45 protein-coding genes (2 of these 45 running past the window's edge) are annotated in these 57,359 nt (G+C 66.0%); 22 read left to right on the plus strand and 23 right to left on the minus strand.

The features are described 5' to 3' along the window. From ACQR0Z_RS24230 to ACQR0Z_RS24255, 6 genes are all read left to right on the plus strand, one after another. Positions 1 to 1,875 carry the 3' portion of a DUF2126 domain-containing protein gene (locus tag ACQR0Z_RS24230; protein WP_434920308.1) on the plus strand. Its footprint begins 1,440 nt before the window's first position, so only the last 1,875 of its 3,315 coding nucleotides appear in the window; its start codon lies beyond the left edge, outside the window; its stop codon occupies positions 1,873 to 1,875. Positions 1,876 to 1,906: 31 nt separating this feature from the next. Next, positions 1,907 to 4,444: a circularly permuted type 2 ATP-grasp protein gene (locus tag ACQR0Z_RS24235; protein ID WP_434858357.1), complete on the plus strand. Its 2,538-nt coding sequence runs from the start codon at positions 1,907 to 1,909 to the stop codon at positions 4,442 to 4,444. Continuing rightward, positions 4,441 to 5,319 (plus strand): transglutaminase family protein, encoded by an 879-nt coding sequence (locus ACQR0Z_RS24240; RefSeq protein ID WP_434920309.1) that lies wholly within the window; start codon positions 4,441 to 4,443, stop codon positions 5,317 to 5,319. The genes ACQR0Z_RS24235 and ACQR0Z_RS24240 overlap by 4 nt, the downstream gene beginning before the upstream one ends. 102 nt (positions 5,320 to 5,421) lie before the next feature. Beyond that, positions 5,422 to 5,802 (plus strand): hypothetical protein, encoded by a 381-nt coding sequence (locus ACQR0Z_RS24245; RefSeq protein ID WP_434858359.1) that lies wholly within the window; start codon positions 5,422 to 5,424, stop codon positions 5,800 to 5,802. A gap of 434 nt (positions 5,803 to 6,236) precedes the next feature. Beyond that, entirely contained in the window at positions 6,237 to 6,659 is a 423-nt protein-coding gene (locus ACQR0Z_RS24250) for a hypothetical protein (protein ID WP_434920310.1), read from the plus strand. Positions 6,660 to 6,797: 138 nt separating this feature from the next. Next, entirely contained in the window at positions 6,798 to 7,340 is a 543-nt protein-coding gene (locus ACQR0Z_RS24255; RefSeq protein ID WP_434920311.1) for a DUF2867 domain-containing protein, read from the plus strand. Between the two features lie 45 nt (positions 7,341 to 7,385). On the opposite strand, the gene ACQR0Z_RS24260 is transcribed toward ACQR0Z_RS24255, so the two are convergent. From ACQR0Z_RS24260 to ACQR0Z_RS24305, 10 genes are all read right to left on the minus strand, one after another. After that, entirely contained in the window at positions 7,386 to 8,279 is an 894-nt protein-coding gene (locus ACQR0Z_RS24260; RefSeq protein ID WP_434920535.1) for an SMP-30/gluconolactonase/LRE family protein, read from the minus strand. A 286-nt stretch (positions 8,280 to 8,565) separates the two neighbouring features. Next, the gene (locus ACQR0Z_RS24265) at positions 8,566 to 10,605 is read right to left on the minus strand and encodes a PQQ-dependent sugar dehydrogenase (RefSeq protein WP_434920312.1); all 2,040 of its coding nucleotides are present in this window, start codon (positions 10,603 to 10,605) and stop codon (positions 8,566 to 8,568) included. Between the two features lie 14 nt (positions 10,606 to 10,619). Continuing rightward, the gene (nhaD, locus tag ACQR0Z_RS24270) at positions 10,620 to 11,903 is read right to left on the minus strand and encodes a sodium:proton antiporter NhaD (protein WP_434920313.1); all 1,284 of its coding nucleotides are present in this window, start codon (positions 11,901 to 11,903) and stop codon (positions 10,620 to 10,622) included. Positions 11,904 to 12,011: 108 nt separating this feature from the next. Beyond that, positions 12,012 to 13,535 carry a cryptochrome/photolyase family protein gene (locus ACQR0Z_RS24275; protein WP_434920314.1) on the minus strand — a complete coding sequence of 508 codons (1,524 nt, stop codon included), beginning with the start codon at positions 13,533 to 13,535 and terminating at the stop codon, positions 12,012 to 12,014. A 10-nt stretch (positions 13,536 to 13,545) separates the two neighbouring features. After that, positions 13,546 to 14,136 carry an RNA polymerase sigma factor gene (locus ACQR0Z_RS24280; RefSeq protein ID WP_434875350.1) on the minus strand — a complete coding sequence of 197 codons (591 nt, stop codon included), beginning with the start codon at positions 14,134 to 14,136 and terminating at the stop codon, positions 13,546 to 13,548. A gap of 175 nt (positions 14,137 to 14,311) precedes the next feature. Continuing rightward, entirely contained in the window at positions 14,312 to 14,962 is a 651-nt protein-coding gene (locus ACQR0Z_RS24285; RefSeq protein WP_434875351.1) for a ChrR family anti-sigma-E factor, read from the minus strand. Further along, positions 14,959 to 15,504: a sigma-70 family RNA polymerase sigma factor gene (locus tag ACQR0Z_RS24290; RefSeq protein ID WP_434858366.1), complete on the minus strand. Its 546-nt coding sequence runs from the start codon at positions 15,502 to 15,504 to the stop codon at positions 14,959 to 14,961. The genes ACQR0Z_RS24285 and ACQR0Z_RS24290 overlap by 4 nt, the downstream gene beginning before the upstream one ends. A 217-nt stretch (positions 15,505 to 15,721) precedes the next feature. Further along, positions 15,722 to 16,342, minus strand: coding sequence for a GTP cyclohydrolase I FolE (folE, locus tag ACQR0Z_RS24295; RefSeq protein WP_434858367.1), 621 nt, complete (start codon positions 16,340 to 16,342; stop codon positions 15,722 to 15,724). Positions 16,343 to 16,425: 83 nt separating this feature from the next. After that, positions 16,426 to 17,766: an aspartate aminotransferase family protein gene (locus tag ACQR0Z_RS24300; protein WP_434920315.1), complete on the minus strand. Its 1,341-nt coding sequence runs from the start codon at positions 17,764 to 17,766 to the stop codon at positions 16,426 to 16,428. A gap of 38 nt (positions 17,767 to 17,804) precedes the next feature. Continuing rightward, positions 17,805 to 18,731 carry an FCD domain-containing protein gene (locus ACQR0Z_RS24305; RefSeq protein WP_434920316.1) on the minus strand — a complete coding sequence of 309 codons (927 nt, stop codon included), beginning with the start codon at positions 18,729 to 18,731 and terminating at the stop codon, positions 17,805 to 17,807. A 70-nt stretch (positions 18,732 to 18,801) separates the two neighbouring features. Here ACQR0Z_RS24305 and ACQR0Z_RS24310 point away from each other — a divergent pair, with 70 nt between their 5' ends. From ACQR0Z_RS24310 to ACQR0Z_RS24330, 5 genes are read left to right on the plus strand one after another with little or no spacing between them, the layout of a single operon-like run. Further along, positions 18,802 to 19,950 carry a C45 family autoproteolytic acyltransferase/hydolase gene (locus ACQR0Z_RS24310; RefSeq protein WP_434920536.1) on the plus strand — a complete coding sequence of 383 codons (1,149 nt, stop codon included), beginning with the start codon at positions 18,802 to 18,804 and terminating at the stop codon, positions 19,948 to 19,950. Continuing rightward, entirely contained in the window at positions 19,947 to 21,515 is a 1,569-nt protein-coding gene (locus ACQR0Z_RS24315; protein ID WP_434920317.1) for an ABC transporter substrate-binding protein, read from the plus strand. The genes ACQR0Z_RS24310 and ACQR0Z_RS24315 overlap by 4 nt, the downstream gene beginning before the upstream one ends. Before the next feature lie 19 nt (positions 21,516 to 21,534). Then, positions 21,535 to 22,479: an ABC transporter permease gene (locus ACQR0Z_RS24320; protein WP_434875356.1), complete on the plus strand. Its 945-nt coding sequence runs from the start codon at positions 21,535 to 21,537 to the stop codon at positions 22,477 to 22,479. Beyond that, complete coding sequence (locus ACQR0Z_RS24325) at positions 22,476 to 23,288, plus strand: ABC transporter permease (RefSeq protein ID WP_434920318.1); 813 nt, start codon at positions 22,476 to 22,478, stop codon at positions 23,286 to 23,288. Before ACQR0Z_RS24320 ends, ACQR0Z_RS24325 begins: the two co-directional genes overlap by 4 nt. Further along, positions 23,285 to 24,886 carry an ABC transporter ATP-binding protein gene (locus ACQR0Z_RS24330; RefSeq protein WP_434920319.1) on the plus strand — a complete coding sequence of 534 codons (1,602 nt, stop codon included), beginning with the start codon at positions 23,285 to 23,287 and terminating at the stop codon, positions 24,884 to 24,886. The genes ACQR0Z_RS24325 and ACQR0Z_RS24330 overlap by 4 nt, the downstream gene beginning before the upstream one ends. Positions 24,887 to 24,913: 27 nt before the next feature. Here ACQR0Z_RS24330 and ACQR0Z_RS24335 read toward each other — a convergent pair whose 3' ends face one another. Then, positions 24,914 to 26,650 (minus strand): methyl-accepting chemotaxis protein, encoded by a 1,737-nt coding sequence (locus ACQR0Z_RS24335; protein WP_434858374.1) that lies wholly within the window; start codon positions 26,648 to 26,650, stop codon positions 24,914 to 24,916. Between the two features lie 505 nt (positions 26,651 to 27,155). On the opposite strand from ACQR0Z_RS24335, the gene ACQR0Z_RS24340 reads away from it, so the two are divergent. Both ACQR0Z_RS24340 and ACQR0Z_RS24345 read left to right on the plus strand, forming a co-directional pair. Further along, entirely contained in the window at positions 27,156 to 28,742 is a 1,587-nt protein-coding gene (locus ACQR0Z_RS24340; protein WP_434920320.1) for a B12-binding domain-containing radical SAM protein, read from the plus strand. A 368-nt stretch (positions 28,743 to 29,110) separates the two neighbouring features. Beyond that, positions 29,111 to 31,468 carry an efflux RND transporter permease subunit gene (locus ACQR0Z_RS24345; protein ID WP_434875360.1) on the plus strand — a complete coding sequence of 786 codons (2,358 nt, stop codon included), beginning with the start codon at positions 29,111 to 29,113 and terminating at the stop codon, positions 31,466 to 31,468. A gap of 277 nt (positions 31,469 to 31,745) precedes the next feature. On the opposite strand, the gene ACQR0Z_RS24350 is transcribed toward ACQR0Z_RS24345, so the two are convergent. Continuing rightward, on the minus strand, positions 31,746 to 32,240 hold the full coding sequence (locus ACQR0Z_RS24350) for a hypothetical protein (protein ID WP_434858377.1): 495 nt from the start codon (positions 32,238 to 32,240) through the stop codon (positions 31,746 to 31,748). A gap of 472 nt (positions 32,241 to 32,712) precedes the next feature. Here ACQR0Z_RS24350 and ACQR0Z_RS24355 point away from each other — a divergent pair, with 472 nt between their 5' ends. From ACQR0Z_RS24355 to ACQR0Z_RS24375, 5 genes are all read left to right on the plus strand, one after another. Then, positions 32,713 to 32,946 carry a hypothetical protein gene (locus ACQR0Z_RS24355; protein ID WP_434875361.1) on the plus strand — a complete coding sequence of 78 codons (234 nt, stop codon included), beginning with the start codon at positions 32,713 to 32,715 and terminating at the stop codon, positions 32,944 to 32,946. A 221-nt stretch (positions 32,947 to 33,167) separates the two neighbouring features. Next, a complete protein-coding gene (gene hpnC / locus ACQR0Z_RS24360) occupies positions 33,168 to 34,043 on the plus strand; it encodes a squalene synthase HpnC (protein WP_434920321.1) in 876 nt (291 codons plus the stop codon). Continuing rightward, the gene (gene hpnD / locus ACQR0Z_RS24365) at positions 34,040 to 34,879 is read left to right on the plus strand and encodes a presqualene diphosphate synthase HpnD (RefSeq protein ID WP_434858380.1); all 840 of its coding nucleotides are present in this window, start codon (positions 34,040 to 34,042) and stop codon (positions 34,877 to 34,879) included. The genes hpnC and hpnD overlap by 4 nt, the downstream gene beginning before the upstream one ends. Beyond that, on the plus strand, positions 34,879 to 36,120 hold the full coding sequence (gene hpnE / locus ACQR0Z_RS24370; protein WP_434920322.1) for a hydroxysqualene dehydroxylase HpnE: 1,242 nt from the start codon (positions 34,879 to 34,881) through the stop codon (positions 36,118 to 36,120). Before hpnD ends, hpnE begins: the two co-directional genes overlap by 1 nt. 600 nt (positions 36,121 to 36,720) lie before the next feature. Continuing rightward, positions 36,721 to 37,485 carry a phosphorylase gene (locus ACQR0Z_RS24375; RefSeq protein WP_434920323.1) on the plus strand — a complete coding sequence of 255 codons (765 nt, stop codon included), beginning with the start codon at positions 36,721 to 36,723 and terminating at the stop codon, positions 37,483 to 37,485. 264 nt (positions 37,486 to 37,749) lie between these two features. Here the strand turns inward: ACQR0Z_RS24375 and hpnH are convergent, their stop codons facing one another. Further along, positions 37,750 to 38,898 (minus strand): adenosyl-hopene transferase HpnH, encoded by a 1,149-nt coding sequence (gene hpnH, locus ACQR0Z_RS24380; protein WP_434858383.1) that lies wholly within the window; start codon positions 38,896 to 38,898, stop codon positions 37,750 to 37,752. A 34-nt stretch (positions 38,899 to 38,932) separates the two neighbouring features. Further along, on the minus strand, positions 38,933 to 39,859 hold the full coding sequence (gene ispH, locus ACQR0Z_RS24385; RefSeq protein WP_434920324.1) for a 4-hydroxy-3-methylbut-2-enyl diphosphate reductase: 927 nt from the start codon (positions 39,857 to 39,859) through the stop codon (positions 38,933 to 38,935). Between the two features lie 492 nt (positions 39,860 to 40,351). Between ispH and ACQR0Z_RS24390 the strand changes: the two genes are divergently transcribed. Further along, positions 40,352 to 42,940: an MMPL family transporter gene (locus tag ACQR0Z_RS24390; RefSeq protein ID WP_434858385.1), complete on the plus strand. Its 2,589-nt coding sequence runs from the start codon at positions 40,352 to 40,354 to the stop codon at positions 42,938 to 42,940. Positions 42,941 to 43,021: 81 nt separating this feature from the next. Here the strand turns inward: ACQR0Z_RS24390 and ACQR0Z_RS24395 are convergent, their stop codons facing one another. Continuing rightward, positions 43,022 to 43,642, minus strand: coding sequence for a DUF2147 domain-containing protein (locus tag ACQR0Z_RS24395; RefSeq protein ID WP_434920325.1), 621 nt, complete (start codon positions 43,640 to 43,642; stop codon positions 43,022 to 43,024). 101 nt (positions 43,643 to 43,743) lie between these two features. Here ACQR0Z_RS24395 and hpnO point away from each other — a divergent pair, with 101 nt between their 5' ends. After that, a complete protein-coding gene (hpnO, locus tag ACQR0Z_RS24400; protein ID WP_434858387.1) occupies positions 43,744 to 45,135 on the plus strand; it encodes an aminobacteriohopanetriol synthase HpnO in 1,392 nt (463 codons plus the stop codon). A gap of 367 nt (positions 45,136 to 45,502) precedes the next feature. On the opposite strand, the gene ACQR0Z_RS24405 is transcribed toward hpnO, so the two are convergent. The 4 genes from ACQR0Z_RS24405 to ACQR0Z_RS24420 all read right to left on the minus strand — a co-directional run bounded on the left by ACQR0Z_RS24405 (position 45,503) and on the right by ACQR0Z_RS24420 (position 48,215). Beyond that, positions 45,503 to 46,285: an anti-sigma factor gene (locus ACQR0Z_RS24405; RefSeq protein ID WP_434920326.1), complete on the minus strand. Its 783-nt coding sequence runs from the start codon at positions 46,283 to 46,285 to the stop codon at positions 45,503 to 45,505. After that, complete coding sequence (locus ACQR0Z_RS24410; RefSeq protein ID WP_434920327.1) at positions 46,282 to 46,836, minus strand: sigma-70 family RNA polymerase sigma factor; 555 nt, start codon at positions 46,834 to 46,836, stop codon at positions 46,282 to 46,284. The genes ACQR0Z_RS24405 and ACQR0Z_RS24410 overlap by 4 nt, the downstream gene beginning before the upstream one ends. A gap of 97 nt (positions 46,837 to 46,933) precedes the next feature. Then, a complete protein-coding gene (locus ACQR0Z_RS24415) occupies positions 46,934 to 47,260 on the minus strand; it encodes a cupredoxin domain-containing protein (RefSeq protein WP_434920328.1) in 327 nt (108 codons plus the stop codon). 10 nt (positions 47,261 to 47,270) lie between these two features. Next, positions 47,271 to 48,215 carry a metallophosphoesterase family protein gene (locus tag ACQR0Z_RS24420; RefSeq protein ID WP_434920329.1) on the minus strand — a complete coding sequence of 315 codons (945 nt, stop codon included), beginning with the start codon at positions 48,213 to 48,215 and terminating at the stop codon, positions 47,271 to 47,273. Between the two features lie 217 nt (positions 48,216 to 48,432). Between ACQR0Z_RS24420 and ACQR0Z_RS24425 the strand changes: the two genes are divergently transcribed. Further along, positions 48,433 to 49,605, plus strand: coding sequence for an acyltransferase family protein (locus ACQR0Z_RS24425; protein WP_434920330.1), 1,173 nt, complete (start codon positions 48,433 to 48,435; stop codon positions 49,603 to 49,605). A gap of 436 nt (positions 49,606 to 50,041) precedes the next feature. On the opposite strand, the gene ACQR0Z_RS24430 is transcribed toward ACQR0Z_RS24425, so the two are convergent. Next, positions 50,042 to 51,661 carry a GMC family oxidoreductase gene (locus tag ACQR0Z_RS24430; RefSeq protein ID WP_434920331.1) on the minus strand — a complete coding sequence of 540 codons (1,620 nt, stop codon included), beginning with the start codon at positions 51,659 to 51,661 and terminating at the stop codon, positions 50,042 to 50,044. A 187-nt stretch (positions 51,662 to 51,848) separates the two neighbouring features. Here ACQR0Z_RS24430 and ACQR0Z_RS24435 point away from each other — a divergent pair, with 187 nt between their 5' ends. Continuing rightward, a complete protein-coding gene (locus ACQR0Z_RS24435; protein WP_434858394.1) occupies positions 51,849 to 53,018 on the plus strand; it encodes a M20 aminoacylase family protein in 1,170 nt (389 codons plus the stop codon). A gap of 41 nt (positions 53,019 to 53,059) precedes the next feature. Here ACQR0Z_RS24435 and ACQR0Z_RS24440 read toward each other — a convergent pair whose 3' ends face one another. The 3 genes from ACQR0Z_RS24440 to ACQR0Z_RS24450 all read right to left on the minus strand — a co-directional run. Continuing rightward, complete coding sequence (locus tag ACQR0Z_RS24440) at positions 53,060 to 54,325, minus strand: TIGR02281 family clan AA aspartic protease (RefSeq protein ID WP_434920332.1); 1,266 nt, start codon at positions 54,323 to 54,325, stop codon at positions 53,060 to 53,062. 208 nt (positions 54,326 to 54,533) lie between these two features. Continuing rightward, on the minus strand, positions 54,534 to 56,018 hold the full coding sequence (locus ACQR0Z_RS24445) for a UdgX family uracil-DNA binding protein (protein ID WP_434920333.1): 1,485 nt from the start codon (positions 56,016 to 56,018) through the stop codon (positions 54,534 to 54,536). 105 nt (positions 56,019 to 56,123) lie between these two features. Further along, a protein-coding gene (locus ACQR0Z_RS24450) for a putative DNA modification/repair radical SAM protein (RefSeq protein ID WP_172131082.1) crosses the window boundary here: on the minus strand, positions 56,124 to 57,359 show its 3' portion. The gene runs 3 nt beyond the window's last position; 1,236 of the gene's 1,239 nt are visible here — the last part of the coding sequence; its start codon lies beyond the right edge, outside the window; the stop codon is at positions 56,124 to 56,126.

Here is a 57,359-nt window from a genome sequence, read left to right on the forward strand (position 1 = left end):
ATGGCGCGCGTCTTCGACGAGGGGCTGCACATTCCGCGCGGCTTCGTGCTGCCGATCCAGCGCTGGAATGCCCAGCCGTCGCGCTGGCGCAGCGAACGTTGGGGCCTGCGGCGCAAGCGGCTGTTCCTGATTCCGGGCGACTCGCCGCTCGGCCTGAGGCTGCCGATCAACTCGCTGCTGTACATTCCGCCAGAAGACTTCCCGTATATTCACGAGCAGGATCCGATGGAGGCGCGCGGGCCATTGCCCGCTTATGCGCAAGGACGTCCTGTGATCGTGCCGCAGGTGCCGCCGCTGAAGGCGCTCGACCGGCCGCCACAACAACAGCAGGACGTTCAGTACCAGTATTGGGGCGGTCTCGGCGTGCGCACCGCGATGTCGGTCGAGATCCGCGACGGCATTCTCTGCGTCTTCATGCCGCCGGTGGAGACCATCGAGGATTATCTGGAGCTGATCGCGACCGTCGAAGCGACGGCCGAGGCGATGCAGATCAAGGTTCATGTCGAGGGCTATGCGCCGCCATTCGATCCGCGCATCGACGTCATCAAGGTGACGCCCGATCCCGGCGTCATCGAGGTCAACATCCAGCCGGCGCAGAGCTGGCGCGAGGCGGTGGACATCACCTTCGGGCTCTATGAGGACGCCGCCAAGACGCGGCTCGGCGCCAACCGTTTCCTGATCGACGGCCGCCACACCGGCACCGGTGGCGGCAATCACGTCGTGGTCGGCGGCTCGTCGCCGCCGGATTCGCCGTTCCTGCGCCGTCCCGATCTGTTGAAGAGCCTCGTGCTGTATTGGCAACGGCATCCAGCACTGTCTTATCTGTTCTCCGGCATGTTCATCGGGCCGACCAGCCAGGCGCCGCGTATCGACGAGGCGCGGCATGACAGTCTCTATGAGTTGGAGATCGCTCTCGCCAATGTGCCGCCGGCCGGGCAGGGCGTGCCGTTGTGGCTGGTCGATCGGCTGTTCAGGCATCTCCTGGTCGATATCACCGGCAACACCCATCGCTCTGAGATCTGCATCGACAAGCTGTACTCGCCGGAAGGCCCGACGGGCCGCCTCGGTCTCGTCGAATTCCGCGCGCTCGAAATGCCGCCGGATCCGCGCATGTCGCTGGCGCAGCAACTGCTCATCCGTGCCCTGATCGCCAAGCTGTGGCGCGAGCCGCAGGAAGGCAATTTCGTGCGCTGGGGCACGGCGCTGCACGACCGCTTCATGCTGCCTCACTTCATCTGGGAGGATTTTCTTGATGTGCTGGATGAGCTGCGGTCGTCCGGCTACGACTTCTCGCCGGAATGGTATCAAGCGCAGCTCGAGTTCCGTTTTCCGACCTTCGGCCGCGTGCAGCATGGCGGCGTGACCTTGGAGCTGCGGCAGGCGCTCGAGCCGTGGCACGTGCTGGGCGAGGAGGGGGCCGCGGGCGGCACCGTTCGCTACGTGGATTCCTCGGTCGAACGGCTTCAAGTGAAAGCTGAAAGCTTCATCGAGGGCCGGCACCTCGTCACCTGCAATGGTAGGAGAATGCCGATGACATCGACCGGCCGCTCGGCGGAGGCCGTCGCCGCCGTCCGCTTCAAGGCGTGGCAGCCGGCCTCCGGCCTGCATCCGACCATTCCGGTGCATTCGCCGCTGACCTTCGACCTGATCGACACCTGGAATGGCCGCTCGCTCGGCGGCTGCGTCTATCACGTGGCCCATCCCGGCGGCCGCAACTACGACACCAAGCCGATCAACTCCTACGAGGCGGAGGCGCGGCGGCTCGCCCGATTCCAGGATCACGGCCACACTCCCGGACGAATCGCGCTGCCGCCGGAAGAACGCACAAATGAATTCCCGATGACCCTCGACTTGCGCAGGCCGCTCCGGCATTGATTGAGCCCTAGTTTGTGCGGAGGAGCAGGGCATGGACGGCCCGAGCGGCCAGGACCAGGGAGCGACCCCCGCCGCCGGCCGGCCGGCGGCGCGTCCTCCGCTGCGCCGCGCGACGCAATGGTCTCGCGACTACGCCCGGCTGCCCGGCATTCCCGATGAGTTCATCGGTGCCGACGGCCAGCCGCGCCCGGTGTGGACGCGTTTTGCGGATACGTTCGCCGCGCTCGCACCGACCGACATCGACCGCCGCTTCGCCTCGGCTGACCGGCATCTGCGCGAGGCCGGCGTCACCTATCGCTCGCCCGGCGACAATGCCGAGCGCTCCTGGCCGCTGAGCCATCTGCCGCTGCTGATCGACGAGGCCGAGTGGGCGCAATTGTCCCAGGGTATCGTGCAGCGCGCCGAACTGTTCGAGCGCGTGCTGCGGGATATCTATGGCGAGGGACGCCTGATCGCGAGCGGCGCACTGCCGGCGGCGGCCGTCGCCGGCTCCAGCGAATATCTGCGGCCCGTCTGTGGCATCAAGCCGCCGGGCGGCCGCTTCCTCAGCATCTACGCCGCCGACATCGGCCGTGGTCCTGACGGGCGCTGGTGGGTGCTGAACGATCGCACGCAGGCGCCGTCGGGCATGGGCTATGCGCTGGAAAACCGTCTCGTGCTGTCGCGCGCGTTCTCCTCGATCTACAAGTCTATGAATGCCGAGCGGCTCGCACCGTTCTTCGAGACCTTCCGCGACGCGCTGCGCGCCGGCGCCGATCGCGACGAGCCGCGCATCGGCGTGCTGACGCCGGGCACCTTCAGCGAAACCTATTTCGAGCACGCGACGCTGGCGCGTTATCTCGGCTTCCTGCTGGTGGAGGGCGACGACCTCGCCGTCAGCGGCGATCGCGTCCACATCCGCACCGTCGCCGGGCTCAAGCGCGTCGACGTGCTGCTGCGCCGGCTCGATTCCAACTCGCTCGATCCGCTCGAGCTCGATGCCGCCTCGCGCCTCGGCGTCGCCGGGCTGATGGACGTCGTTCGCAAGGGCGGCGTCGTGCTCGCCAACATGCCGGGATCGGGCGTGCTCGAAGCGCGCGCGCTGCTCGGCTTCCTGCCGAGCCTGTCGCGGCGCGTGCTCGGTGAGGACCTCAAGATCCCGCATATCGCGACCTGGTGGTGCGGGCAGAAATCGGCGCGCGACGAGGTGTTGGATCGGCTCGAGGACTTCGCCATCGAGGGCGCCTATGGCCGCGCCGTGCCGGGCTTTGCGAGCAGCGGCCCGGTGCTGCCGAGCGAGCTCTCGGCGGCCGAGCGCGATCGCTTGCGCGCGGCCATCAAGCAGCGCGGCATCGACTATGTCGGCCAGGAGGTGGTGCGGCTGTCGACGACGCCGGTGTGGGAAGGCGGGCGGATCGCGCCACGGCCGTTCGTGCTGCGCGTGTTCGCGGCCGTGACGCCGGACGGCGGCTGGACCGTGATGCCCGGCGGCTTCTGCCGCATTGCCGACAAGCTCGATGCGCGCGCCATCTCGATGGGCGACGGCGCGCGCGCCGCCGACGTCTGGGTGGTCGGCGACAAGGCGGTCGCCGCGCGCACCCTGCTGCCGGGGTCGGACAATGTCCGCATCCGCCGCATCGCCGGCGTGCTGCCGAGCCGCGCGGCGGACAATCTGTTCTGGCTCGGCCGCTATCTCGAACGCGCGGAGGCGACGTTGCGGCTGATCCGCGTGCTCGGCGCGCAGCACCGCGATCCCGGCAGGGACGCGCCGGCGCAGCTCAACACGGCCGAGCGCATCCAGCGCCTGCTGCTCGCCTGGGGCGCGATCTCGCAGACGTCGCGGACCAGGGGATCGCAGGTCGCGGCCGAAGCGCTGCAGGCGGAGGCCCAGTTCGGCTCGGCCTTGTCGCTGCTCAGATCCGCTCAACGCACCGCGACATCGCTGCGCGAGCGGCTGTCGCCCGACGCCTGGCAGGTGATCACCGAGATGCCGAGCCGTCTGGCGCAGGACGCGGAGGACGAGGACGCCGTCGTCAGCACGGCCGAACTGATCCTCGAGAAGCTTGCGAGCTTTGCCGGCCTCGCCCAGGAGAACATGAATCGCGCCGCCGGCTGGCGCTTCCTCGATATCGGGCGCCGCGCCGAGCGCGCCATCAACACCGCGCGGTTTGCGCGGCAGTTCGGCTATGACGAGGCGACGCCGGAGGATCTCGACGTCCTGCTGACCCTGGTCGATTGCCAGATCACCTACCGGTCGCGCTACCTGATCGGTCCGTCGCTGGCGCCGATCCGCGATCTCGTGGTGCTCGACCTCTATAATCCGCGCTCGGTCGCCTTCCAGATCGAGACCTTGAACGAGCACATTGCGGGCCTGCCGGTGCTCAAGGAGAATGGCCTGATCGAGCGGCCGCAGCGGCTTGCGGTCTCGCTGGTCGCGCGGCTCACGGCGGCGGAGGCGGCGCATCTCGACGGCCGCACGCTGTTCGCGCTGGAGCAGGACCTGCTCAGTCTGGCGGAGGCGATCGGACAGCATTACTTCCCGCACGGCCCCAATGCGACCCGGCCGGAAAAGCTCACGGGCCTCGCGTGATCTACGACATCCGTCATGTCACGACCTACGAATATGAGAGCGCGGTGAGCTTCGCGCGCTGCTCGCTGCGGCTGGAGCCCGCGAGCGGCGATGGCCAGGAACTGATCTCGCACAGCGTCGACATCCGGCCGCGCCCCTCGGAGCGCACCGCGCGGCGTGACTTCTTCGGCACGCTGACTGAGAGCATCGTCATCGATACCCAGCACCGCCATCTGCGCATCGACTCGCGCTCGCGGGTGAGACTGGCGCGCAACGCCCCGGAGCGCGATGCGCCGAGTGCCGCCTGGGAGCACGTCCGCGACGATGCCTTCGAGGCGACCAGCCTCGGGCCGGCGTCGCCGATCGGCTACGTCTTTGCCAGCGCATTGGTGCCGGTGCTTGCGCCGGTGACCGACTATGCGGCGGCGAGCTTTCCGGCCGGCACCGGCATCGTCGCGGGCGCCGCCGACCTGATGCGGCGCATCCGCAAGGAGTTCAAATACGACCCGAAGGCGACGGTGATCTCGACGCCGCTGCGCGAGGTGTTCGACAATCGTCACGGTGTCTGCCAGGACTTCGCGCATGTCATGATCGCGGGCCTGCGTGGCCTCGGCCTGCCGGCCGCCTATGTCAGCGGCTATCTCCGGACGATTCCGCCCGAGGGCCAGCCGCGGCTGCAGGGCGCGGATGCGACGCATGCCTGGGTATCGCTGTGGTGTGGCGAGGCGCTCGGCTGGATCGGCTTCGATCCGACCAACGATCTCGTCGTCGGCAACGATCACATCATCCTCGGCATGGGCCGCGACTTCTCGGATGTCTCTCCGATCGACGGCATCATTGTCGGCTCGCCGAAACAGAAGCTCGGCGTTGCGGTCGACGTCGTGCTGGTCGAGTAAGGCGGTTCCCGGCCGGGGAACCCGCGGAACATTTTTCCTGCATCGCACTTGATCCGCCCGAGGGGCCCGAATGGGGGCTGGTTGACCCTTTCGAGCGATGGAGTGATCGATATGAAGCGTGTTGCAATCCTCATTGGCCTCGTCGGCGCCTGCGTCGCCGGCTCCGCCTCCGCCCAGCCGAGCGCGAATCTCACCGGCACCTACCGATGCATCCAGATGTGCCGCGACGGCATGATCGGGGCGCCGGCCTTCGTGACCCAGAACGGCGATGCCGTGAACATGACCACCGAGACCGGCGAATCGCTGCAGGCCTGGCCGGACTGGAATGCGCCGAACAGCCGGCTCTGGATCGATGCGCGTGACGAAAGCGCGGTGTATTCGCCGGACGGCATGCGCATCCAGTTCGACGACGGCCGCGTCTGGCAGCGCGATTTGCCTCCGCCGGTTTTCGTCGGCCGTGCGCCGGTGGTGTACGGGCGGTAGGTACTTCGCGCCGACTCCCACGCCGTCGTCATCGTCTGCACGCATAAGCGGATGACGTCGTGCACGTGAGGGTCGAGCAGTTTGCGCCATCATCGGTGTCGTCCCGGCGAACGCCGGGACCCATAACCACCGTCGTCTGTTGTGGGGTGTGCTGGCAACTGCGAATGTGCCTCCCACCGTGGCCTGTGGGTATCGGTCCCGGATCGGCGCCGCACCAACGCAGTCGCGTTGGCGCAGCTTGTCCGGGACGACAGCGAATTTGTTGAGCTGCCATTCAACGACAACATTAGCTGCACAAGCCGCGGCGCGCAGAATGCTCGCCTGCGCGGGCGTGACGGTTGAGTATGAGGCAGCGTTCTCGCGACATGATCTGTCCGAGTCATGATGTGTCGTTCGACCCTCCAATAACGAGAGGGCGCAGGGAATGCCGGGCGATGGCCTCACCCATGGCCCGCCTGCGAAAAAAAAGCAGGCGGCAGGTACCACAGGTGCAGCCGGATCGACCCGGCATTCCCTGCGCGATGGCTTTACGGCTTATACGTGGTCTCCCTGGTGCGCCGGGCTTTTGGGCCACCATCCCCGGCGCGATCGCATTGCGCCAGGTTGACACCAGCATCGGGGTGTCAGGACATCACGACTTCACCGTGCGCATCATGCTGTTCGTCCGCGCGACTGATCACGCTGCAGCATCACACGCCCACCGCTCCCCAGGCTCCACGTTCGTGACGATCGCGATCCGCCCCTCTCACGAGCCCGGGATAGCCGCAAACATCGGCCTGATTTGCCCGACGACACAAGGGATGCGGCGTGCGGCAAACTGGCACGACGGGCAGTTTGAACATTGCGCCGCTGCATGATGGGCATAGCCGGGCGGCTTAACTCGTGGGGAATTCCCGGATGAGAGGCGTCAAATCGCCATAGGCGATACGATGGGCTTGTGCATGAAGCACGGGATTGCTTGGATCGAGACACCGGCCGCCGACGCAGGACGCCAGATGAGATCCGGACAATCTTCTGCCGCGATGCGCGAGACGTCGCTTCCTGCGACATCGCTCATCGATCGCGCGCTGCTGTTGCGCAGTGACTACCGTGAGTCGATCGCGATCGAACTCAGCCGCGCTGACCTGTCGACCATCGACGCATTCTTCGCCATCTTCGGCGACCGCCCCCGCTGGATGAAGACCATTCTCATCCTTCGCAACGCGCTCGCAGCGCCATTCGGTCTGGAGGTCTCGCGTCATCGCGACATCCTGTCGGTCGAGCGGAAGCCCGCTTATGCGGTCGGCGACAGCCTGCTCGGCTGGACCATCTTCGTTCACACGCCCGCCGAACTCATCGTCGGGCGCGACAACGCGCATCTCGATTTCCGCGTGTCCATTCTGCGCGAGGACGCCAGGGAACAGCCGCGCGCCGTGATTTCGACGATTTGCGATGCCCACAACATGTTCGGCGTCGCCTATCTGAAAGCGGTCCTGCCGTTTCACAAACGCGGCTTTCGGTGGCTGATCGCGCGGGCGAGGTCCTCCGGGCGACTCTGACGGCTGGCAATGACAGCCTCTGTCAGTCCTTGCCGGACGCAGATCTCAACACGCTCGTCGCTGCAGACAATGCTCGCGGCCTTCGACATCGGTCCGAAATGACTCGATGAAGCCGCCCTGGCGCTGCGTTACATACACGGTCTTGCCGTCGCTGCCGCCGAAGGCGAGGTTGGTCGGCTCCTTGGCTTTTAGCGCGACCTCGCGGATCGTGCGGCCGTCGGGCGCGAGGACGGCGATGCTGCCCTTCAGGATGTGCGCGACGAACAGCCGGCCGCTGGTATCGGTGCGCAGGCCGTCGATCGTGTTCGGCTCGAACTTCGCGATCAGCTTCGGACGAGTGAGCGCGTCACCTTCGATCGCATAGGACCAGATCTCGCCGCTGTTGGACTCGCCGACGTAGAGTGTGCGGCCGTCGGGGCTGAGGTCGATGCCGTTCGTCGTGCCCATCGCGCGCGGCGCGATCAGCGCAGCGCCTTGCATCGTTCCGTCTGGGCTCCTTGCGATCCGCCAGATCCGGCCGCTGCGCGCCTTGAAGGCCGGGTCGCTCGCATAGATGGTGCCGTCGCGGGCCAGCGTGATGTCGTTGGGCTGGCTCATCTCGTCGGCGTGGAAGACGATCTGCGGCTCGGTCGTGCCGGGGGCGATGGCGAAGATGTTGTGGCGCTTGTAGTCGGCGATGAACATCGTGCCGGCGGCATCGATGCGGATCGCATTGCCGATGCTGCCGTCGGGCAGTTCGGTGAACTTCTCTGATGCGGTGGCTTCCGGCGCGAGCTTGCCGATGGTGCCCGGCTTGCCGAGATTGACGACGTAGAGATTGCCCTGGGGATCGACTGCGGGGCCTTCGATGCCGAAGGTGTATTCGCCTGACGGTGTGAGCTGGGTGCTTTCGAATAGTTTGGGTGAGGCGAGGGCGGGGACGGTTGTCAGCAAGAGCAAAGCAGTAGCTACACGCGAGATGGGTAGGGTGGGCAAAGGCGCGAGGCGATCCTGCTGGCGTCCAGGGGCGATCTTGTGCGCGCCGTGCCCACCATAACTTGCGACGGTGCCCGCGGCCGGTGGGCACGCATCGCCTGCGGCGATCGCTTTGCCCACCCTACGAGAGCCGTGCTCATTACGGGCGGCGGAGCCCGCGGCCACCCCCACCCCCGACCCCTCCCCGCAAGGGGGAGGGGAGCGCAGCGGGCGCGCGGGCACGACTGGATTCAACTCGTTCAGAGCTTGGTCAGAGCGGCACCAGGAATTGCTGTTGGATGTAATAGCCATTGTCGTCCGTGCAGGTGCCGTTGAGATAGGGATCGGCGGGCCGGAAGAAACGGCTGAAGCCGGGCTTATTGACGGCAGACTTTTCCGTCACCACGACGACCTTGCCGAACGGGATGTCGCCGCATTCGCGGCCGTCCCGGGCGAAGAACTTGCGATGCGGCGGGCCGCCGGCCTTCACGCGCATCCGGGTCCCTGGAACCATGCGCGCGACGAGGTCGTCGGTCACATCAAGCAGCTTGGCATAGCCTGGTTCCGTCTTGATGAGGTTGGCGCCCGGCGGCATCTGCCGTTCGGCGCCGAGGCCGCGCAAGCGCTGGCGGAGGCGGCCGGCGTCAGGATCGCCCGGAGTGATCCAGCCGTCCTGGGCCAGCATGAAGCGCAGCACGGCGCTGTCCTTGTCGCGCTCGGATTGGCCGGGCTTCAGGCCGAACTCCGCATGGCAGGCGCTGCAATGTGTCTCGATCAGAGTCTTGCGCACGGTCGTCAGGCGCTGTCGGCTGGCGGGATCATCCATGACGAAGGCGGTGAGCCGGTCGATCAGTTGACTGCTCCTGGTGTCGCAGGGCAGCGGCTCCGGCGCTGCCTCACCGGTGCGGTCGATGCGGATCACGCTCTGGTTCTTGTCCTCGACCAGCCAGATCGCGCCGTCATCGGCGACGGTCATGCCGACCGGCGCGCCCTGCGGGCGAATGCCGTTGACGCGATGCCAGCCGGAGATGATCTCGTCGAACGACGCCGCGGGCGCGGGACCCGCCGCGGTCTGAAACGCGCGGGTCGGCTCGGCGGCGCAACTGACGTGATAGCGCACCGGTGCTTGGCTCACCTTCGGGAAGCCGCGCTCGTCGACCTCATAGGCGAGCAGGCGGCTGCCGGTGGGACGATAGCCGTGCAGGCCGACCAGCAGCTTGCCCTTGAGGTCGTCGAAGCGATCGCCGGTGTAGTAGAGCATGCCGAGCGGCGCGCCATGCGGCGGCAGCAGCGACCAGGGCTGCTTGTAGAGCGCGGTCGTCTTGCAGAAATCCTTGAGGGCGCCCGACTGCAGCGCCTGCTTGAACTCCGGGCTGGGCGTGGCGAGATCGTAGCAATAGGGCCAGCCATAGTGGCGGCCTTGCTCGATGGCATTGATTTCCTCATTGGGCGCGAAGACGTCCTGCAGATCGCGCGCGTTCTCGCCCTGCAGGAAGGCGGTGCCGGGATCGGGAAAGCGTGGATGCAGCGCGAGCGCCATCGAGTTGCGCAGGCCGCGCGCGAACACCTCGTGAGGGGGATCGGAGGCGCCTGATGTCAGGGCTGGAAAGACGCCGCCCGTGGGCGGCGTGAACAGCCAGATCGCAGCGAGCGGCGAAGCGCCTTCGGCGGCCGCGCAACGGCCCGGCGCCGACGACAGGCAGTTGTCGCTGTGCGAGCCGACATTGACGAACAGGCGGCCGGTGCGGTCGAAGGCGAAGGCCTTCAGCGGATGCGCGCTCTCGGTGATCCTGACGCCGTCAGGCAGGGTGAGCTTGCGGCCGGGAAGATTGCGGATGATCGTTTCGATGCTGGCCTTCGGATCGGGGGCGAGCGGGTCGAAGCGGAAGATCGATGTGTCGGTCGATGCGTAGATCCTGCCCTCGGGACCAACAACGAGGCCGAACGGATAGGACAGCCGCGTGATTGCCTCGCGGAGACGCTGGCCGGCGGGCGCTGTGGGATCGAGGATCAGCAGGCGGCCGTCCTCATGGCCCCAGCCGCCCATGTCGGCGATTACGAACAACGGCTTGCCCGGGATCTGCACGATGCTGCGGGGAAATCGCAGGCCATCGTCGCGGCTGGCGACGAGGCCGGCGCAGAAACCGGCCTTCATGTCGATCTGCAGACGCGGGAAGGCGAGGGGAGCATCGCCGCAGCTTGCGGCGCCAAGCGCATAGCCGCTCCGGATCGTCGCGTCGTCGGCGTGGCCGGGAGCTGCGCCCATCAGCAGGGCCGTGACAACTGCAAGAAGGTGCCGCGACCGTCGCATGGGCGCTGATCCGCTCAATGCATCAGATTGTGTTGCACGATGTAGGCGACAGCGCCGGCAAAATAGCCGAGCAGCGCGAGCAGGCTGATGCGGCGCACGTACCAGAAGAAATGGATGTTCTCGAGCCCCATCGCGGCGACGCCCGCGGCCGAGCCGATGATCAGGATCGAGCCGCCGGTGCCGGCGCAATAGGCGACGAACTCCCACAGGAAGCTGTCCGGCGGATATTGGCTCAGGCTGTACATGCCCATGGAGGCCGCCACCAGCGGCACGTTGTCGATGACGGCGCTGGCGAGCCCGAGCACGATCACGATCAGGTCGAGCCGGCCGACGGTGCGGTCGAGCCATTGCGCCAGCGCCTGCAGGATGTGGGTATGCTCGAGCGCTGCGACCGCCAGCAGGATGCCGATGAAGAACACGATCGACGGCATGTCGATGCGGGTCAGCGCATGCACCAGCGTCAGGCGCTGCTTCTGCTCGGACGCCTTCTGGCGGTGAATGATCTCGCCGACCGTCCAGAGCAGGCCGAGGCCGAACAGGATGCCCATGAACGGCGGCAGGTGGGTCACGGCCTTGAACAAGGGGACGGCGACCAGGATGCCGAGGCCCATGAAGAACATGAGGTTGCGCTCGAACGGCAGGATCGGGCTGATCGAGGCAAGGCCGGCGCTCGCCGGCGGCACCAGCTGCTTGCCGCGCAGGCTGAAGCTGACGGCGGCGAGCGGCACCAGAAGATTCAGGAACGAGGCGATGAACACCGATTTCATGATCGCGAGCGGCGTGATCTGGCCGCCGATCCACAGCATCGTCGTGGTGACGTCGCCGATCGCCGACCACGCGCCGCCGGCATTGGCGGCGATCACGATGATGGCGGCAAAGACCAGCCGGTCCTCGTCGCGGCCGGACAGCTTCTTCATCAGCGACACCATCACGATCGCGGTCGTGAGATTGTCGAGCATGGCGCTGAGGAAGAAGGTGACGAAGCCGACCAGCCAGACCAGCGTGACCTGGTTGCGGGTGCCGATCAGCGAGGTCACGACCTCGAAGCCGTTATGAGCATCGATGACCTCGACGATGGTCATGGCGCCGATCAGGAAGAAGATGATCTGGGCCGTCGAGGCCACGGATTCGTTGAGCTCGCCGGCCACCGCGGCCGGCGTCGGTCCCATCACCGCATAGATCGTCCACATCAGCCCGGCGCCGACCAATGCGGTCGCGGCCTTGTTGATCCGGAACGGGTGCTCCAGCGCCACCACGGCATAGGCGAGCGCGAACACGGCGACGATGGCGGCGGTCATGGGCGGGGCATTCCGGGCTTAAGATCGGCGGGCGGGAAGGAACTGCCCAAGATATGACCGATCGGCCGGCTGCCAGCAAGCCGTGAGCGTCGTTCAGGTGGGGAGGGATCAGACCATCTCGGCGGTGATCGCGTCGGCCTGGCTGCGGATGGCGCGGATCTCGGCGGCGCTGCGGCGCTCGAGATTGACGTACTGGTTGCGCATCCGGCCGTTATTGGCGAAGCGCCGGCGGTGCTTGGCGAGGAAGCTCCAATACAGCGTCGTGAACGGGCAGGCCTTGTCGCCGGTCGCCTGCTTCGGGTCGTAGCGGCAGTGGCGGCAATGGTCGCTCATGCGGTCGATGTAGTGGCCCGACGCCGCATAGGGCTTGGTGCCGACCACGCCGCCATCGCCATGCTGGCTCATGCCGAGCGTGTTGGGCAGCGACACCCAGTCGATCGCGTCGTGGAACATCGACATGTGCCAGAGATGCACGTCGTAGGGCTTTACCCCGAGCAGCATCGCGAACAGGCCGAGCACCATCAGCCGCTCGATGTGATGCGCATAGGCGTGGTCGATGGTGTGGCCGATCGCCTGCGACAGGCAGCGCATCTCGGTCTCCCCGGTCCAGTAGAAGCGCGGCATCGGCAGGTTGGCGTCGAGCGCGTTCTCATCGGCATAGTCAGGCATGCGCTGCCAATAGATGCCGCGCACGAATTCGCGCCAGCCGATGATCTGGCGCACGAAGCCTTCGAGCGCGTTCAGCGGCGCGTTGCGGTTGGCGAGCGCGGCGTCGACCACCTCGCGCGGATTGAGCATGTGCAGGTTCAGCGCGCCCGACAGCCGCGAGTGATACAGGAACGGCTCGTCGGTGAGCATCGCATCCTGATAGGTGCCGAACAGCGACAGCCGCCAGGCGACGAAATCCGACAGCTCGGTCAGCGCGTCGACGCGCGACACCGGCAGGTCGAAGCGCTCGAGCTTGCCGGGGCTGTTGGAGAAGCGTTTTGCAACCAGCTTGATGACGTCCTGCGTGATCTCGTCCGGCGTGTAGGAGCGGGGCACCGGGATCGGAGGCCGCGACTTGCCAAAGCCCTTGCGGTTCTCGGCGTCGAAATTCCAGCTGCCGCCGACCGGCCGGCCGCTGTCGTCGATCAGGATCCCGGTCTTGCGCCGCATCGCGCGGTAGAACGTCTCCATGATCGGCCGCGGATGGCGCTCGGTGAAGGCGTCGAACTCGTCGGCCGTGCACAGGAAGTGGCGGTCGCGGCGGATGTCGACCTGCGGCAGCTTGCGCAACTTCTCTCGCACGCGAAAATCGCCGGGCTCGAGCACGATCGTGGCCGCCGGCCGCAGCGCCGCCTGGTGGCGGGCGATCTCGCTGTCGAGCGCGCCGGTGTTGGCGGGGTCGTCGAGCCGGACATAGTGGCCGCGGCGGCCGCGGCCGGCGAGATCGGAATGGAAGTGGCGCATCGCCGCGAAGAAGTAGGCGATCCGCATCTTGTGTTGCGGCACGTAGATCGCCTCGTCGGCGACCTCCATCTGCAGCACCACGTCCTGCTCAGGATCGAAGCCGTCGAACGCGGCCGAATCCGCATCGAGCTGGTCCCCCAGCACGACGACGAGATGTCTGACGGCCTGTGTCTTGGTCATCGGATCCAGATCATGCAGCCACGGCGTGGGCGTGTCCGAGGCAGTCCTTGCGCACGGCCGCCAGGCTGCGATGCAGCCATGTCTTGATGGTGCCGACGGGTACGCCGAACCGCTCCGACAGCCGCGTGCGGCTTTCGCCCTCGAGATAGGCCAGCGCGAGCAGTTGCCGGCGGTCCTCCGGCAGCCGCTCAAGCGCTTCGCGAGCGATCGGTTCCGCCTGCGCATAGTCGAACTCGTCGGCGGCGGCCCCGTCGGCCGGATCAGGGATCGTCAGCGCCTCGTCGAGCTCCGAGGTCGGCAAGCCGGTGGTGCGCAACGCATCGATCGCCGTGTTGCGCATGATGGTGCACATCCAGGTGATGGGCGACGCGCGCGACGGATCGAAGCTCGCGGCGTGGCGCCAGATCTTCAGGTAGCCGTCCTGCAGGATGTCGTCGAGGTCGGCCGAGGAGGGCAGCAGGGCACGCACGGTCTTGCGCATCTTCACGATCGTGGCAGCGTGGAGCTCGGCGAAGGCCTGCTGGTCGTGACGGCCGGCGCGGGCCAGCAGGTGGCTGAGATGCGCGACGTAACTGTTCGGCTTCGCGCTCGTTGACCGCATCATTCTCCTCCATGCGCTTCCTGTTCGGAAACGGCGCAGGATCAGGCGCGGATCACTGCAAGCTTGCGGTCGTCGCCGTCGCGAGGCAAGTGGCGATTCGTCCAGACGATCGAGATCGTCCGGACGCGCCGTTGCGCTCGCACTGTCAGTTCAGATGAGAGGCCGGCCGAGAGGATCAGAGCCTGACGAAGGGGCTGATCAGGCGGCCGAGCAGGCCATGCATGCGCAGGTCGCCGGTCATCGCCACGAGGCAGATGCAGGGACCCTCGTCGCCGACCACCGGGCGATGATCGACCTCGTCATCGCCGTAGTCGAAATCACCGGGTCCGTAATAGCCGCCGAGATGGCTGAAGCTGCCCTTCAGCACGCAGGTGAGCTCGTTGCCGGAATGGGTATGTTCGAGCATCCGCGCGCCGGGCTCGGAGCGCAGCAGGAAGGCGCGCGACTTGGCCGAACCGGACAACTGGATCGGGCGCATGCTGATTCCCGGCGCAACGCGGCGGCGCTTACCGATCTTGCAGCGTTTGACCATCTCCGGCAGGTCGGCGAGCTCCGGATCGATCTCGGCGATCTCGCTGACCTGCGGACGGGACTGGGGGCGGCGATCGATCCTCGCCATCACCGCGTCGAAGGCGTCAGCCGCCATGGCGACCGGCTCGGCCTGATCGAGCGCGGCGCCAGCGAGCTGCTCGACGGCGCGCACGAAGCGCCGGCACCGGCCGCATTCGGCGACGTGAACACCGACGACAAGCCGTTCGGCCTCGTCGAGCGCACCCGTGGCGAAGTCCGCCAGCAGGTCTTCCGGCGGGTGATGGCTGATCGTCATGTCGCGTCGTCCAACAGGTCTCTCAGGCGATTCATCGCCAGTCTGATGCGTGATTTTACCGTTCCGAGCGGCAGTCCGAGAACTGCCGCGATCTCCGAATGGGGTCGTTCCTCGATGAACGACAAGCGGATCACGGTGGATTGCTCCACCGACAATCTTTCGATCGCCGCTGCGACGCGTGTGGCGTCTTCGACACGCGACATGATCTGATCGGCGGCGAGGGTCGGATCGGCTTCCTCGTCGAGGACGATCTCCTTGCTGAGCCGACCGTCGCGGATCGCCTTGCGGGCCGCGTCGATGCGTTGGTTGCGCGCGATGGTAAAAATCCAGGCGGCGGCGCCGGCCGTCGACGGGTCGAACTGAGCCGCCTTGGTCCAGACTGCCACCATCGTGGATTGCGCGATTTCCTCAGCTTCGTCGGCATTGCAGCCGGTCTTGATGAGGAAGCCTTTGATGCGCGGCGCAAAATGCTCGAACAGGGCCTTGAATGCCTCACGGTCGCCGCGCGCGGCAACACGTCCGATCAACTCCGCCCAGTCCACAGTTGCCTTCGGCCCTCTGCCCGTCATTGCCACGGCACGAGCACCCGATCCCCGCACCATTCGATGCCGGGACGATGCCACGTTCCATGGCGTTAATCTAGCCGCTCTCAGTCGCGTGGTCATGTTCCCCGACACGCATGGTCCATGGGGTTGAACGCTGGGGGAGAGCGGCTGGATCACAGCAGGGCGAAGAATCTTGGATCGAAGGGGCCGAAGGTCAGTCCTTGAGGTCCGAATTGACCATCGCCAGGAACTCCTGCCGGCTCATCGGATCGGTGCGGAAGCAGCCGAGCATGCGGCTGGTGGTGAGGTCCACGCCGTGCTTCTTGACCCCGCGCGAGCTGATGCAGTGATGGGCGGCCTTGATCACCACCGCAACGCCCTGCGGCTGCAGCACCTCGTCGATGATGTTGGCGATCTCGGCGGTCATTCGCTCCTGGATCTGCAGCCGCGCCGCATAGGCCTCGACCACGCGCGCGAGCTTGGAAATGCCCACCACGCGGCTGCGAGGCACATAGCCGACCCAGGCGCGGCCGATGATCGGCGCCATGTGGTGCTCGCAATGGCTCTGGAACGGGATGTTCCGCAGCAGCACCATCTCGTCGTAGCCGGCGGTCTCCTCGAAGGTCTTGCGGAGATAGTCTTCCGGGTTCTGGTCGTAACCGGCGAAGTAGCTCTTATAGGCGCGGGCGACACGGGCGGGCGTCTCGGACAGGCCCTCGCGCGACGGATCCTCACCGATCCAGGTGAGGATGGTGCGGATGGCGTCCTCGACGTCGTCCTGGGTGACGGTCACGGGATCGCAGACGAACGGGAGTTTCTTGGCTGTGTTGCGCACGGGGGCTCTCCGAAAGCAGGGAAACGGAACCCCTGCCGCACTGGATCACCGGCCCGCGAAATTCACACGCCTCGCGATGTCCCTCACTCCAGCGCGTCGAGCGCCTGCCGGATGGTCCGGAAGACCGCCTCGATCTGCTCCTCCGAGATGATCAGGGGCGGGGAGAGCACCAGCGTGTCGCTGGAGCCGCGGATCAGCACGCCGTCCGCGAAGCAGCGGTTGGCGCATTCGCTGCCACGGGCGCCCGGTGCGCCGTCGCGGGGCTTGAGGTCGATGGCCGCGAGCAGGCCGATATTCCTGATATCGATCACATGCGGCGCCTGTCTCAGCGCGTGGACGGCCTTTTCCCACAGCGGCGCGATCCGCTGGGCGCGCCCGAACAGGTCCTGCTCCGCATAGACGTCGAGCGCGGCGAGCGCCGCGGCGCAGGCGAGCGGGTGGGCCGAATAGGTGTAGCCGTGAAACAGCTCGATCCCCGGAGCGCCGCTCATCATTGCGCCATGGATGTTGCTGTGGACGATGACGCCGCCCATCGGCACCGCGCCATTGGTCATGCCCTTGGCGCAGGTGATGATGTCCGGCGTCACGCCGAAAGCGTTCGCGGCGAATGCACCCCCGACCCGGCCGAAGCCGGTGATGACCTCGTCGAAGATCAGCAGGATGCCATGGTGATCGCAGATCTCGCGCAGCCGCTCGAGATAGCCGACCGGCGGCGGCAGCACGCCGCCCGAGCCGGTGACGGGCTCGACGATGACGGCGGCCACGGTCGCGGGGTCGTGCAGGGCCAGGAGCTTCTCTAACTCATCGGCGAAGTGGACGCCCCATTGCGGCTGGCCCCGCGAGAACGCCGCGCGCTCGGGATCGTGGGTGTGCGGCAAATGATCGATCTCGGGCAGCAGCGGGCCGAAGTCGCGGCGATGTCGCGAGAGGCCGCTGACCGACAGCCCGCCCCAGCCCATGCCATGATAGGCCCGGGCGCGGCTGATGAAGCGGATGCGCTCGCCCTGGCCTCGGGCCCGATGATAGGCGCGCGCGATCTTCAACGCCGTGTCGACGGATTCCGATCCGGAGTTGGTGAAGAACACATGATCGAGCCCCTCCGGCGCGATCGCGGCAATGCGCGCGGCGAGTTCGAACGCGGCCGGATGGCTCATCTGGAATGACGAGACGAAGTCGAGCCTGGCCGCCTGCGCCTGGATCGCTTCGACGATGCGGCGCTGGCCGTGCCCGGCGTTGACGCACCACAGCCCGGCCATCGCGTCGAGCACGCGGGCGCCGTCGGGCTTGATGTAGTGCATGCCTTCGGCGGCGACGAACAGGCGTGGATTGGTCTTGAACTGCCGGTTCGGCGTGAACGGCATCCAGAACGACTCGAGCTGCGCATCGCCGAGGGCGGCATCGATCGGCGCGGGGGCGGTGGTCATGACAATACTCCGGAAACGAGCGGATCGTGGTTTGATGATCAGATGGATTTGCGGTCCTGGCCGGGCGGCCGCCTGAGCGCGGCAGCGCTCTCCAGGTGCCGGCGCAGCAGCTCGGCGGCGCGTTGCCGGTCGCCGCCCTCGATCTGGTCGAGGATCGCCAGATGCTCGCGGCAGTTCACGACCACGCGCTCATGCCCGAAGGCCCAGTCGTAGTTGGCGAAGCGGCGCAGCCGGTTCTGCTGCTGCACCGACACCAGCAGAAAGCGGTTGCCTGACGCAGCCGCCAGACCTTCGTGAAACTCGGCGTTCATCTCGAATAGGGCGATGCTCGCGGTCTCGTTCCAGGGCGCATCGAGCATCGCCTGGTGCTGCCGCCGCATCTCGGCGGCCCAGGCCGGATCGAGCCGGAAGCTCGGCTCGAGCAGCCCGGCCGGTTCGACCACCAGCCTGAACCGATAGCTCTCGGCGCGCGCCTCGGCATCGGCGAGGCTGGGCTCGAAGCGCCAGCCGTGACCCGGCTTGCGCTGGACCGCCGCGACCTCCGCCAGGCGGGTGAGCACCCGTTGCACCAGCGGTCGCGTCGTCTTGTAGCGCTGCATCAGGTCGCGCTCGGAGACGTCGAGCGGCAACCGTCCGGTGCGGCGATCCCGGGCGATGGCGAGGAACAATCGTTCGGTCTGTTCAGGCTCCGGCTTGGCCGGCGTCTTGGCGGGCGCAGGCGGCTCGTCGGCGACGAAATAGCCGCGCAGCGCGCCGCGGCGGATCAGGCGCTTGGATGCGAGCAGTTTCAGCGCCGCGCGCACCGGCGTGCGCGACACCTGCAGCCGCTCGGCCAGCGCCACCTCGGCGAGGCGTGTTCCCGCCGGTAGGCCGTCGCTGCGGATCAGGTCGAGAATATCCGTCGACAATTGCTGCTGCAGCCGGCTGGGCGCGATCCGGAAGGGGCGTGAAGATTTTTGTTTCATGTCATCACAAAATACATTACGGTTTTGAGGAAGGCAAAGGGAAGTTGCGTAAAGGAAGCTTGCGACAGTGATGATCGAACCGTTTCCCCTGATCGAAATCTCCGGCGCGCCGTACCAGCGGGGTGTTCAATATGGCCAGCAGGCCGTGGCCCGCATCCGAAAGGGTACGACGCACTATCTGGCGCAGCTCAGGGATCTCTCGCTGGACGCGGCAGGCGTTGCCGCGCTGGTACGCGACTATCTGCCGGTGATCGAGCAGTTCGAGCCTGATTATGTCGAGGAAATGCGCGGCATCGCGGCGGGCGCGGACGTGCCGTTCGAGGACGTGGTGCTGCTCAACGCGCGGACCGAGATTCTCAAGCTGGCGCGGCCCGAGGTGCGGGCGCGATTGAAGACGCCCGATGAGCCCGATGGCTGCACCGGTGTCGTCGCGCTGCCTGTGGCGACCGCGCATCGCCGTCTCATTCACGCGCAGAACTGGGACTGGAAGCGCGAATGCGTCGAGACCGCGGTGGTGCTGCGGGTGCGCCGTGACAACGGGCCTGACCTGCTGACATTCACCGAGGCGGGCGCGCTGGGACGCTCCGGGTTCAACGCGATCGGCGTGGCCATCACCGCGAACTACCTCGAATCCGACCGCGACTATCGCGAGGTCGGCGTGCCCTTGGCGCTGATCCGCCGCAAGGTGCTGGAGAGCGAGCATGTCGCGCTCGCCATGCGCACCGTCTATTGCACCAAGAAATCTGCCGCCAACAACATGATCGTCAGCCATTGCGAGGGTGTGGCGATCGACTTCGAATGCGCTCCGGACGAGAGCTTCCAGGTCCACCCGGAGCGGGGGCTTTTGGTGCATGCCAATCACTTCGTCAGCCCGGTGGCGCTGTCGAAGCTCAAGGACACAGGCATCGCCAACACGCCCTGCAGCCTCTATCGCGACATTCGCGTCCGCGACCTCTTGCAGCCGCAGATCGGCGCCATCACCAAGGACGCGGTGAAAGCGGCGCTGTTCGACAATTTCGCCGATCCCTGGTCGGTGTGCCGTCCGCCGCGGCGCAATCTCGGCAACAATCTCAGCGCCACCGTCGCGATGATCGTGATGGAGCCGGCTGACGGTCTCATGGAGGTCGCGCCGCTCCCGGCGCTGAACAAGCAGTTCACCAGCTATCGGCTCGAGATGGCCGTTGGCGCGGGCCGCGCACCAGCCGCCCTGGCGTCATGATGCGGTCCGTCCGGCGCTTCCCCTTGCTGCTCACCGGCGGGTTGATCGCGCTGCTGGCGGGCTCGCCCGGTGCCGGCGCGGAGACGCTGCTGCGCACGAGGCTCAATGCCGACATCCGATCGACCGATCCCGGCACCAACCGCGATGCCAACACCGATGGCGTGATGGCGCATGTCGTCGAAGGTCTCGTCGCCTTTCGCGACGATACGTCGGTTGGCCCCATGCTCGCCGAGAGCTGGACGATATCGGACGACGGCAAGAGCTACACATTCAAGCTGCGTCCGGGTGTCAAATTCCACAACGGCGCGACGATGTCGGCCGACGACGTGGTCTGGTCGCTGAAGCGCTGGCTCGATCCTGCCACGCAATGGCGCTGCCTGTCGGAGTTCGGTCCGAACGGGATTGCCCGGATCGAGAAGATCGACGCCATCGATGCGCAGACCGTCACGGTGACGCTCGACCAGCCGACGGCTTTGTTCCTGCCGACCTTGGCCCGTCCGGATTGCGGACAGACGGCCATCCTTCATCGCGACTCCGTCGGCGCCGACGGCAAGTGGATCGCGCCGATCGGGACGGGGCCGTTCAAGCTCGGCGAGTGGAAGCGCGGGCAATATGTCGATGTGATCAAGTTCGACGGTTACGCCGCGCGAAACGAGCCGCGCACCGGCTTGACCGGCGCCAAGGCGGCGGCCGTCGACCGCGTCCGCTTCAACGTCATCCCGGACAGCGCGGCCGCCAAGGCCGGCCTGCTCAGCGGCGACCTCGACGTCATCATGAGCCTGTCGATCCCGGATATGGGCGACCTGAAGACGCGGCCCGAGGTGCAGCTCAGCATCACGCCCTCGCTCAGCATGACCGGGATCCTGTTCCAGACCCGCGATCCGCTGCTCAAGGACGTTCGGATTCGTCGTGCCCTGGCGCTTGCGCTCGACATGCCGCAGATCGTCGATGTCGTGATGGAAGGCACCGCGCGGGCGAACAATTCGGCGCTGCCGATCGGCAGCCCGTTCCACGGCGGCGTGCAGGCGCAGGGCTACAAGCAGGACCTGGCTGAGGCCAAGAAGCTGCTCGCAGCCGCCGGCTATCGCGGCCAGCCGATCAAGCTGATCACCAACAAGCGCTACAGTTTCGTGTTCGATGCCGCCGTGCTGGCGCAGGAGATGGCGCGCGCGGTCGGCATCAACATCGAACTGGAGGTGCTGGACTGGGCGGCGCAGCTCGATCGCTACAATCGGGGCGACTACCAGGCGATGGCGTTCATCTATTCGGCCCGGCTCGATCCGTCGCTGAGCTTCGAGATGGTGATGGGGCCGAAGGCGTCACAGCCGCGCAAGGTCTGGGACAATGCCGAGGCCCAGGAGATGCTGCGCCAATCGATGCTGACATCCGATCCGGCCAAGCGACAGGCCCTGTTCGACGAGATGCACCGGCGCTTCATCGCCGATGTCCCGATGATCGTGCTGTTCAACGGCTCGGAGCTCACTGCGCTGCGCAAGTCGGTGAAAGGCTATGCCGGCTGGCTCTATCCGCAGGCGCGGTTCTGGGGCGTGAGCCTGCAGCCCTGACCGCCGGAGTTCGAGGACGATGCTCGGTTATCTGCTGCGCCGCCTGGTGACGACGATCCCGACGCTGCTCATCGTGGCGGTCGCGGTGTTCCTGCTGGTGCGCCTCATTCCCGGCGATCCCGTCCAGGTCATGCTGGGTGATGCTGCCGACGCGGCGCAGACCGCGGCGCTCAGGCAGCAGCTCGGTCTGGATCGCGCGATCCCGGTGCAATTCCTGTACTGGCTCGAGCGGCTCGCGGTCGGCGATCTCGGTCATTCCATCACCAACGGCCTGCCGGTTCTGCCGCTGATCCTGGAGCGTTTCCAGGTCAGCGCCGCGATCGTGCTGGTCGCGGTCGCGATCGCGGCCTGTATCGCCGTGCCGGCCGGCCTGATCGCTGCCTGGCGGCAGAACTCCGCGATCGATCTCGTCATCGTCGGCAGCGCCACGCTGCTGCTGTCGATCCCGAGTTTCTGGCTCGGCCTGCTGCTGCTTCTGCTGTTCGGCCTCAAGCTGAAATGGCTTCCCGTCGTCGGCTATGTGCCGTTCTCGGAGAGCTTCGTCGGCGCCGCGCTGTTCATGGTGCTGCCGGTGGTCACGCTGGCGATGATCGAGGTCGGCGTGTTGACGCGGATGGCGCGCGCGGCCTCGATCGAGGTGCTGCGGCTCGACTATGTCACCCATGCGCGCGCCAAGGGCGTGCCGGAATGGCGCGTGCTGGCGCGTCACGTGCTGCCCAACGCCTTTGCGCCGACCTGGACCCTGATCGGACTGGTGCTCGGCCATCTGCTCGGCGGCATCGCCGTGATCGAGACGGTGTTCACCTTGCCCGGTCTCGGGCGCCTGCTGGTCGACTCGATCTTCGCGCGGGACTATCCGGTGGTGCAGGGCTGCCTGCTGTTCACGGCGCTGATCTATGTCGTCGTCAATCTGATCGTCGATCTCTGCTATCCGCTGTTCGATCCCCGGGTGGCGGTGGCATGAGGGTCCGGGCGAATACGGCGATCGGAGGCGTCCTGATCGCGCTGCTCGTCGGCGCGGCACTGGGCGCGGAGCTCTGGACGCCGTTCGATCCGCTACGTGTCAATCTGCGGGCGCGCCTGCAGCCGCCATCGCCGCAGCACTGGTTCGGCACCGACGAATTCGGTCGCGATGTGCTGAGCCGGATCATGGCCGGTGCGTCGACCAGCGTGATCGTTGCGCTTGCGACCGTCGTGCTCGCGGTCGCCGCGGGCGTCCTGATCGGCAGCATCAGCGGCTATTGGCGCGGCTGGACCGATCGCCTGATCATGGCTGTGAACGACGCGCTGCTGGCGTTCCCCGGCATCCTGCTGGCCCTTGCGGTGATGATCGTGATCGGGGCCAACACTTTCGGCCTCGTGCTCGCACTGGCGCTCGCCTACATGCCCTCGGTCGCGCGCGTGGTCCGCGGCACCGTGCTGTCGATCCGCGAGAAGGAGTACATCGAGGCCTCGCGCGTGCTCGGCAATTCCGAGCTCTATTCGCTGCTGCGCCACGTGCTTCCCAATGCGGTCGCGCCGGTGGCCGTGCTCGCCACCAGCATGTTCGGCTGGGTGCTGCTGGCGGAGAGCGCGTTGAGCTTCCTCGGCTTGGGCGTGCCGCCGCCGGCGCCGACCTGGGGCAACATGCTGGCCGGCAGCCGGCCCTATATGGAGAGCGCGGCGTGGCTGAGCATCGCCCCCGGCCTGTGCATTGCGCTCACCTTGCTCGGCATCAACCTGCTCGGCGACTCGTTGCGCGATCGCCTCGACCCGCGGATGGCGCAGCGATGACGGCGCCGCTGCTTCGAATCGAGGGTCTTGGCATCACGACCGCCACCGGCGCGCAGATCGTCCATGACATCTCGTTCGAGATCGGCCGCGGCGAGTTCGTCGCCGTGGTCGGTGAGTCCGGCAGCGGCAAGACGGCGGCCGCGCGCGCCGTGCTCGGCCTGCTGCCGGCCGGGCTGGTGCGCAGCCGTGGACGCATCATGCTCGACGGCGAGGATCTGACCGCGCTGCCGCCGCGCCGGCTGCGCGCGCTGCGGGGGCCGGTCATGGGCATGGTGTTCCAGGAGCCGATGGTGTCGCTCAATCCGGCGCTCACGATTGGCGCGCAGATGATGGAAGGGCTGCTGCTGCACGAGCGCCTGGGGCGCGACGAGGCGCGCCGCCGCTGCCTGGACATGCTGGCGCGCGTGCAGATCCGCGATCCGCTCAGGACCTTCGACGCCTATCCGCACGAATTCTCCGGCGGCATGCGCCAGCGCATCATGCTGGCCTCGGTCATGCTGCTGCGGCCGAAGCTGCTGATCGCGGACGAGCCGACGACGGCGCTGGACACGCTGACGCAGCGCGAGGTGCTGGACCTGATGGTCGCGCTGGCGCGCGATCACGGCACCGCGGTCATGCTGATCACCCACAATCTCGGCCTGGTCGCGCGCTACGCGCAGCGCGCCGTGGTGCTGTGCCGCGGGCGGCTCGTGGAGACCGGCACGGCGCAGCGGATTCTGACCGAGCCGCGCGAGGCCTATACCCGCGAACTGGTCGAGGCTCTGCCGCGCCGGACCGCCGCGCGCAGCGTCCCTGAAGCGGCCGAGGTCGTGATGGCCGTCCGCGGCTTGAAGGTGGCATTTCCCGGCCGCCAGCGGCTGTTTCGCCGCGACGCGGGCCTGATGGCCGTCGACGGCGTCGATCTCTCCATTCGTGCCGGCGAGACCGTCGCGGTGGTCGGCGGCAGCGGCTCGGGCAAGACCACGCTCGGCCGCGCGATGCTGCGGCTGCTGCCGCTTGCGGCGGGTGAGGTGCGTTTCCTGGGCCGCGACGTGACGTCGGCGATCGACCAGGACTTCCGCCTCGCCGCGCAGCTGGTCTTCCAGGACCCGTATTCCTCGCTCGATCCGCGGATGCGCGTCGGCGACATCGTCGCCGAGCCGTTGCGCCACACCGGGCTCACGGCGGCGGAGCGAGCGGGCCGCGTCACGGCGACGCTGGAAGAGGTCGGGCTGTCAGGCCTCGCGCAGCGCTGGCCGCATGAATTGTCGGGCGGGCAGCGGCAGCGGGTGGCGATCGCCCGGGCGATCATCCGCCGGCCGGCCTTCGTCGTGGCCGACGAGCCGGTGTCGGCGCTGGACATGACCATCCAGGCGCAGGTGCTCAGCCTGTTCGCGCGTCTGCAGGCGCAATATGGCTTCGGTTGCCTGTTCATCAGCCACGATCTGGCGGCCGTCGAGCAGGTCGCGGACCGCGTGGTGGTGATGCAGGGCGGGCGGATCGTGGAGCAGGGCAGCCGCGACGACGTGTTCGACCGGCCGCAGCATGCCTATACCAAGGCGTTGCTCTCGGCCGCGCCGATCATCGCGTTCCCGGAGCGGGACGCAGTGCACGCCTGAGGCGGAACGCGGCCTCGTGCGTGCCGGTCAGCTCGCCTTGCGCTGCCTTGTGTCGGATGACGGGCCGGAGCGCAGGTTCTGGAAGAACCGTTCGACCTCATGGGCGAGCGTCTGCGCGGTAGCATTGAGATCGCCGGAGGCCGAGAGCACCGAAGCGGCCGCCGTCGAGGTCTCGCCGATGGCGTCGCGCAGCGAGCCGATGTTGGAGACCAGGGTCTGATTGCCCTGCGCGGTGGACTGCGCATTCACCGAGATCTCGCGCGTCGCCTGGTCCTGCTGCTGGATGGCGTTGGAGATGTTGGTGGTGATTTCGTTGATGCCGCGGACGGCATCGCCGATCTCGCGGACGGCATCGACCGCGGTCTTGGTCGAGGCCTGGATCAGCCCGATGTTCTGGCTGATCTCTTCGGTGGCCTTCGCGGTCTGTCCGGCCAGGGCCTTGACCTCGTGGGCGACGACCGCAAAGCCGCGGCCGGCCTCGCCGGCGCGGGCGGCCTCGATGGTGGCGTTCAAGGCGAGCAGGTTGGTCTGTTCGGCAATCGTCTGGATCAGGGTCAGCACGCCGTCGATGCGCTGGGTGGCGGCGGCGAGGCCCTCGATCTCGGTGATCGATTTTTCGGTGCGGTGGCCGGTCTGGGCGACGGCGCCGGCGGATTGCTGGATCTGGCGGCCGATCTCCTCGACCGAGGTCGACAGCTCCTCGGCGGCGCTGGCGACCGCGGAGACGTTGGTCGAGGCCTGGGTGGTGGCGCTGGCGGCGGTGCCGGCCCGTTCATTGGCGTCCGCGGTGAGGCGCGTGATCGTCTCGGCGGTGCTGCGCATCGCCGCGGCGTTCTCGGTCACCGTGCGCATCACGCCGCCGATCGCGGTGCGGAACTGCTCGACGGCCGACTCGATATGGCGGGCGCGGGCCTCGCGGATTTCGGAATCCTGCGACACCTGGACATTGAGGTCGCGGTTATGCGCCATCGCCTGCTGGAACACGCCGATGGCGCGGGCGAGTTCGCCGATCTCGTCGGCACGGCCGGCATGCGGCACCTCGACGTTCTCGGCGCCGGTCGCGACCTGACGGATGGTCTCGGTGATCTGCGAGAGCGGGCGGGCGACCGAGCGGGCGATGATCACCACGCCGGCGACGACGAGCAGCAGCATCACGCCGCCGAGGCCGGTCAGCACCAGCGACAGCATCCGGTTGGTCTCGGTGGCCTCGCCGATCTTGCGGCCGCGCTCGAGATAGACTTTCGACAGTTCGTCGAGATCCTTGTTCAGGGCCGAGCGGACCGAGCGGTTGGCATCGTTGTCGCCCCATTCGCGTCCCGCGGCCGGGCTGATCTCATTGGCGCGCCGCACCAGCTCCTTGCGGAAGTCCACGAACTGCTCGATGCGCTTCTTGAAGGTCGCGAATTGCTGCGCATCGTCGACCTGCACGATCGACTGCCATTTGTCGACGACCTTGAGGATCTCGGCGTTGAACTTGAGCAGTCCGTCGCCGTAGCGCTTCACGACCGCCGGATCGGTCGACATGTACACGCCGCGCGATTCCATCACGACCGCGTAGACCAGGCCGTTGACCAGCTGCACGTTGAGCGCGGCGAGATTGGCGGTCTCGATCGCCTTGGTGAGCTCGGCGGCACGCCGTGAGTTGTAGTCTGACAACCAGGTGATCGCGGCCGTGAGCAGCGCAAAGAGTCCGAAGATCGCGTAGAGCTTGACCGCGATGGAGTGGCGCGAGGCCGTCGTCGCCGACGTCTGACGTGAAGTCATGAGCTGGAATACCGCAGTTGGGTGACACGGACACGGTGCTTATTTGTTAATAGTTATGCAAAAGCTTCATGGAGAAACCGTTAAGTGCCATCGCAACTACCATGCAACCCGCGCGTACTTTTCTTTGAATTTCAATTTGTTAGGACGCGAGTCGCCGCACTTTGCCACCACCGGTATCCGCTTAACTACGGACGACGGGTGCCCGGTTCATCGCCGCAGCCGTTGCCGACGTCCCGGCACGAGCAGGCGCCCGTCGGTCTGTTGCGATACACTGGCGACCGGCTGCGATGATCGCTGTCCGGCGCGCCGCGGTGCCCGACGCCAGAGGTGAAGCTGAGACGCCCGGTGGAATTCGCGCAGCCAGGTTCCGCTGAGTCATGCAGGCATTCGAACAACCCAGGTGACTCGGCGGCGAGCCGCGGGCTCAACTTTTCCGGAAGGGGGTAGCGAAGCGTTAAGTCCCACCGTAAGGTAACCGGATATCTGGTCGTTGCGAGGATGGTCGATGAGATTCGAACGCACCGAAACGATACGCCGTATTCTTTGTGTGTTTCCGCGCTATACTTCGTCGTTCGGAACCTTCGAGCATGCCTATCCGCTCACCGACGGCGTGCAGGCCTTCATGCCGCCCCAGGGACTGCTGCTGATCGCGGCCTATCTGCCGAAATCCTGGGAAGTCCGCTTCATCGACGAGAACATCCGGCCTGCGCGCGAGGAGGATTTCACCTGGGCGGAAGCCGTGTTCGTCAGCGGCATGCACATCCAGCGCCAGCAGATGAACGACATCTGCCGCCGCGCGCATGAGTTCGACCTGGCTGTGGCGCTCGGCGGCCCCTCGGTCAGCGCCTGCCCGGACTATTATCCGAGCTTCGACTATCTCCATGTCGGCGAGCTCGGCGATGCCACCGACGAACTGATCGAGCGCTTGGCGCGGGATCCGTCGCGGCCCGCGCAGCAGGTGGTGCTGCGGACCAACGAGCGCGTCGCGATGACGGAGTTCCCGGTGCCGGCCTATGAGCTGGCGGAGGTGACGAAATACTTCCTCGGTAGTATACAGTATTCCAGCGGCTGCCCGTATCAGTGCGAGTTCTGCGACATCCCCGGCCTGTACGGGCGCAACCCGCGCATCAAGAGCCCGCAGCAGATCATTGCCGAGCTCGACAAGCTCCGGGAATGCGGCGTCACCGGCTCGGTCTACTTCGTCGACGACAATTTCATCGGCAACCGCAAGGCGGCGATGGATCTGCTGCCGCATCTGATCGAATGGCAGAAGCGTACCGGCTATGTGATGCGGCTCGCCTGCGAGGCCACGCTGAACATCGCGAAGCGGCCCGAGATCCTGGAGAAGATGCGGGAGGCCTACTTCATCACGATCTTCTGCGGCATCGAGACACCCGATCCTGACGCGCTCACGGCGATGCAGAAGGACCACAACATGATGGTGCCGATCCTGGAGGGGATCAGGACCATCAACAGCTACGGCATGGAGGTCGTCTCCGGCATCATCATGGGGCTCGATACCGACACGCCGCAGACCGCGGACGCGCTGCTGCAGTTCGTCGAGGAGAGCCGGATCCCGCTGCTGACGATCAATCTGCTGCAGGCGCTGCCGAAGACCCCGCTGTGGGACCGGCTCGAGCGCGAGGGCAGGCTGGTGCATGACGACAGCCGCGATTCCAACGTCAAGTTCCTCATGCCCTATGACGACGTGGTGACAGGCTGGCGCCGCTGCATGGAAGTCGCCTACGAGCCGGAGCGGCTGTTCGCGCGCTTCAAGCATCAGTGCGACAACACCTACTCCAACCGCATCAAGATGCCGGTCGCCGACGAGATGAAGACCTGGCCGAACATCAGGCGCGGCCTGGTCATGATGGGGAAGATCTTCTGGAAGGTCGGCGTGCTCGGCGACTACAAGCGGCCGTTCTGGCGCTTTGCCTGGAGCCAGCTCAAGCGCGGCGAGATCGAGAACTTCATCGCGGTCGCGATGATCGCGCATCATTTGATCATGTTCGCCCGCGCCGCCTCCCGCGGCCATCAGAACGCGTCGAACTATTCGCTCCGGCTGCGCGAGGCCGCCGTTCCGGCCGGCTGAACTCCGTCGGTAGGGCCAGGCAGCCCGCCTCGCCCTCGAGGGGCAAGGCCGGATCCGGTGGGGGCTGTTGGGGACTGGATGCTTAAGCGTGGCGCCGGGTGCACCGCCGCCATGCCCTTTTCAAGCATGACAGAATCGTGGCGTGATCCCATTCTCCTTGCGGCCTCGCCGTCTTGTGTGGCGCCCCCGGTTGCGGTGCGGGAGTGAACCCTGCTAGACCCTGGCTCGACAAATTTTCACGTTTTTTCAAGGATTAGCTTGGGCTGCGGGCCATAATCCGGTCATCTCTGCTTCGCCGAGCGGCCTTATTTCTGCCCTATGCGCTCAGGCCTTCCGAACTGGGCCGCGCCCCAACCACTGGACACTGCATGCTGGAAGTCAGGCACGACAACGAAGTCCATGTCGAGAAGGTCGAGCAGCGACCGGCCGACAGCATCGCCTTCGGCATCGAGCGCATCGGCCTGTTCGCCGTCAAGGCGCCGATCATCTCCTGCCTGGTCCTGCTCGTGCTGATCGTCGGGGCCGTGTTCGGCATCAAGCGCATCCAGATCGACGATTCGCTGAGCCAGCTGTTTCGCTCGGACAGCAAGGAATTCCATCAGTACGAGGAAGTCACCAAGAAGTTCCCGGCCGAGGAATTCGATGTCCTCGTCGTCGTCGAGGGCAAGACGCTGCTGGCCCGGCAGAACCTGGAAAAGCTGCGCGACTTCGTGACCGATTTGCAGCTCGTCGAGGGCACCCGCGGCCTGGTGTCGCTGTTCTCGGCCCGCCAGGCGCCGGCGCCGGGCAAGCTGCCCGCGGCCCTGTTCCCGTCGGAGCTTCCGGAGGGCGAGGCCTATGACAAGTTCATCGAGACCGTGAAATCCAACGAGATCATCCGCGGCAAGCTGTTGTCGGAAGACGGCACGCTGGCGCTGATCGTGCTCTCGCTCGAGCCGAAGGTGGTCGCGTCGAACGATCTCGGCAAGGTCGTCGGCGAAATCCGCAAGCTGATGACCGATGACCTCGGTGATACCGGCCTGAACGTACAGCTCTCCGGCGTGCCGGTGATGCAGCTCGAAATCCGCAACGCGGTCGAGCGCGACGGGCTGACCTACAACGTGCTCGGCATCCTCGCGGGCTGCATCATCGCGATCATCTTCTTCCGCAAGGTCTCGTTCATGGTCGCGGCGGCGTTCCCGCCTTTGATCGCGATCCTGCTCGCGCTTGGCGCGCTCGGCTGGGCCAACTTCAACCTCAACATGTTCCTGAACGTGATGACGCCGCTCATCATGGTCATCAGCTTCTCCGATTCGATGCAGCTGACATTCGCAGCCCGCGACCGGCTGATCGCGGGACAGGACAAGGTGACGGCATTCAAGAACGCGGTGCTCGTCGTCGGTCCCGCTTGCGTGCTGACCCACGCCACCGCCGGCATTTCCTTCATCGCTTTGCAGTTCTCCGACAGCGACCTGATCCGCAAGTTCGGCGAGGCGGGCCTTGCCGCGACCGTGATCGCGCTGGTGGCGGTGCTGTCGCTGGTGCCGGTGTTCGGCGTGCTGCTGGTGCGCAACGAGAAGGTGTTCGCGGTCAAGTTCCAGGGCGCCGACGCCGGCGTGCAGGCGCTACGCAACTTCTGCTACTGGATCGCGGTGCGCATGGTCGGCCGTCCCGGCCTCTTCAGCCTGATCGCGGTGATCTTCGTCGGCGGACTCGCGGTGATCTATGCGAGCCTGGAACCGCGCTACCGTCTCGCTGACCAGGTGCCGGACAAGCAGCAGGCGGTCGCGGCCAGCGACCGCCTCGATGCCAAGCTGACCGGCGCCAACCCGGTCAACGTGCTCATCCAGTTCCCCAAGGGCGCCTCGCTCTACGCGCCGGAGACCCTGCAGACCATCGCCGACGTCCACGCCACCGTCGAAAAGACGGCCGGCGTCGGCAACGTCTGGTCGGTGGAGACGCTGCGGCGCTGGCTGGCGGAGAAGGCGCAATCGTCGGATACCGCGACGCTGCAGGAATACGTCAATCTGATCCCCGAGCATCTGGTGCGTCGCTTCATCGACAAGGAGCAGGACGCGGTGGTGGTCGCGGGCCGCGTGCCCGACCTCGATTCGAGCCAGTTGCTGCCGGTCGTCGACAAGCTCGATCACGAGCTCGACGCGGTCAGGAAGAAGCATCCTGGCTATGAGGTCGCGGTGACCGGCCTGGCTGCGATTGCCGCGCGCAACTCGGCCAGCATGATCCAGAAGCTCAACCACGGCCTGACCATCGAGTTTGCGCTGGTGGCGATGTTCATCGGCCTCGCGTTCCGGTCCTGGGTCGTCATGCTGGCCTGCATCCTGCCCGGCATCTTCCCGGTCGTGATGTCCGGCACCTTGCTGTGGGCGATGGGGGAGGGGCTGCAATTCGCCAGCGTGGTCGCGCTGACCGTCTCCTTTGGCCTGGGCCTGTCCGCGACTATCCACTTCCTCAACCGGCTGCGAATGGAAAGCGCGCCCGGCGTCAGTGCGGCCGTGGCCGTCGAGCGCGCCACCGTGCTGGTCGGTCCTGCGCTGATCCTCACCACGGTGGTGCTGGCCTGCGGCCTCGTCGTCACCGTGTTCTCGGACCTGCCGTCGCTGCGTCTGTTCGGCTGGCTCAGCGCGTTCTCGATGGTGGCCGCGCTGTTCGCGGACCTCTTCATCCTCCGCCCGACCGCGATGTTCCTGATCAACCTGTCGCAAAAGCTGAAGCGGAAGCCGGTGTAGGGGCTTGGTCTAAGCCCTCACACAACTAGGATCGCCGTGAAGCGAGCGGTGGAGCCTTCACACACAACTGTCATCGCCCGGCTCGACCGGGCGATCCAGTACGCCGCGGCCTATCGGTTCAATCGCTACCGCCTCTGGAATACTGGATCGCCCGGTCGAGCCGGGCGATGACAGCGGGGCTCGAACTCCGCGCCTCGACGGGTGCGTAAGCCGACTAAAACAAAACGGCCCTGACATCGTCAGGGCCGTTTGCTTGTTCAGCTGCTGATGGACCCGATCAGGTCTTCGACATCGTGATGTTGACGCCGCGGATCTCGCCCTTCGAGGAGATCTGCACGACCTGCTTGTTGCCGCTGGTCTTCAAGGTGATGCTGGCGGCGAAGCCGGCGGCCTGGACGAACACGTCGATCTGGCCGTTGCCCGCAGTGCCCTGCAGTTCGCCATTCACGTTGCGGCTGGACTCGCTCCAGTTACCCGAAATGCGGTCACCCTGGCTGGTGACGTCGCTCGACAGATCGAACTTGTAGCTATCGCTGGCGCATTGCAGGCTCTGCTTGAGGTTCGCGCCGGCCACGCGGTAGCTGGCCTTGCAGCGGATGCGCTCGGTGGTGCCGTCGGACAGCGCGACCGTGCCGTTGCCGGACCACGAGCCGTCGAAGCCGGCGAACGGGCCCGACTGCGCGTGAACTGCGGTCGCCGCCACGAACAGGGCTGCTCCGAGACCGGCGGCCTTGACGACGCGCCCAGAGAAAGGTGAGCCGAACAGTTTCATATCGAGTTTCCCATCCAGAATGACACGGTGTGCCGGCTTAAGCAGCCGCTTCGAACACTTGGTGTTCTCGCCGAAGGTTAGGTTCAAATGACGGCCGGTCGGGCGCTGCGACCGGTCGCCATGATGCCCGTCGGCACCGTGCGACCGGCCGGCGCCGAATATCGTTGCTCGCGAACTGCTGCAAAACACAGCTTCCGCGGCGGCGCATCTAACGGTCCGCGCGGCATGTGTGCAACAGCCAAATACGAAAAAGCTGTTCCGAAAATAATGCCCTAGTATCAAAGCCTTGTTTATGCCAAAGCTGTGATGCCGAAGCCGGGCTGCTTCGGATCATAGGGCGTAAATTTGGCCGCATTTGGCAGCGTACCTCCGGCGCTGGGGGGCTTGCGGTCCTTGCCAAACCAAACAGGTGTTTCCCGGGCAGCAACGGCGATCCGGGAGGTCTCCTCTGCTGTCAAAATGAAGGAACACGATGCGTAAGATTGTCCTGGCACTTTCCCTGATGTCGCTCACCGTTTCCACCGCCGCCGTCGCGCAGGGCGGACGTGGCACCGCCGAAGAGCAGGCGGCCTGCACCCGTGACGTTCAGAAACATTGCCGCGCGGTGATCGATCAGGGCGACTTCACGATCCTGGCGTGCCTGAAGGAGAACCGCTCCAAGATCACCCCCGAATGCGACAAGGTGCTGAAGAGCCACAACCAGTAAGCGGGTGCCGTCCGGAAGCATGCTTCCGGACCATCTTGGTTAACGGCCGTCGGCCCGCCCGTCAGGGGCGGGCGGCGGCCGGACTGCATGGGCGGTCCGGCATCGATTGCATTGGTTTTGGCCGGATCTTGCCCTATATGGGGGCCAGCAATCCGTTCGCATGAGCGAAGCGGCGGGCCTTGTTTTCCGTAAGCCCCTTCAACCTGATAGCTGTTTCGTCGATGACCACCGCGAGCGATTTGCGATCCGGCAAGACACACCGGGACGAGAACTTTCCGGTTGCCTCCTGGATCATCCGTCCGGAGCATCGGGCGCTGATCCTCGCCTTCTACAATTTCGTGCGCACCGCCGACGACATCGCCGATCATCCGAGCCTGCCGGGTGACGAGAAGCTGCGGCTGCTCGATCTGCTCGAGTCCGAGCTGACGGGAACAGGCGAGACCCAGGACGTCGCCGTCAGCCTGCGCCGGGCGCTTGCGACGCGCGGCATGTCTCCGCGCCACGCGCTTGATCTGCTGGTCGCCTTCCGCATGGATGTGACCAAGCTGCGCTACGAGAACTGGGACGAGGTCATCCACTACTGCCGCTATTCGGCGATGCCTGTCGGCCGCTTCATGCTCGACGTGCACGGCGAGGATGTGTCGACCTGGGCCGCCTCCGATGCGGTGTGTGCCGGGCTGCAGATCAACAACCACCTGCAGGATTGCGGCAAGGACTACAAGGCGCTGAACCGCGTCTATCTCCCGCGCGATGCACTCGCCGAGGCTGGCGCGACCGTCGAGATGCTGGGGGAGTCCAAGTCGTCGCCGCAACTGCTCGGCTGCCTGCAGAAGCTCGCGGTGCGCAACGCCGCGCTGCTGGAGGAGGGCAGGGACCTCAACAGCGGCGTCAAGGATTTCCGGTTCGGGCTCGAGATCGCGGTGATCCAGGCCTTCGCCGACCGCATCGTGGCGCTGCTCCAGGTGCGCGATCCCCTGAGCGAACGCGTGCATCTGACGCCGGCCGGCATGCTCGGCCTCACCTTCACCTCTGTGATGGGCGAGATCGGCCGCCGCGTCGCTGGCCGCCATCCCCAGACCAAATCGGCGGGCGCATGACCCTCGAAGCAACCGCAGAGACTATCGACCACGGTACGGCTGCCTCCGGCAGCTCGTTCTATGCCGCCATGCGCATCCTGCCGCGCGCCCAGCGCGATGCGATGTTCCAGGTCTACAGCTTCTGCCGCGAGGTCGACGATATCGCCGACTCCGATGGGCCGCGAGCCGAACGGCTGGCGGCGCTGCAGCAATGGCGCGACGACATCGACGCGCTGTACCAGGGCCACCCGCCGCCGCGGCTGCGCGACTACGTGACTTCGGTGAAGACCTTCGGGCTGAAGCGCGAGGATTTCCTCGCCATCATCGATGGCATGGAGATGGACGTGCCGGCCGAGATCCGCGCGCCGGATCTCGCCACGCTCGACCTGTATTGCGACCGCGTCGCCAGCGCGGTCGGCCGGCTCTCGGTGCGCATCTTCGGCATGCCCGAGGAGGACGGCATCCTGCTCGCCCATCATCTCGGCCGCGCGCTGCAACTCACCAACATCCTGCGCGACATCGACGAGGACGCGGCCATCGGCCGGCTCTATCTGCCGCGCGAGGCGCTGCTGTTCGCCGGCATCACCGGCGATGATCCCGCCAAGGTGACGCAGGAGCGCGCGCTGCCGAAGGTCTGCAACTCCGTGGCGGTCAGGGCCAAGACGCATTTCGAGAAGGCCGACGAGATCATGCGGCGCAATCGCCGCCGCGCGGTGCGCGCGCCGCGGATCATGTCGAAATACTACCGCGCCGTGTTCGACCTGCTGCTCGAACGCGGCTTCGCGCTGCCGCGCGAGCCCGTCCGCGTGAGCAAGCTCACGAAGATCGGCATCATCCTCCGTTACGCAATCATCTGATGCAGAAGACCGCTCACATCATCGGCGCCGGCGTGTCCGGCCTTTCCGCCGGCGTGCGGCTCGCCAATGCGGGCTACGTCGTCCATGTTCACGAGGCGACGCAGCAGCTCGGCGGCCGTTGCCGCTCCTATTATGACGCCGCGACCGATCTCGTGATCGACAACGGCAATCATCTGCTGCTGTCGGCCAATCACCACGTGCTCGATTATGCCCGGACGATCGGCTCCGAGGCGGGACTGGTCGGCCCCAAGGAGGCGCAGTTTGCCTTCGCCGACATCAAGACCGGCCAGCGCTGGCTGCTCGATCTCGGCAGCGGCCGGCTGCCGCTGTGGGTGTTCGACGAGAGTCGCCGCGTGCCGGATACCAAGCTCGGCGACTACCTGGCGCTGTCGCCGCTGATCTGGGCCGGCACCTCGAAGACGATCGGCACCACCATCCCCTGCAAGGGCACGCTGTACGACCGTCTGGTGCAGCCGCTGTTGCTGGCCGCGCTGAACTGCGATCCGCCGGAGGGCTCGGCCGGGCTCGCCGGCGCCATCGTCCGCGAGACCCTGTTGGCCGGCGGACAGGCGTGCCGTCCGCTGATCGCGCGTGACGGTCTGTCGGGCGTGCTGATCGATCCGGCCGTGAAATTCCTGGAAGGAAAGGGCGGCAGCGTCCGCATCGGCCGCGAGCTTCGCGGGCTCGAAAGCACCGGCGGTCGCGTCACCGGTCTGAAATTCGGTGAGGAGACCGTTGCGCTCGGGCCGTCCGATGTCGTCGTGCTGGCGGTGCCGCCGCGCCCGGCGATGGGCCTCCTGCCGGGGCTGACCGGGCCGACGAAGTATCGCGCCATCGTCAATGCTCATTTCCGCATCACGCCGCCGAAGGATGCGCCGCCGCTGCTCGGCGTCGTCGGCGGCCTGATCGAGTGGTTGTTCGCGTTTCCGCAGCGGCTGTCGGTGACGATCAGCAATGGCGACCGCCTGGTCGACATGCCTCGCGAAGAACTTGCGGCAGCGATCTGGGCCGATGTCTGCAAGGCCGCCGGCATCTCCGCCGAACTGCCGCCATGGCAGATCGTCCGCGAGCGACGTGCGACCTTCGAAGCGACTCCGGAGCAGAACGCGCTGCGGCCGGGTGCGAAGACGGCGTTCGGCAATCTCGCGCTGGCTGGCGATTGGACGGACACCGGCTTGCCGGCGACGATCGAGGGCTCAGTGCGATCTGGTGATCGGGCAGCCGATCTGCTGCTGGGATAACGGCCGCCACGGCGCGGCTGCGCATCGTCGATGCAGCGCCAACCTTCGGATCTGCCGAGCAGGGCGCCACACCCTCGGTGTCGTCCCGGCCTCCGAGCCGGGACCCATACGCCGCGGCGGTTGTGGTGACAACACGCTGCCGGTCGAGCGGGCCCAACCAAGAGGTGTCACGGAGTATGGGTCCCGGATCGGCGCCCGCCAACGCTGCGCGTTGCCGGGCTTGTCCGGGACGACACCAGTTGTTGGCGCGAGGCTCGGGCGATCCATTTGCTCACATCCGCCCGCCTCGATCCCGCCTCCTGGCGTGAGTCTCACATTTTCGTGGCTCGTTTTTTGCTTAAAGTTCCATGGCCGGTGAAGCTTTGGCGATCCTGTTCCCGACTGGAACAAGCGCCAGCGGGACCAAATGGCAACACCGGGCAAAAAACGCTTCGCCTACGGGTGCAGTGCGGCGCAAACGGGGTTTCCTCGCGGAATTTTTCTGCGTAATCCTCGGTTTGTTAAGGTCTTTCCGCTCTGGCGCTGCTGCGGCTTAAGGCTTTGGAACAAGAGACGGAGACGTCGGATCGCGACGTCCGAGAAGGTGTCAGGGGTCGGATTGTGAAGTTGGGGATGGGGGACGATTCGTCCGCGGATCGCCCGATTGATCCGCGGCCGGTCTTGGTCGTGACGGGACTTGTGCAGGAGGCTCGCATCGCGGCCGGCCCTGGCATGATGGTCATCTGCAGCTCGAGCGATCCCAAGCAATTGCGCTCGCTGCTGACCGTGTTCGACCCGACCTCGATCCGTGGCGTCATCAGCTTCGGCGTGGCCGGCGGCCTCGATCCCAGCCTGAAGGCCGGCGATATCGTCGTCGCCACCGAAGTGACCGCGGGCGATGCCCGCTGGCTGTCAGGCCTGTCGCTGCGTGAAGAGCACATCGCCCGTGCCGCGCTGAAGAAGCGCCGCGTCGTGCGCGGCGTGCTCGCCGGCGCCGAAGAGGTGGTCGTGGCGCAGGCCCGCAAGGCCGCGCTGCGTATGAAGACCGGCGCAGCTGCCGTCGACATGGAGAGCCACATCGCGGCCGCCTATGCCGCCGAGTTCGGGCTGCCCTTCGCCGCGCTGCGCGTGATCTCCGATCCGGCCCACCGCACGCTGCCGTCGCTCGCGAAGGATGCGATCAAGCCGAACGGCGACATCGATCTGCCGATGATCCTGCGCGGCGTCGCGCGCAATCCGACCGTGCTGGGCGGCCTCGTGTCGACCGGCATCGAGTTCAACCGCGCCTTGCGCTCGCTGCGCGGCGCCCGCGACCTGCTGCTCAGCGGCCTGCTGGCTGCGGAGCATTTCCTCGAGACCGAGTCGCTGGCGGCCGCCGAGGCCTGAGGCTTCCACGGGTGAACGCTCGCTGATTTTTATCGGCGAGGTCCTCCGCTCCTTCAGCTTGCTCCGTCATTGCGAGCGCAGCGAAGCAATCCAGCGTAGTGTGCGGGACTCTGGATTGCTTCGCTGCGCTCGCAATGACGCGTGGAGAGAGCTTCGCACACTCGCGAAGCCTGCGCCTGACTGAAGCCCTACGTATTCCAACATAACTGCAACAAAAAGGCCGCCGATTGCTCGGCGGCCTTTTTGCTGTTTGGTGATAGCGGATCAGGCCGCCGTCGAGGCCTTCTGCTGCGCTTCGATGGCCTCGTCCTTGCGGATCTCGGAGAGGCGCTTCTGGACCTCGGAGGAGAACACGTACTGCGCCGGGCGCTGCTTGGAGAGATCGATCTCCGGCGCCATCGGGCCCTCGGTGCGGATGCCGCGCAGCGACACCGCCATCGCCTTGATGGGGTTGCTCAGCGCCGCGTTGGCCGCGGTGGCCTCGTAGCCGCAATGCGCCATGCAGTCGGCGCACTTCTCGTACTTGCCGGTGCCGTAGGAATCCCAGTCGGTGGTCTCCATCAGCTCCTTGAAGGTCTTGGTGTAGCCTTCGCCGAGCAGATAGCAGGGCTTCTGCCAGCCGAAGATATTGCGCGCGGGCATGCCCCAGGGCGTGCACTCGAACTCCTGGTTGCCGGCGAGGAAGTCGAGGAACAGGCCGGAATGCATGAAGTTCCACTTCTTGCCCTTGCCGAGCTTGAAGACGTCGCGGAAGAGCTGCTTGGTCTTGGTGCGGTTCAGGAAGTGCTCCTGGTCCGGCGCGCGCTCATAGGCATAGCCAGGCGACATGGTGACGCCGACGCCGAGCTCGGTGGTGAAGTCGAGGAACTTCGCGATCTCTTCCGCCGGGTGACCGTCGAACACAGTGGCGTTGACGTTCACCGTGAAGCCGCGGGCCTTGGCGGCCTTGATCGCGGAGACGGCGCGATCGAACACGCCCTTCTGCGACACCGCCTTGTCGTGATGCTCGCGCAGGCCGTCGAGATGCACCGAGAAGAACAGATAGGGCGACGGCTCGAACAGATCTAGCTTCTTCTCCAGGAGCAGCGCGTTGGTGCAGAGCGAGACGAACTTCTTGCGCTCGACCAGGCCGCGCACGATCTCGCCGATCTCCTTGTGGATCAGCGGCTCGCCGCCGGGGATCGCGACCATCGGCGCGCCGCACTCGTCGGCGGCGTCCCAGCACTCCTGCGCGCTCATGCGGCGGTTGAGGATCGCGTCGGGATAATCGATCTTTCCGCAGCCGGCGCAGGCCAGGTTGCAGCGGAACAGCGGCTCCAGCATCAGAACGAGGGGATAGCGTTTGCGGCCGAGAAGCTTCTGCTTCATCAGATAGGCCCCGATACGCAGTTCCTTATGGAAGGGGATTGCCATTACGTCTCTTCTTTCTGGACCAAACGAGGACCGATCAGCCCGCGACCAATTCGGCCGGCAGGCGGAATTCGATGTTTTCTTCCCGCCCCGGGACCACCGCGACCTCGACCGGTCCGATGCGCCGCAGGGCTTCGATAACGTCGTCGACAAGCACTTCGGGAGCCGAGGCGCCGGCAGTGATGCCGACGGCCCTGGCTCCTGTCAGCCAATTCGGATTGAGCTCGCTGCCATCAGCGATCAGATAGCTGTCGACGCCGGCCTCGGTGCCGATCTCGCGCAGTCTGTTCGAGTTGGAGCTGTTGGCGGCGCCCACCACCAGGATAACGTCCACCAGCTTGCTTAAGTCCCTTACCGCAGATTGCCGGTTTTGTGTCGCATAGCAGATATCCCGGATATCGGGACCTTGAAGGTCTGTAAAGCGGGCCTGGAGGGCCGAAATGATGTCCCTGGTGTCGTCCACGCTCAAGGTGGTCTGGGTAATATAGGCCATCGGGGTGTCCACGGGCAGGGGCAGGGCAGCAACCTCCGAAACGTTCTGGACGAGGTAAACGGGGCCTGGAACCTGGCCCATGGTTCCCTCGACCTCCGGGTGGCCGGCATGGCCGATCAGCACCAGGGTACGCCCCCTGGACGTGTAGCGCTTGCCCTGGTTGTGGACCTTGGTGACGAGCGGGCAGGTGGCATTGAGCACCGGCAGGCCGCGGGAGGCGGCTTCCTCCTCGACCGAGCGGGCCACGCCGTGGGCGCTGAAGACGGTCGCGGCGCGCGGCGGGACCTCCGACAGATCCTCGACGAAAACAGCGCCCTTGGCCTTCAGGCTCTCCACGACGTGCTTGTTGTGCACGATCTCATGGCGCACATAGACCGGAGGGCCGTACTTCTCCAGCGCGCGCTCGACGATCTCGATCGCACGCACGACGCCAGCACAAAAACCGCGCGGTTGCGCGAGATACACCTGCATTGGACGACCGTCAGCCACACTGCCTCACTTTCGACCCGCCACTTCCGTGCCTGCGATGAGGTTGCAACATCCGGACCAAGCGGATGCCTCATTTGCTCGCCGAGAGGCACTGGAAGCGCAGGGCTTTGTGTCAAAAATCGAGCAAATAGGAAAGCCGGTCTGCAAGTCGCTCGCATGTGATCGCCGGCACACAGCGCCGCAGGGTAGTGGGGTAATTCAGTAATGATAAATTAATTCAGTCAAATGAGTGACTTATACTCTCACTCGTTCGTCACTTTACCGCCGAGAACAGGCGCTATATCAGCCGCCCCGACGGTTCCGTGCATCGTGTCGACCTGATCCGCCGTCCAGGGACCATCCTCGTCTTCCAAGGTTGGGCCAAGCCGGGTCGGGGCTCGCTTCCGGACATGCTCCGAGGCTGGCTCCGATCTGGGAACTCCGCCATGCAGCGGACGTTTCCGCCCAGCGCTTTAAACATTAGAAAGTCACGAAGTGCTGACCAAGATTGTCGTGTCCATCGTCAAGGCCTGCACCCGGTTTGCGTGGCCGACGTTGATTGCGGGCCTCCTCTTGTCGGTGGGCGCGGGCGTCTACACTGCTCGCCATTTTTCCATCAATACCGACATCAACAAGCTGATTTCTCCCGATCTCGACTGGCGCAAGCGCGACCAGCAATATGAGCAGGCGTTCGATCGCGACCGCATGATCCTGGGCGTGGTCGAGGCAGCGACGCCGGAGCTCACGGGCGTGGCGGCCGACGCGCTGGCGAAGAAGCTCAAGAGTGATACCCAGAACTTCTCCTCGGTGGAGTTGCTGGGCGGCGGCGAGTTCTTCGCCAAGAACGGCCTGTTGTTCCTGCCGACCGAAGAGGTCCAGCAGCTCACCGGGCAGTTCGCCGCGGCTGCGCCGCTGGTGGAGATCATGGCGGGCGATCCTTCGATCCGCGGCCTGACCGGCGCGCTGGAGACCGGCCTTGCCGGCGTCAAGCGCGGCCAGGTCCAGCTCGACAACACCGCGCGCCCGTTCGACTACATCTCGCAGACCGTCGAGACGGTGCTCGACAAGGGCGATGCGACCTTCTCCTGGCGGCAGCTCATCTCGGACAAGCCGCTCACCGACAGCGACAAGCGCGCCTTCATCCAATTCAAGCCGATCCTCGACTATCAGGCGCTGGAGCCCGGCAAGGCGGCGACCGACGCGATCCGCCAGGCGGCCGCCGAGCTCGATTTCCCGAACCGCTTCCATGCCCGGGTCCGGCTGACCGGACCGGTGCCGATCGCGAACGAGGAATACGCCACCGTGCAGGAGGGGGCCGTCGTCAACGGCATCGGCACCGTCGTCGTGGTGCTGGTCATCCTGTGGCTGGCGCTGCATTCGGCCAAGATCATCTCGGCCGTGTTCATCAATCTCTTCATCGGCCTTGCCATCACCACGGCGGTCGGCCTGATGATGGTCGGATCGCTCAACCTGCTGTCGGTCGCCTTCGCCGTGCTGTTCATCGGCCTCGGCGTCGACTTCGGCATCCAGTTCAGCGTGCGCTACCGCTCCGAGCGCTTCAAGAACGATAACCTGGCGGAGGCCCTGGCCGAGGCCGCGCACCGCTCGGCGGTGCCGTTGTCGCTTGCGGCGATGGCAACGGCTGCCGGTTTCCTGTGCTTCCTGCCGACCGACTACAAGGGCATCTCCGAGCTTGGCGCCATCGCCGGCGCCGGCATGATGATCGCGTTCCTGTCCTCGATCACGGTGCTGCCGGCGCTGCTCAAGATCCTCAACCCGCCGGGCGAAAAGGAGCCCGTCGGCTACGCCTTCCTGGCGCCGGTCGATCACTTCCTGGAGACGCATCGCAAGCCGATCATCATCGGCACGCTGGGCCTGGTCATCGCCGGCCTGCCGCTGCTCTACTACATGAAGTTCGACTTCAACCCGATGAACCTGCGCAATCCGCACGCGGAGTCGATCGCGACCTATCTCGATCTGCGCAAGGACCCGAATACCGGGGCCAACGCCATCGACGTGCTGACCCGTTCGGAGACGGAGGCCAAGGCGATCGAGGCCAAGCTCGAGAAGCTGCCGGAAGTCGCGCGCGTGATGTCGCTCGACAGCTTCGTGCCGGAGGACCAGCCGGCCAAGCTGAAGTTCATCGCGCAGGGCGCGAAGGTGCTGGGACCCGCCCTCAATCCGGACCAGATCGACGCCGCGCCGACCGACAAGGAGAACGTCGACGCGCTCAACTCGACGGTCGACAACCTCCGGCGCACCGCCGGCGACGGCAAGGGGCCGGGCGCCGTCGCCTCGCGCCGTCTCGCCGATGCGCTGGCCAAGCTCGCCGGGGCCAGCGAAGCGGTTCGCAACAAGGCGCAGGCCGTGTTCGTCGATCCCTGGAAGATCACGCTGGAGCAGCTCGGAGCCGCGCTTCAGGCGCAGCCGGTCACGCTCGCCAACCTGCCGCCGGAACTGGTCTCGCAGTGGAAGAGCAAGGATGGCCTGATTCGGGTCGAGGCGCAGCCGAAGGGCGACCCCAACGACAACGACAATCTCCGGCGGTTCGCCAATGCCGTGCTCACGGCCGAGCCGAACGCGATCGGCGGTCCGGTGTCGATCCTCAAGTCGGGTGACACGATCGTGAAGGCGTTCATCCACGCCGGCATCTACTCGCTGGTGGTCATCAGCCTGCTGCTATGGGTGACGCTGCGCCGCTTCTCCGACGTGCTGATGACGCTGGTGCCTCTCCTGGTTGCCGGCGCCGTCACGCTCGAAATCTGCGTACTGATCAAGCTGCCGCTGAACTTCGCCAACATCGTCGCGCTGCCATTGCTGCTCGGCATCGGTGTGGCGTTCAAGATCTACTACGTGGTGGCGTGGCGCGGCGGCCGCACCAACCTGCTGCAGACCAGCCTTACCCGGGCGATCTTCTTCAGCGCGCTGACCACGGCGACCGCGTTCGGCAGCCTGTGGCTGTCGAGCCACCCGGGCACGTCCAGCATGGGCAAGCTGCTGGCACTGTCGCTGGTGACGACTCTCGCCGCGGTGCTGCTGTTCCAGCCGGCCCTGATGGGCAAGCCCCGCGAGGTCCACGAATAGGTCCAAGGTTCGAACCAAGATATGGACAACGAAAAAGCGGCCGATCGCTCGGCCGCTTTTTTATTTCAGGGCTGAGATTCGTCAGCGCGGTCGCGCCACCTCCGGAAGCAGGCAGATGTCGCCCACCTGGTCGGCGGGCTTCGCGCCCGGCTTGGCCGATGCGGTGGCAGCGTTGGCGGCCCCGGTCGTCGTCTTGGGCGCCGGCGCAGGGGTGATTGGTTTCTGTGTACCTTTCGCCATGCTGTTCACGGGGCTCGACGGGATCGGCGGCCCGACGCGCGTCCAGGTCTCGCCGCCGCACAGGAACCCGAGCACGCAGCCCTGAATCTCCAGGTGATCCGGATCCGTCGGCGTGATCGTCGAGGCGTACAGCTTGCCGTCCTTGGCGTTGTAGACTTGGCCTTCCCAGGCCTCCGCGCCGGGCTTCTTCTTCATGTCGATCAGGATCGGCATGCCCAATGTCGGCCGGCTTTGCCGGGCCGGGTCGGGGTTGTTCACGTCACGGCCGCCCGGGGTCTTCTCCCAGGCCACCACGCCCCACATGCTGCCATTACATCGTGCGACTCGGATGTTCGCGACCCCGTCGGCGACCTTCCAGTCACCGGTCGGATCGGCAGCGCTTGCAGAAGAAATTCCTGCTGCGAGCAACACTGCAGAGTATGCTATCCTCGTCGACATGAGATATCTAAGGCGATGCAACATTGGCAGAAACCCGTGCTTGCTTTGATGGTGCGAATGAGGGCAAAACGCCGCATTGCGCGTTTTCAGTTGACGTCACGTCCATCAACCGAAGTATGTAGCCGATGCTAAAACCCAATCTAGACGTTTCCGAGATGTTTGTGGAGCGCCAAGCGCAGCGCAGCACGATGCACTCTCGGCATCTGAACGAGCAATTGGTCCGCGTTCTCAAGACGATTGGATATGATGTCGGGTTCCAAAAGGGACAAGGGCAATATCTCTACGATCGTGATGATGCGAAGTACCTTGATCTGCTCAGCGGTTTTGGCGTCTTTGCAATCGGCCGCAACCATCCGACGCTGCGCGATGCGCTGAAGAGTGTCCTCGACAGCGATCTGCCGAACCTGGTTCAGCTCGACGTCTCCACATTGGCGGGCGTTCTGGCCGAGCGGCTGCTGGAATATGTCCCGTATCTGGACAAGGTGTTCTTCGCCAATTCCGGCGCCGAAACCGTCGAGGCCGCGATCAAATTCGCGCGTGGCGCGACCGGGCGGCCGGGCATCGTCTATTGCGGGCACTCCTATCACGGCTTGACCTACGGCGCGCTGTCGCTGACCGAGGATTCGAATTTCCGGACCGGCTTCGAGCCGCTGCTGCCGGGCTGCACGGCCGTGCCGTTCAACGATCTCGCTGCGCTCGAACAGGCACTGTCTTCACGAGAAATTGCAGCCTTCATCGTCGAGCCGATCCAGGGCAAGGGCGTGAACATGCCCTCCGACGAGTTCCTCCCCGGGGCCGCTGCACTCTGCAAGAAATACGGCACCATCTTCATCGCCGACGAAATCCAGACCGGCATGGGCCGCACCGGGCGGTTCCTCGCCGTGGAACACTGGAACGTCGAGCCCGATATGGTGCTGCTCTCGAAGGCGCTGTCGGGCGGTCATGTGCCGGTCGGCGCGCTGCTCACGCGCAAGGCCATCTTCGACAAGATCTTCAACCGCATGGACCGCGCCGTGGTGCACGGCTCGACCTTCGCCAAGAACGACCTCGCGATGGCCGCGGGCATCGCGACGCTCGAGGTCCTCAAGGCGGAGAAGCTGATCGAAGCGGCCGCCAAGCGCGGCGCCGAGTTGCGACTGGCTCTCACGCGGATGGTGCCGGGATACGAGCTGCTCAAGGAAGTGCGCGGCAAGGGCCTGATGATCGGCGTCGAGTTCGGTCCGCCGAAATCGCTTCGGTTGAAGGCGTCCTGGACCATGCTGGAGAGCGCCAACAAGGGCCTGTTCTGTCAGCTGATCACGGTGCCGCTGTTCAAGGATCACAAGATCCTGACCCAGGTCGCCGGTCACGGCCTGCACACCATCAAGCTGCTGCCGCCGCTGACCATCACCGAAGACGACTGCGCCTGGATCGAGCGCGCCTTCGACGACGTGATCGCCCAGAGCCACAAGGTCCCCGGCGCGATCTGGTCGCTCGGCAAGACGCTCGTGGACAACGCGATCCGCAAATCGGCGTAGAGCCGACGAGCCGCATAGTAGCGACCGGACAACGTCTCGTAGCGACACGCCGAACTGTCATCGCCCGGCTTGATGACCGGGCGATCCAGTACGCCGAGGCGGTTGTGATCAGCTCGATGGGCCGCGGCGTACTGGATGCCCGCCTGCGCGGGCATGACAGCGGTGATGCGGCTGCGAAGGAGAGGCAAAGGCGGGGAGCCCCGTGCCCACCATCTGATTTCTCGTTCGTTCGCGGCGGGCACCCTTCGCTTTGCCCACCCTACGGTTTCAGATAAAATCTCCGTCATTGCGAGCGCAGCGATGCAATCCAGGGCTGCGCAAGGACTCTGGATTGCTTCGCTGCGCTCGCAATGACGAAGCGAGAGAGTCAGCTTCTCCCACCCATCGCCCGCTCGCAGCGTTCGCCGAACTCGTTGAGCTCCTCGACATTGATGTCGCTCACCGCCCAGTAGCTCAGGCCGCGGTCGCGCCAGCTGCGGATGTTGAAGCCTTGCAGCGTATCCAGCTTTGCCGCGCGACGCTCGGTCGAGGACGTCTGCGCGACGAACAGATTGATCACGTGCTGGCGGCGGCGATACACGACCGCGCCGATCGCGCGTGCATCGACGTAGTCGAGACGGCCGCCGACCAGCGTGAAGCCTTCCGCCGTCAGGTCGATCACCGGCGGGGCGACGTCGAGCTTGCCGTTGAACCACGGCTTCACCGTGTGCTGGTCGGTCGAGATCACATCGGTCAGGTGTCCGGCCTGCAGCGAGCGCAGATGCGCCGAGACGATCTCGGCCTCGATGCGCTGCTGGTCGTCGTTGCGCAGCACGATCGCGACGAGGCCGGTCGCGGCAAGCGCCGACACGGCCGACCCCATGGCGAAGCCCTTCAGCAAAGAGCGACGGCTTGGCGCGGCGACGAGAGGCGTCACGATCGGCGGCTGTACCGGTGGCAGCGCAGCTTCGATTCGCTCTCGCAGGGCGGCCGGTGCCTTGAAGCTCAGCTCGGTACTGGCGAGCGCCTGCTTCATCTGCCTGATCGCAGCGAGTTCGGCGGTGCAACGCGGACAGCTCGCCAGATGGGTTTCGACCTCGCGCGCGTGGCCGGCATCGAGCTCGTTGTCGGCCAGTGCGTGGATCAGGATTTCGGCTTCATCGCAGGTCATGGCTTGGTTTCCTCCTGCGCGAGCCAGGCGGCGCGCAGCAACGCGCGGGCGCGGGCGAGGCGGGACATCACGGTGCCGACCGGCACGCCGGCGGTCTCGGCGATCTCGCGATAGGACAGATTGTTGATCTCGCGCAGCACGAAGGTCTCGCGAAACGGCTCGGCCAGCGTGGCGATCATCTGCTGAATTGCAGATGCGTCGCGCTCGCGCAGCAGCGCGCCTTCCGGTGTTTCTGCGTTCTCCTGCCAGATCGGCGCCTGCTCGGCAGCCTCGGGCGTATCGTCGAGCGTCTTGACCGGCGCGACGGAGCGCCTGGCAAACTCGGCGTGGCAGACATTGCGCAGGATCGCGAACAGCCACGGCTTCATCGCCGGACCGCGATATCCATCGAAATGCTTCAACGCCCGCAGGTAGCATTCCTGCACGGCATCCTCGGCGTCCGCTGGATTGCGCAAGAGATAGCGCGCCAGCGTGTAGACGTCGTCGAGATAGGGCAGCGCCGCCTCGCGGAAGCGCCGGGCCCGCTCGGGATCGTCAGGCGATGGGGGCACCGGCATCCTTTCCGGTTCGGGGCGCGGCACCACGGCCGGAGCGTCGGCTTGCTGCCGGCCCGGACATGACGCTGTTCTCATGCCCTGGTTCGCGACGCTACTCAACCTTGACCATCCCCGTCATGTGCGGATGCAGCGAGCAGAAGTACTTGTAGTCGCCACTCGACGCGAAGGTGAACGAGAAGCTGTCGTCGGTATCGAGCGTCTTCGACCGGTATTTGCCGGCCGACACCACCGTATGCGGGATGTCGTCATGATTGGTCCACGTCACGGTGTCGCCGACCCTCACCTTCACCTCTGCCGGCGTGAAGGTGAAGTTGTCGATCGTGACCTTGATGGTTTCGGCGTGCAGCGGCGCGAGGCCGAGCACGGTGGCGGTGAGAGCGAGGCGAATGCTTCGCCCCAGCGATGCTGACACGGTCATGTCGTCGCCCTCAGCCTGCCAGCGGCGTGTCGATGATCGCAAGCCGCTCGTCACCGACCTTGAAGTCGATGCTGGCGATGCCGAGCAGGCTGCGCAGCCTGGCATCCTCGACCTTCATCGGCCCGGGCGAGGGCGCGGTGCCCGGCGCCGGCTGCGGGAAGGCGGTCGAGCGCGCGGTGTGGAAGGTGACGTTGCCCTCGACCTTCTGCATCACCTGGTGGATGTGGCCGTTCAGCACCGTCACCGAGCCGAAGCCCTTGAGCATGTCGAGCGCCCGGCCGCCATCCTCGGTGCCCCAGCCCCATTGCGGATACACCGTCCACAACGGGATATGCGCGAACACCACGACCGGCGCCGACTTGGAGCGACCCTTGAGATCCTGCTCCAGCCAGGCGAGCTGCTCGGCGCCGAGATTGCCGAGCCCGCCGGCCTTGAGATCGACGACGTTGACGAGCCCGATGAAATGCACGCCACCAGCGTCGAAGGAGTACCAGCCGGCGCCGTGCGCGCCCTTGCCGTAGCGTTCCTTGTAGAGCTTGACGTCCTCGTCGAGGAAATCATGCTCGCCCGGCACGTAGTGCACGTCGAGCCGGGTCTGCGAGATGATGCGGTCGGCATCATCGAACTCGCTCGCCTTCGACAGATGCGAGATGTCGCCGGTGTGGATCATGAAGGCCGGCTTGTTCGGCATGGCCTTGATCCGGTTGACGGCTTCCTCCAGCGTCCCGATCGCGTTGGGATTGGCCGGCTTGTCGAAGCCGACATGGCTGTCGCTGATCTGCAGGAAGGTGAGGCCCTGCGCCCGCTGTTCGGCCGCTTGCGCGGCATCGAGCAGGCCCAGCGACCGTGGCACGCCGCCTGCGATCGTCCACAGCACGCCGGTCCCGGCCCAGGTCATGCATTCCAGAACCTTGCGGCGGCTGGCGCCTCGGTCATCGTGATTGTCGAAGCTCATGGTGCTCTCCCATCGCCCGCACGGGGCTGACAAGTGGGGAGAGCGGAGCAGGCGACGATTTATTCCCGGCGAATGCTGGTCATTGCGAGATGACGCGTTCGTGATCATGCCTTTGATGGTACGCGGTTCGCATACTCAAGCATGATATCGGCCGGGCAGCGCATGGACTATACAACGGCCAGCGGCAGCGTAGCTGCTGATGTTGGATGCAAAGCCGATGCATGACCGCCTGACCCCGAATGTCCAACAGGCCGACATGGCCAGTGGCCGCATCATCCCGCTCGACCGCGCCCGAACCTTCATCACGCTGTCGGTCGTGCTGTATCACTCCGCCATCAACTACACATATTTCGGCCAGGGCGGCGACCGCATGCACTGGCTCGGCTTCGATCTGGTCGCGCTGTTCAACGACAGCTACTTCATGTCGTGCATGTTCTTCCTCTCCGGCCTGTTCGTACCGGCGAGCCTGGAGAGGAGGGGCGCCGGAGGCTATCTCGGCCGCCGCACGCTGCGGCTCGGCGTGCCCTACATCGTGTCGATCTTCGTGATCATGCCGATCGCCTATTACCGCTACTACGTGGCGGAGGATCAGTTCACGACGGTGTGGGAGCGAATGATCTCCACGGGCCCGTGGCCGTCGGGCTCGGCCTGGTTTCTCGGCGTCTTGCTGATCTTCGACCTGTTCGCTGCCCTTGCGTGGACTGTTGTGCCTCGGGCGATCCCAGCATTCGGTCGGTGGGCCGGCACGCTGCTGCGATCTCCACTCACGGGTTTCCTGATCTTCCTGGCCATCGCCAACGCGGCCTATCTGCCGCCGCATCTCGGCTTCGGCGACGGGCTGTGGTTCATGCCCGGCCATTTCCCGTTGCCGCTGCAGGCGAGCCGATCGCTGCTCTATCCGGCCTTCTTCATCGCCGGCATCGCCATCGGCGCAGCGGGCCTGCGGACCGGCCCCTTGGCGCAGGACGGCGCGCTGGTGCAGCGCTGGGCCGTCTGGTTTGCATTCTCCTACGGCTGCTACGGCCTGATCCTGTTTCTCGCCTACGCCCACCACAATTGGATCGCCGATTTCGACTCGCCGCCGCTGTGGTGGCGGGCCGCCTATGGCGGCGCCGTGGCCAGCTTCTGCGCGTCGATGGCATTCGGCGTGCCGACGTTCTTCCTGCGCTGGGTCAGGGCGCCATTGGGGCTGATGGACCGCATGCAGCCCTCGGCCTACGGCATCTATCTCCTGCACTTCCTGCCGCTGCTCTGGTTGCAATATCTGGTGTTCGATCCGGCATGGCCCGCCGCGGTGAAGTTCGCCATCGTGCTGGTGGGGACGCTGATCGTGAGCTGGGGAGCGGCGGCGCTGTTGCGGCGAGTGCCGTTGGTTGCGCGGATCATCTGAAAGCAGAGAGTTGGGTTGGGCCCTGGATTGCTTCGCTTCGCTCGCAATGACGATTGTGGCGGGCACCGAGCGCCGCCACGGACGCCGTCATCGCGAGCGTAGCGACGCGATCCAGGGGCCACGGACGCGACTGTTGAATGCGTCCGGCGTTTCGTCGCCGTGGCAATCATCTGCCGTACGATGGTGGGCACGCGCCGCCTTTCGGCGTCGCTTTGCCCACCCTTGTTTTCGCGGCATAAAGTGACGACAGGCGGATGACGGCTCAGACGTTATTCCCGCTGTCCCGCATCGCGTCCGATGGTTGCGCGCTGTCAGAGACGTGTCAGCTTGGGCCGTTAAACCTCCCGTCGGTTCGCGCGGCGTAAGCGTACAGCCCCTCGTCAGGAGTTCGATCTCGCGTCATGCCGCCCGTGACAAGCGGGCGGCATGGAGATCGTCAGCGCCCATCCTCCAAAATCATCGACGCTGACTTCTCCGCGATCATCGCCGTCGGCGTGTTGGTGTTGCCTGACGTAATCGTCGGCATGATCGAGGCGTCGGCGATGCGCAGGCCGTCGAGGCCGCGGAAGCGCAGCCGTTCGTCGACCACCGCCATCGGATCGTCAGCGGTGCCCATCTTTGCGGTACCGACGGGATGAAAGATCGTGGTGCCAATGTCGCCCGCGGCCTTGGCGAGCGCGGCGTCGTCGTCGCCGACAGCGGGGCCGGGGAGATATTCCTCGGGCTTGTACGCCGCGAGCGCGCTCTGCTTCATCAGCCGCCGCGTGACGCGGATGGCGTCGGCGGCCACCTGGCGGTCGTCCTCGGTCGCCAGGTAGTTCGGGGCGATCGAGGGGGCCTCATCGATCTTCGCTGATCTGATGCGCACCGTGCCGCGCGAGGTCGGCCGCAGGTTGCAGGCGCTGACGGTGATCGCAGGGAAGCGGTGCAGGGGATCGCCGAATTTGTCGAGCGACAATGGCTGCACGTGGAACTGGATGTTGGCGCGATCGCGCCGGGGGTCGGAGCGCGTGAAGATGCCGAGCTGCGACGGCGCCATGGTCAGCGGGCCGCGGCGGCGGAGTGCGTAGTCCACCCCCATCAGGCCGCGCCTGACCAGCGAGTAGTAGGTCTCGTTCAGCGTCTTCACGCCGGATACCTTGTAGATCGCGCGCTGCTGCAGATGGTCCTGCAGGTTTCGCCCGACGCCGGGCTTGTCGATGACGACATCGATGCCGAGCTCGCCGAGCCAAGCGGCCGGGCCGATGCCGGAACGCTGCAGCACCTGCACCGAGCCGATCGAGCCGGCGCTCAGGATCACCTCGCCCTTGGTGCGCGCCTCGATGGTCTCGCCGTTCTGCTGGAATCGGACTCCGACCGCGCGGCCGTTTTCGACGATCAGCCGCTCGACCAGGACGTTGGTCTCGAGCCGGAGGTTTTGCCGGTTCAGCGCCGGCTTGAGGAAGCCGCGTGCCGACGACCAGCGCCGGCCGCGCTTCTGGTTGACGTGGAAATAGCTGATGCCTTCATTGTCGCCGGTATTGAAGTCCGGGATGCGGCGGATGCCCATCTGCTCGGCGGCGTCGCCGACCGCGTCCAGCACCGCCCAGGACAGCCGCGGCGCCTCGATCCGCCAGCCGCCACCCACGCCGTGGTGCTCGCTCTCGCCCAGAAAATGGTCCTCCAGCCGCCGGAACACCGGCAGCACGTCGGAATAGGACCAGCCGGACAGGCCAAGCTGGCGCCAATGGTCGTAATCGGCGGCCTGGCCGCGCATCGAGATCATGGCGTTGATCGCCGAGCAGCCCCCGATCACCTTGCCGCGGGGGTAGGCAAGGGAGCGGCCGTTGAGGCCCGGCTCGGCCTCGGTGCGAAACATCCAGTCGGAGCGGGGATTGCCGATCGCGAAGAGGTAGCCGACCGGAATATGGAACCAGATCCAGTTGTCGTTGCCGCCGGCCTCGAGAATCAGCACCCGCGTCTTTGGATCGGCCGACAACCGGTTGGCGAGGATGCAGCCGGCGGTGCCGGCGCCCACCACGATGTAGTCGTAATCCCCCGCGAGCTGGCGTTCCATCGGCATTCCCTTCCCAATCTTTAGGCCAGCTTTTAGTCAGCCGGCACGGCGGCGGACAAGCGCCACGTTCATGGCTGGTTGACCGAGCCATGAGGCCGGCGCAGCCCAGATCCTGGCTAGATCTTGGGCGGTGCGACTTTTGCATGCTAGAACGGCTCAAATCCCTTCTGGAGTTACGAGATTTCCCATGCCCATCGTCAACCGCGTCGCCGATCTGCAGCCCGATATCCAGGCCTGGCGGCGGGATATCCATTCGCATCCCGAGCTGCTCTATGAGGTGCACCGGACCGCGGCCTTTGTGGCCGACCGGCTGCGCGAGTTCGGCTGCGACGAGGTGGTGACCGGGCTCGGCAAGACCGGCGTGGTCGGCGTCATCAAGGGCCGCAAGCCCGGCAATGGCGACGTGAAGGTGCTCGGCCTGCGCGCCGACATGGATGCGCTGCCGATCGAAGAGATCACCGGGCTGCCTTATGCCTCCAAGGTCCCGGGCATGATGCACGCCTGCGGCCATGACGGCCACACCGCGATGCTGCTCGGCGCCGCGCGTTATCTCGCCGAGACCCGCAACTTCGCCGGTGAGGTCGCCGTGATCTTCCAGCCGGCCGAGGAGGGCGGCGGCGGCGCCGATGCGATGATCAAGGACGGCCTGATCGAGCGCTTCAAGATCGACCAGGTCTACGGCATGCACAACGGTCCCGGCCTGCCGGTCGGCGCCTTCGCCATCCGCCAGGGGCCGCTGATGGCCTCCACCGATTCGGTCGACATCACCATCGAGGGCCATGGCGGCCACGCCGCCAAGCCGCACAACTGCATCGACTCGCTCATGGTCGGCGCCCAGCTCGTCACCGCGTTGCAGCAGGTCGTCGCCCGCAACGTCGATCCGCTGGAAGCGGCGGTGCTGTCGATCTGCGAGTTCCACGCCGGCAATGCCCGCAACGTGATTCCGCACAGCGCGGTGCTGCGCGGCACGGTGCGCACGCTGACGCCGAAGGTGCGCGAGCTGATGGAAAAGCGCGTGCGCGAGGTCGTCGCCGGCGTCGCCCAGATGACGGGCGCCAAGATCGACCTGGCCTACACCCGCGGCTATCCCGTGGTGGTCAATCACGCCGAGCAGACCGAGATCGCGATCCGCGCCGCCAAGGAAGTCGCGGGCGATGCCAATGTGCACGAGATGCCGCCGATGATGGGCGGCGAGGATTTTGCCTACATGCTCGAAGCCCGCCCCGGCGCCTTTATCTTCGTCGGCAACGGCGACAGCGCCGGCCTGCATCACCCCGCCTACAATTTCAACGACGAGGCGATCGTCTACGGCACCTCGTTCTTCATCAAGGTGGTTGAGAACACGCTGGCGGCGTGAGCTGCTGCTACGCGTTAAGCGTCGCTCGTCGTTGAGCGGCGCTACTCGTTCAGAGTCTTCGCCTTGAGCTGGATCTCGCGCTCCGAGATGACGACCGTGAACCGGCTGAGGAACGACATGCCGAGCAGGCCGTCGACGCCATCGCCGATGCTCTTGCTGGCGATGATGGTGGGGACGCTGGAAGCCGAGACGCCGGCCAGCTTGACGCTGTCGACGGTCGCCAGATTGGCCGAGGTGGTGCCGTTGGCGGTCTGGATTTCGACCGGATCGGTCTTGAACATCTGCGGCTTGGCCTTGTCGGCGAAGCCGCGGGTGAGCATGACGAAGCTCGCGCCGGTGTCGATGATGAAGGTGCCGGTGACGCCGTTGATCTGGACCTTGGCGGTGGAGACGCCGTTCGTGCGGCGCGGGATGCGCGCGGTGCCGGTCGCATAGGCCTGGCTGCAATTGCCCTTGACGGCCAGCGCGGCGATGCGGCGGAGCAGCGGCTGGGTCGAACGTTTTTCGCTGTCCAAGGCGATATAGGTCTGGATCGGGCCGATCGCCTCGCAGGGACGGTCGAGCTTCTCGTAGCTGTCGGACATGCTGGTGAAGACGTCCGACACGATCAGCTTCGCGTCCGGCATCAGGCTGATGAGCGTCGTATAGTCGTCGATCGACGCCGCATAGCGTTTCAAGGCCTGCTCGGAGCGGGCGCGGATCACATAGGGCTTCTGCACCTCGGGGCGGCGCCCGATGACGTCGGAGCTCAGCCTGATCGCCTTCTCGTAGTCGCCGAGCAGATAATACAGCTCGCCGGCGCGCCCGCGCTCGGCGGTGCTTTCCGGGCAACTGTCGGAAAAGCCGTTCAAGAGGTCGGCGGCCGCCCGGGTCTCGCGGCGTTCCTCGAGGGCGACGGAGGCCTGGAAGACGGTCTGCTTGTCGCACGGCTCCTTCTGCAGCATCGCGAGCAGGCCATTGAGCTTGGCGCCGCTCTCGATGCCCGGAGGAAGCGGCGCCAGGCCATAGCGCTGATAGAGGCCGGTGAATCTGCTTTCCAGTTTGACGTCCGGCGCCGCCGCCGGCCGGTCGGGCTCGGCGACCGCGGAGGTGCGGAAGGTCTGGATGACCTGGTCGACAGGCGCAGCGAAGTCCGGCCGCAGCAGATACAGGCTGCCGCCGCCGATCGCTGCGGCCGTGATCAGCCCGAGAAAGATCCGCGGCAGCACGCTGCGCCGCTCGATGAATTCGGTCGTACGATGGTCGCCGGGCTTGAAGTCAGGGGTTGGCGTCGCTGTCCGGCTGTCCGCCGCTTGATCGTTCGTCATCGCCCAGTCTCGACCCCAACCTCATGCGCGACCATGGTCGCGCCATCCCCACACACCTGTGAATGCCGAACGCGGTTCCCGAGATCAAGCAGGACGAGAATGTCGCCCGGGCGCGCGGCGATCTCGATCAGCCCATGGTTGCATTGTCGAGGCGAGACGATGGAGGAAAATGGACCGAACGGCGGGCAGGGGGAGGCTGGGGCCGCCGTTACGCCGCCTGCGCGCGCTTGAGCGCAGCCGCGGCGATCTTCAAATCCTTGACGAACAGCTCGTACTCCCGCGCCTTGGCGTCCGCATCGGGCAGCCGGAGCAAATAGGACGGATGCACCGTGATCATCGCCTGGGGGCCCTCAGCCAGGTCGACGATATGGCCCCGGTTCTTGGTGACCTGGGTGATCTTGCCGAACACCGCCTGCGCGGCGGTCGCGCCCATCGCGACCACCAGGGCCGGGCGGACGGCGGCGAGCTCGCGCTCGTACCAGGGACGGCAGGCCTTGATCTCCGGCGTGGCCGGCTTCTGGTGCAGCCGGATCTTGCCGCGCGGCACGAACTTGAAGTGCTTGACGGCATTGGTGACGTAAACCTTGGAGCGGTCGATGCCGGCCTCTTCCAGGGCGCGGTCGAGCATCTGGCCGGCCGGGCCGACGAAGGGATGGCCGGCGAGGTCCTCCTTGTCGCCGGGCTGTTCGCCGACGAGCATCAAGGGCGCATGTTCAGGGCCTTCGCCGAACACGGTCTGCGTCGCATCCTTCCACAACGGGCAGGCGCGGCAGGCGGCAGCCTCTTCACGCAAGGTCTGAAGATCGGCCGGCGCGACATCACGTGAGGTCTCAACAGCAGCAGGCGCGTGCGCTTTCGGCTTGCGGGTCATCGCGGTCTCCTCGACGCGTTTCTGCGGCTTGTGGGGGTCGGTGCCGGGCTCTGCGATCATCACGGAGGTGCGCCGGCTGGCTTCGGCGATCAGCGGCTGGATCAGCTTGGCCTCAGGCAGATTCTGCCAATATTTCTTCGGCATCTCCTTTTCCATCGCCTTCACTTTCAGCCGTGCCGGATTGAAAATGCTGGCGTAATAGCGAAGCCACACCTCTTCGAGCCGGTCTTCAGTCGGCGCTTCAGCCTTGCTCACACCCGGTGTGAAGGAGACGCGGCTGCCGTCCCAATGCGCGCAGAGTTCGGGCGTCAGGATCGACCAGGGCATGTCGGCGAAGCGGCGGGCGAAGAACGGCGCTGCGCGCTCGACGATGTGGTGCTCCGGCTCGAACCAGGCGACGTAGCGCGCCTCGCGCTCGCGGCCGACCTCGCGGAAGCGGACGAAGGCGTGCATCTTGTGGACGTCGCGGCGCACCGCGCGCGCCAGCGCATTGGCCTGGGCGACATCGGGATCGGTCGCGATGTCCATCAGATCGTGGTTGGCGCGCAGACGCCACAGCAGCCGGTAGAGCAGGGCGAAGCGGTTGGGATCGCTGTGCAGGATCGCGCTCTCGGCGAGCTCCATGAAGCTCGCGGGGACCGAGAACGCGCCCTTCGGGACATCGGGGAGCCGTGTCTCCGACTGATCGTCGAACAGATCCGCCGCCGCGCCCTTGACCCGCCAGCTCACATCGGCCGCCCTGACGTCGTTCATCGCCAGCGCCCGCGCCGCCTTGCGCCAACCGTCGAAATCAGTGTCGCTGTCGAGGGTTACGACGTGCATTTGTCTCCTCACGTCATTGCGAGGAGCGGAGCGACGAAGCAATCCAGAGTCGTCGTGTCGCCCCTGGATTGCTTCGGGGCTTCGCCCCTCGCAATGACGACTTGGCTAAAATCCAAATCCCAGCTGCTGCGGTTTGGGCCGCAGCCGGGCCCTGAGGCTGGCGCCGTCGAGCAGAGACGGCGACGGCCGGTGGTCCGAGAGAACGATGAACGGCAGCGCCTTGTTCCGGATCACGTTGAGCTGGGCCAGATCCGCAAAGCGGATCGTCGTCGTGCGTCGGGTGGCGAGGATGCGCTGCACGGTGCGGGTGCCAAAGCCGGGCACACGCAGCAGCTCCTCGCGGCTGGCGGTGTTGATGTCGAGCGGGAAGCGGTCGCGGTGGCGCAGCGCCCAGGCGAGCTTGGGGTCGATGTCGAGCGGCAGCATGCCTTCGTTCTCCTCGACGATCTCCTCCGCGTCGAAGCCGTAGAACCGCATCAGCCAGTCGGCCTGGTACAGCCGGTGCTCGCGCACGAGCGGCGGGGCCTGCAGCGGCAGCGCGCGGCTGGCATCGGGGATCGGGCTGAAGGCGGAGTAATACACCCGCTTGAGCTTGTAGGCGCCGTAGAGATTGGCGGAGGTCGACAGAATGGTCCGGTCGTTGGCGGCATCGGCGCCGACGATCATCTGCGTGCTCTGGCCGGCCGGCGCAAAGCGCGGCGGCCTAGCGCGGCGCACCGTCTTCTTGGCTTCCGCCGTCTCGTCGAGCTTGAGGCGGAGGCGGCCCATGGTGCGGCGGATCGCGCGCTGGTCCTTCTCCGGCGCCAGCTTTGTGAGGCTGTCCTCGAGCGGCGTCTCGATGTTGATGCTGAGCCGGTCGGCATATCTGCCGGCCTCCGCGATCAGCGCCTCGTCGGCTTCCGGAATCGTCTTAAGATGAATGTAGCCGCGGAAGCGATGCTCCTCGCGCAATTTGCGCGCGACGCTGACGACCTGCTCCATCGTGTAGTCCGGACTGCGGATGATGCCCGACGACAAGAACAGCCCCTCGATGTAGTTGCGGCGATAGAAGTCGATCGTCAGCTTCACCACCTCGTCGACCGTGAAGCGCGCGCGCGGCACATTGGAGGAGGCGCGGTTGACGCAATACAGGCAGTCGAAGTTGCAGGCGTTGGTCAGCAAAATCTTGAGCAGCGAGATGCAGCGTCCGTCCGGCGCATAGGAGTGGCAGATGCCCATGCCCGGCGCGGTCGAGCCGAGCCCTTTGCCGTCACGGGAATCCCGCATCTCCGTACCGCTGGAGGCGCAGGACGCGTCGTACTTGGCGGCATCGGCCAGGATCTCGAGTTTGCGCAGCAGCTC

It is taken from the genome of Bradyrhizobium sp. HKCCYLS3077 (assembly GCF_051167555.1).
Lineage (GTDB): Bacteria > Pseudomonadota > Alphaproteobacteria > Rhizobiales > Xanthobacteraceae > Bradyrhizobium.

What these genes read in the sequence shown, in the direction of transcription:
- hpnE (WP_434920322.1), top strand. Translation starts at nt 34,879, where the DNA reads ATGCAGAAGACCGCTCACATCATCGGCGCCGGCGTGTCCGGCCTTTCC.
- ACQR0Z_RS24415 (WP_434920328.1), bottom strand. Translation starts at nt 47,260, where the DNA reads ATGACCGTGTCAGCATCGCTGGGGCGAAGCATTCGCCTCGCTCTCACC.
- ACQR0Z_RS24320 (WP_434875356.1), top strand. Translation starts at nt 21,535, where the DNA reads ATGCTCGGTTATCTGCTGCGCCGCCTGGTGACGACGATCCCGACGCTG.
- ACQR0Z_RS24280 (WP_434875350.1), bottom strand. Translation starts at nt 14,136, where the DNA reads ATGCGGTCAACGAGCGCGAAGCCGAACAGTTACGTCGCGCATCTCAGC.
- hpnC (WP_434920321.1), top strand. Translation starts at nt 33,168, where the DNA reads ATGACCACCGCGAGCGATTTGCGATCCGGCAAGACACACCGGGACGAG.
- ACQR0Z_RS24255 (WP_434920311.1), top strand. Translation starts at nt 6,798, where the DNA reads ATGAGATCCGGACAATCTTCTGCCGCGATGCGCGAGACGTCGCTTCCT.
- ACQR0Z_RS24405 (WP_434920326.1), bottom strand. Translation starts at nt 46,285, where the DNA reads ATGACCTGCGATGAAGCCGAAATCCTGATCCACGCACTGGCCGACAAC.
- ACQR0Z_RS24315 (WP_434920317.1), top strand. Translation starts at nt 19,947, where the DNA reads ATGATGCGGTCCGTCCGGCGCTTCCCCTTGCTGCTCACCGGCGGGTTG.
- ACQR0Z_RS24305 (WP_434920316.1), bottom strand. Translation starts at nt 18,731, where the DNA reads ATGAAACAAAAATCTTCACGCCCCTTCCGGATCGCGCCCAGCCGGCTG.
- ACQR0Z_RS24265 (WP_434920312.1), bottom strand. Translation starts at nt 10,605, where the DNA reads ATGCGACGGTCGCGGCACCTTCTTGCAGTTGTCACGGCCCTGCTGATG.
- ACQR0Z_RS24275 (WP_434920314.1), bottom strand. Translation starts at nt 13,535, where the DNA reads ATGACCAAGACACAGGCCGTCAGACATCTCGTCGTCGTGCTGGGGGAC.
- ACQR0Z_RS24300 (WP_434920315.1), bottom strand. Translation starts at nt 17,766, where the DNA reads ATGACCACCGCCCCCGCGCCGATCGATGCCGCCCTCGGCGATGCGCAG.
- ACQR0Z_RS24250 (WP_434920310.1), top strand. Translation starts at nt 6,237, where the DNA reads ATGGCCTCACCCATGGCCCGCCTGCGAAAAAAAAGCAGGCGGCAGGTA.
- ACQR0Z_RS24440 (WP_434920332.1), bottom strand. Translation starts at nt 54,325, where the DNA reads ATGACGAACGATCAAGCGGCGGACAGCCGGACAGCGACGCCAACCCCT.
- nhaD (WP_434920313.1), bottom strand. Translation starts at nt 11,903, where the DNA reads ATGACCGCCGCCATCGTCGCCGTGTTCGCGCTCGCCTATGCCGTGGTG.
- hpnD (WP_434858380.1), top strand. Translation starts at nt 34,040, where the DNA reads ATGACCCTCGAAGCAACCGCAGAGACTATCGACCACGGTACGGCTGCC.
- ACQR0Z_RS24345 (WP_434875360.1), top strand. Translation starts at nt 29,111, where the DNA reads ATGCTGGAAGTCAGGCACGACAACGAAGTCCATGTCGAGAAGGTCGAG.
- ACQR0Z_RS24335 (WP_434858374.1), bottom strand. Translation starts at nt 26,650, where the DNA reads ATGACTTCACGTCAGACGTCGGCGACGACGGCCTCGCGCCACTCCATC.
- ACQR0Z_RS24355 (WP_434875361.1), top strand. Translation starts at nt 32,713, where the DNA reads ATGCGTAAGATTGTCCTGGCACTTTCCCTGATGTCGCTCACCGTTTCC.
- hpnH (WP_434858383.1), bottom strand. Translation starts at nt 38,898, where the DNA reads ATGGCAATCCCCTTCCATAAGGAACTGCGTATCGGGGCCTATCTGATG.
- ACQR0Z_RS24325 (WP_434920318.1), top strand. Translation starts at nt 22,476, where the DNA reads ATGAGGGTCCGGGCGAATACGGCGATCGGAGGCGTCCTGATCGCGCTG.
- ACQR0Z_RS24435 (WP_434858394.1), top strand. Translation starts at nt 51,849, where the DNA reads ATGCCCATCGTCAACCGCGTCGCCGATCTGCAGCCCGATATCCAGGCC.
- ACQR0Z_RS24235 (WP_434858357.1), top strand. Translation starts at nt 1,907, where the DNA reads ATGGACGGCCCGAGCGGCCAGGACCAGGGAGCGACCCCCGCCGCCGGC.
- ACQR0Z_RS24340 (WP_434920320.1), top strand. Translation starts at nt 27,156, where the DNA reads ATGAGATTCGAACGCACCGAAACGATACGCCGTATTCTTTGTGTGTTT.
- ACQR0Z_RS24350 (WP_434858377.1), bottom strand. Translation starts at nt 32,240, where the DNA reads ATGAAACTGTTCGGCTCACCTTTCTCTGGGCGCGTCGTCAAGGCCGCC.
- ACQR0Z_RS24395 (WP_434920325.1), bottom strand. Translation starts at nt 43,642, where the DNA reads ATGTTGCATCGCCTTAGATATCTCATGTCGACGAGGATAGCATACTCT.
- hpnO (WP_434858387.1), top strand. Translation starts at nt 43,744, where the DNA reads ATGCTAAAACCCAATCTAGACGTTTCCGAGATGTTTGTGGAGCGCCAA.
- ACQR0Z_RS24425 (WP_434920330.1), top strand. Translation starts at nt 48,433, where the DNA reads ATGCATGACCGCCTGACCCCGAATGTCCAACAGGCCGACATGGCCAGT.
- ACQR0Z_RS24445 (WP_434920333.1), bottom strand. Translation starts at nt 56,018, where the DNA reads ATGCACGTCGTAACCCTCGACAGCGACACTGATTTCGACGGTTGGCGC.
- ACQR0Z_RS24430 (WP_434920331.1), bottom strand. Translation starts at nt 51,661, where the DNA reads ATGGAACGCCAGCTCGCGGGGGATTACGACTACATCGTGGTGGGCGCC.
- ispH (WP_434920324.1), bottom strand. Translation starts at nt 39,859, where the DNA reads ATGCAGGTGTATCTCGCGCAACCGCGCGGTTTTTGTGCTGGCGTCGTG.
- ACQR0Z_RS24420 (WP_434920329.1), bottom strand. Translation starts at nt 48,215, where the DNA reads ATGAGCTTCGACAATCACGATGACCGAGGCGCCAGCCGCCGCAAGGTT.
- ACQR0Z_RS24330 (WP_434920319.1), top strand. Translation starts at nt 23,285, where the DNA reads ATGACGGCGCCGCTGCTTCGAATCGAGGGTCTTGGCATCACGACCGCC.
- ACQR0Z_RS24285 (WP_434875351.1), bottom strand. Translation starts at nt 14,962, where the DNA reads ATGACGATCAGCCATCACCCGCCGGAAGACCTGCTGGCGGACTTCGCC.
- ACQR0Z_RS24310 (WP_434920536.1), top strand. Translation starts at nt 18,802, where the DNA reads ATGATCGAACCGTTTCCCCTGATCGAAATCTCCGGCGCGCCGTACCAG.